This window comes from Rhizobium sp. 01T437 (genome assembly GCF_056398505.1).
In genome coordinates this window covers 57672-112767 of the sequence record NZ_JBFTPM010000018.1, presented here as the reverse complement: position 1 = coordinate 112767, position 55096 = coordinate 57672, and the positions used below count along the sequence as shown (strand labels likewise).

The 55096-nt window shown below is 60.6% G+C and carries 54 protein-coding genes and 2 tRNA genes (2 of these 56 only partly in view); 21 read left to right on the top strand and 35 right to left on the bottom strand.

Going from position 1 to position 55096, the window contains the following annotated elements; translation table 11 throughout:
* Positions 1–468, top strand: partial view of a L,D-transpeptidase gene (locus AC1DM5_RS28400; RefSeq protein WP_477819205.1) — the 3' portion only. The gene continues 204 nt to the left of window position 1, outside the view; the window shows 468 of its 672 coding nt (coding positions 205–672); its start codon lies off the left edge, out of view; its stop codon occupies positions 466–468.
* A 121-nt stretch (positions 469–589) separates the two neighbouring features.
* Positions 590–1270: an outer membrane protein gene (locus AC1DM5_RS28395; protein WP_477819204.1), complete on the top strand. Its 681-nt coding sequence runs from the start codon at positions 590–592 to the stop codon at positions 1268–1270.
* Positions 1271–1291: 21 nt separating this feature from the next.
* Here the strand turns inward: AC1DM5_RS28395 and AC1DM5_RS28390 are convergent, their stop codons facing one another.
* From AC1DM5_RS28390 to AC1DM5_RS28375, 4 genes are read right to left on the bottom strand one after another with little or no spacing between them, the layout of a single operon-like run.
* Positions 1292–1732 (bottom strand): hypothetical protein, encoded by a 441-nt coding sequence (locus AC1DM5_RS28390; RefSeq protein ID WP_477819203.1) that lies wholly within the window; start codon positions 1730–1732, stop codon positions 1292–1294.
* Between the two features lie 50 nt (positions 1733–1782).
* On the bottom strand, positions 1783–3093 hold the full coding sequence (gene glcF / locus AC1DM5_RS28385; protein ID WP_477819202.1) for a glycolate oxidase subunit GlcF: 1311 nt from the start codon (positions 3091–3093) through the stop codon (positions 1783–1785).
* 1 nt (position 3094) lies between these two features.
* Positions 3095–4300: an FAD-binding protein gene (locus AC1DM5_RS28380; protein ID WP_477819201.1), complete on the bottom strand. Its 1206-nt coding sequence runs from the start codon at positions 4298–4300 to the stop codon at positions 3095–3097.
* On the bottom strand, positions 4297–5736 hold the full coding sequence (locus AC1DM5_RS28375) for an FAD-linked oxidase C-terminal domain-containing protein (protein ID WP_477819200.1): 1440 nt from the start codon (positions 5734–5736) through the stop codon (positions 4297–4299). Before AC1DM5_RS28375 ends, AC1DM5_RS28380 begins: the two co-directional genes overlap by 4 nt.
* Before the next feature lie 136 nt (positions 5737–5872).
* Between AC1DM5_RS28375 and AC1DM5_RS28370 the strand changes: the two genes are divergently transcribed.
* On the top strand, positions 5873–6769 hold the full coding sequence (locus AC1DM5_RS28370; RefSeq protein ID WP_477819199.1) for a LysR family transcriptional regulator: 897 nt from the start codon (positions 5873–5875) through the stop codon (positions 6767–6769).
* Positions 6770–6787: 18 nt separating this feature from the next.
* Here the strand turns inward: AC1DM5_RS28370 and AC1DM5_RS28365 are convergent, their stop codons facing one another.
* Complete coding sequence (locus tag AC1DM5_RS28365; protein ID WP_477819198.1) at positions 6788–7639, bottom strand: LysR family transcriptional regulator; 852 nt, start codon at positions 7637–7639, stop codon at positions 6788–6790.
* Positions 7640–7743: 104 nt separating this feature from the next.
* Between AC1DM5_RS28365 and AC1DM5_RS28360 the strand changes: the two genes are divergently transcribed.
* Entirely contained in the window at positions 7744–8730 is a 987-nt protein-coding gene (locus AC1DM5_RS28360; RefSeq protein WP_477819197.1) for a zinc-dependent alcohol dehydrogenase family protein, read from the top strand.
* Between the two features lie 123 nt (positions 8731–8853).
* On the opposite strand, the gene AC1DM5_RS28355 is transcribed toward AC1DM5_RS28360, so the two are convergent.
* Entirely contained in the window at positions 8854–10011 is a 1158-nt protein-coding gene (locus AC1DM5_RS28355; protein ID WP_477819196.1) for an adenosylhomocysteinase, read from the bottom strand.
* Positions 10012–10102: 91 nt separating this feature from the next.
* A complete protein-coding gene (locus tag AC1DM5_RS28350; protein WP_477976272.1) occupies positions 10103–10981 on the bottom strand; it encodes a LysR substrate-binding domain-containing protein in 879 nt (292 codons plus the stop codon).
* 269 nt (positions 10982–11250) lie between these two features.
* Between AC1DM5_RS28350 and AC1DM5_RS28345 the strand changes: the two genes are divergently transcribed.
* From AC1DM5_RS28345 to AC1DM5_RS28325, 5 genes are all read left to right on the top strand, one after another.
* Entirely contained in the window at positions 11251–11763 is a 513-nt protein-coding gene (locus AC1DM5_RS28345) for an NUDIX hydrolase (protein ID WP_477819194.1), read from the top strand.
* Between the two features lie 62 nt (positions 11764–11825).
* Positions 11826–13322 carry an inorganic phosphate transporter gene (locus AC1DM5_RS28340; RefSeq protein WP_477819193.1) on the top strand — a complete coding sequence of 499 codons (1497 nt, stop codon included), beginning with the start codon at positions 11826–11828 and terminating at the stop codon, positions 13320–13322.
* A 14-nt stretch (positions 13323–13336) separates the two neighbouring features.
* Entirely contained in the window at positions 13337–14074 is a 738-nt protein-coding gene (locus AC1DM5_RS28335) for a 16S rRNA (uracil(1498)-N(3))-methyltransferase (protein WP_477976270.1), read from the top strand.
* 144 nt (positions 14075–14218) lie between these two features.
* On the top strand, positions 14219–15592 hold the full coding sequence (locus tag AC1DM5_RS28330; RefSeq protein ID WP_477819191.1) for a glutamate--cysteine ligase: 1374 nt from the start codon (positions 14219–14221) through the stop codon (positions 15590–15592).
* 94 nt (positions 15593–15686) lie between these two features.
* Positions 15687–16577, top strand: coding sequence for a DUF937 domain-containing protein (locus AC1DM5_RS28325; protein WP_477819190.1), 891 nt, complete (start codon positions 15687–15689; stop codon positions 16575–16577).
* A gap of 86 nt (positions 16578–16663) precedes the next feature.
* Here the strand turns inward: AC1DM5_RS28325 and AC1DM5_RS28320 are convergent, their stop codons facing one another.
* Positions 16664–16963 (bottom strand): YjiS-like domain-containing protein, encoded by a 300-nt coding sequence (locus AC1DM5_RS28320; RefSeq protein WP_477819189.1) that lies wholly within the window; start codon positions 16961–16963, stop codon positions 16664–16666.
* Between the two features lie 207 nt (positions 16964–17170).
* Here AC1DM5_RS28320 and AC1DM5_RS28315 point away from each other — a divergent pair, with 207 nt between their 5' ends.
* The gene (locus AC1DM5_RS28315) at positions 17171–18130 is read left to right on the top strand and encodes a LysR substrate-binding domain-containing protein (protein ID WP_477819188.1); all 960 of its coding nucleotides are present in this window, start codon (positions 17171–17173) and stop codon (positions 18128–18130) included.
* A 6-nt stretch (positions 18131–18136) separates the two neighbouring features.
* Here AC1DM5_RS28315 and AC1DM5_RS28310 read toward each other — a convergent pair whose 3' ends face one another.
* The 4 genes from AC1DM5_RS28310 to AC1DM5_RS28295 all read right to left on the bottom strand — a co-directional run bounded on the left by AC1DM5_RS28310 (position 18137) and on the right by AC1DM5_RS28295 (position 21315).
* Positions 18137–18772 (bottom strand): TetR/AcrR family transcriptional regulator, encoded by a 636-nt coding sequence (locus AC1DM5_RS28310; RefSeq protein ID WP_477819187.1) that lies wholly within the window; start codon positions 18770–18772, stop codon positions 18137–18139.
* 259 nt (positions 18773–19031) lie between these two features.
* Positions 19032–19907 (bottom strand): dienelactone hydrolase family protein, encoded by an 876-nt coding sequence (locus AC1DM5_RS28305; RefSeq protein ID WP_477819186.1) that lies wholly within the window; start codon positions 19905–19907, stop codon positions 19032–19034.
* Positions 19908–20023: 116 nt separating this feature from the next.
* Positions 20024–20440 carry an MAPEG family protein gene (locus tag AC1DM5_RS28300; RefSeq protein ID WP_477819185.1) on the bottom strand — a complete coding sequence of 139 codons (417 nt, stop codon included), beginning with the start codon at positions 20438–20440 and terminating at the stop codon, positions 20024–20026.
* 101 nt (positions 20441–20541) lie between these two features.
* Positions 20542–21315: an SDR family NAD(P)-dependent oxidoreductase gene (locus AC1DM5_RS28295; protein ID WP_477819184.1), complete on the bottom strand. Its 774-nt coding sequence runs from the start codon at positions 21313–21315 to the stop codon at positions 20542–20544.
* 97 nt (positions 21316–21412) lie between these two features.
* Between AC1DM5_RS28295 and AC1DM5_RS28290 the strand changes: the two genes are divergently transcribed.
* Positions 21413–22330: a LysR family transcriptional regulator gene (locus AC1DM5_RS28290; RefSeq protein WP_477976268.1), complete on the top strand. Its 918-nt coding sequence runs from the start codon at positions 21413–21415 to the stop codon at positions 22328–22330.
* Positions 22331–22334: 4 nt separating this feature from the next.
* Here AC1DM5_RS28290 and AC1DM5_RS28285 read toward each other — a convergent pair whose 3' ends face one another.
* From AC1DM5_RS28285 to AC1DM5_RS28275, 3 genes are all read right to left on the bottom strand, one after another.
* On the bottom strand, positions 22335–22883 hold the full coding sequence (locus tag AC1DM5_RS28285; protein WP_477819182.1) for a hypothetical protein: 549 nt from the start codon (positions 22881–22883) through the stop codon (positions 22335–22337).
* Between the two features lie 2 nt (positions 22884–22885).
* A complete protein-coding gene (gene guaB, locus AC1DM5_RS28280; RefSeq protein ID WP_477976266.1) occupies positions 22886–24370 on the bottom strand; it encodes an IMP dehydrogenase in 1485 nt (494 codons plus the stop codon).
* Between the two features lie 175 nt (positions 24371–24545).
* The gene (locus tag AC1DM5_RS28275; protein ID WP_477819180.1) at positions 24546–25538 is read right to left on the bottom strand and encodes an MBL fold metallo-hydrolase; all 993 of its coding nucleotides are present in this window, start codon (positions 25536–25538) and stop codon (positions 24546–24548) included.
* Between the two features lie 255 nt (positions 25539–25793).
* On the opposite strand from AC1DM5_RS28275, the gene AC1DM5_RS28270 reads away from it, so the two are divergent.
* Positions 25794–27215, top strand: a complete 1422-nt coding sequence (locus AC1DM5_RS28270; protein ID WP_477819179.1) for a DHA2 family efflux MFS transporter permease subunit — start codon at positions 25794–25796, stop codon at positions 27213–27215.
* Here the strand turns inward: AC1DM5_RS28270 and AC1DM5_RS28265 are convergent.
* Genes AC1DM5_RS28265 through AC1DM5_RS28255 form a run of 3 tightly spaced genes read right to left on the bottom strand, consistent with a single transcriptional unit; the run spans position 27208 to position 29929 of the window.
* Positions 27208–27606 carry a VOC family protein gene (locus AC1DM5_RS28265; protein WP_477819178.1) on the bottom strand — a complete coding sequence of 133 codons (399 nt, stop codon included), beginning with the start codon at positions 27604–27606 and terminating at the stop codon, positions 27208–27210. The two genes, AC1DM5_RS28270 and AC1DM5_RS28265, sit on opposite strands and share 8 nt — an antisense overlap.
* Before the next feature lie 56 nt (positions 27607–27662).
* Positions 27663–28382: an RlmE family RNA methyltransferase gene (locus AC1DM5_RS28260; RefSeq protein WP_477819177.1), complete on the bottom strand. Its 720-nt coding sequence runs from the start codon at positions 28380–28382 to the stop codon at positions 27663–27665.
* 2 nt (positions 28383–28384) lie between these two features.
* Complete coding sequence (locus AC1DM5_RS28255; RefSeq protein WP_477976264.1) at positions 28385–29929, bottom strand: Ppx/GppA phosphatase family protein; 1545 nt, start codon at positions 29927–29929, stop codon at positions 28385–28387.
* A 246-nt stretch (positions 29930–30175) separates the two neighbouring features.
* Between AC1DM5_RS28255 and AC1DM5_RS28250 the strand changes: the two genes are divergently transcribed.
* The 3 genes from AC1DM5_RS28250 to AC1DM5_RS28240 all read left to right on the top strand — a co-directional run bounded on the left by AC1DM5_RS28250 (position 30176) and on the right by AC1DM5_RS28240 (position 31815).
* A tRNA-Gln gene (locus AC1DM5_RS28250) sits at positions 30176–30249 on the top strand.
* A 129-nt stretch (positions 30250–30378) separates the two neighbouring features.
* On the top strand, positions 30379–30921 hold the full coding sequence (locus AC1DM5_RS28245; RefSeq protein ID WP_477819175.1) for a hypothetical protein: 543 nt from the start codon (positions 30379–30381) through the stop codon (positions 30919–30921).
* Between the two features lie 243 nt (positions 30922–31164).
* Positions 31165–31815: a hypothetical protein gene (locus AC1DM5_RS28240; RefSeq protein WP_477819174.1), complete on the top strand. Its 651-nt coding sequence runs from the start codon at positions 31165–31167 to the stop codon at positions 31813–31815.
* A gap of 31 nt (positions 31816–31846) precedes the next feature.
* Here AC1DM5_RS28240 and AC1DM5_RS28235 read toward each other — a convergent pair whose 3' ends face one another.
* The 3 genes from AC1DM5_RS28235 to AC1DM5_RS28225 all read right to left on the bottom strand — a co-directional run bounded on the left by AC1DM5_RS28235 (position 31847) and on the right by AC1DM5_RS28225 (position 33891).
* Entirely contained in the window at positions 31847–32641 is a 795-nt protein-coding gene (locus tag AC1DM5_RS28235; protein ID WP_477819173.1) for an anti-sigma factor family protein, read from the bottom strand.
* Positions 32638–33243, bottom strand: coding sequence for an RNA polymerase sigma factor (locus AC1DM5_RS28230; RefSeq protein WP_477976262.1), 606 nt, complete (start codon positions 33241–33243; stop codon positions 32638–32640). The genes AC1DM5_RS28235 and AC1DM5_RS28230 overlap by 4 nt, the downstream gene beginning before the upstream one ends.
* A 111-nt stretch (positions 33244–33354) precedes the next feature.
* The gene (locus AC1DM5_RS28225) at positions 33355–33891 is read right to left on the bottom strand and encodes a tetratricopeptide repeat protein (RefSeq protein ID WP_113324856.1); all 537 of its coding nucleotides are present in this window, start codon (positions 33889–33891) and stop codon (positions 33355–33357) included.
* Between the two features lie 173 nt (positions 33892–34064).
* On the opposite strand from AC1DM5_RS28225, the gene AC1DM5_RS28220 reads away from it, so the two are divergent.
* The 3 genes from AC1DM5_RS28220 to AC1DM5_RS28210 all read left to right on the top strand — a co-directional run bounded on the left by AC1DM5_RS28220 (position 34065) and on the right by AC1DM5_RS28210 (position 36941).
* A complete protein-coding gene (locus tag AC1DM5_RS28220) occupies positions 34065–35117 on the top strand; it encodes a type III polyketide synthase (RefSeq protein ID WP_477819170.1) in 1053 nt (350 codons plus the stop codon).
* Complete coding sequence (locus tag AC1DM5_RS28215) at positions 35114–35617, top strand: isoprenylcysteine carboxyl methyltransferase family protein (RefSeq protein ID WP_477819169.1); 504 nt, start codon at positions 35114–35116, stop codon at positions 35615–35617. Before AC1DM5_RS28220 ends, AC1DM5_RS28215 begins: the two co-directional genes overlap by 4 nt.
* Positions 35618–35693: 76 nt before the next feature.
* Positions 35694–36941: an NAD(P)/FAD-dependent oxidoreductase gene (locus AC1DM5_RS28210; protein WP_477819168.1), complete on the top strand. Its 1248-nt coding sequence runs from the start codon at positions 35694–35696 to the stop codon at positions 36939–36941.
* 251 nt (positions 36942–37192) lie between these two features.
* Here the strand turns inward: AC1DM5_RS28210 and AC1DM5_RS28205 are convergent, their stop codons facing one another.
* The 8 genes from AC1DM5_RS28205 to AC1DM5_RS28170 form a co-directional block, all read right to left on the bottom strand.
* Positions 37193–37738 (bottom strand): gluconokinase, encoded by a 546-nt coding sequence (locus AC1DM5_RS28205; protein WP_477976260.1) that lies wholly within the window; start codon positions 37736–37738, stop codon positions 37193–37195.
* Positions 37739–37780: 42 nt separating this feature from the next.
* Positions 37781–38623, bottom strand: coding sequence for a dipeptide ABC transporter ATP-binding protein (locus AC1DM5_RS28200; protein ID WP_477823334.1), 843 nt, complete (start codon positions 38621–38623; stop codon positions 37781–37783).
* Entirely contained in the window at positions 38623–39474 is an 852-nt protein-coding gene (locus AC1DM5_RS28195) for an ABC transporter ATP-binding protein (RefSeq protein ID WP_477823335.1), read from the bottom strand. The genes AC1DM5_RS28200 and AC1DM5_RS28195 overlap by 1 nt, the downstream gene beginning before the upstream one ends.
* Before the next feature lies 1 nt (position 39475).
* The gene (locus tag AC1DM5_RS28190; protein ID WP_477976258.1) at positions 39476–40366 is read right to left on the bottom strand and encodes an ABC transporter permease subunit; all 891 of its coding nucleotides are present in this window, start codon (positions 40364–40366) and stop codon (positions 39476–39478) included.
* A 9-nt stretch (positions 40367–40375) separates the two neighbouring features.
* Positions 40376–41380, bottom strand: a complete 1005-nt coding sequence (locus AC1DM5_RS28185; RefSeq protein WP_007819278.1) for an ABC transporter permease subunit — start codon at positions 41378–41380, stop codon at positions 40376–40378.
* Between the two features lie 87 nt (positions 41381–41467).
* Entirely contained in the window at positions 41468–43063 is a 1596-nt protein-coding gene (locus tag AC1DM5_RS28180) for an ABC transporter substrate-binding protein (protein WP_477976256.1), read from the bottom strand.
* 347 nt (positions 43064–43410) lie between these two features.
* Positions 43411–43890, bottom strand: a complete 480-nt coding sequence (rirA, locus tag AC1DM5_RS28175) for an iron-responsive transcriptional regulator RirA (protein ID WP_477823338.1) — start codon at positions 43888–43890, stop codon at positions 43411–43413.
* 168 nt (positions 43891–44058) lie between these two features.
* The gene (locus AC1DM5_RS28170; RefSeq protein ID WP_477823339.1) at positions 44059–45555 is read right to left on the bottom strand and encodes a CoA-acylating methylmalonate-semialdehyde dehydrogenase; all 1497 of its coding nucleotides are present in this window, start codon (positions 45553–45555) and stop codon (positions 44059–44061) included.
* 170 nt (positions 45556–45725) lie between these two features.
* Between AC1DM5_RS28170 and AC1DM5_RS28165 the strand changes: the two genes are divergently transcribed.
* Positions 45726–46040: a putative quinol monooxygenase gene (locus AC1DM5_RS28165; protein ID WP_477823340.1), complete on the top strand. Its 315-nt coding sequence runs from the start codon at positions 45726–45728 to the stop codon at positions 46038–46040.
* Positions 46037–46918 carry a LysR family transcriptional regulator gene (locus AC1DM5_RS28160; RefSeq protein ID WP_477823341.1) on the top strand — a complete coding sequence of 294 codons (882 nt, stop codon included), beginning with the start codon at positions 46037–46039 and terminating at the stop codon, positions 46916–46918. Before AC1DM5_RS28165 ends, AC1DM5_RS28160 begins: the two co-directional genes overlap by 4 nt.
* Here AC1DM5_RS28160 and AC1DM5_RS28155 read toward each other — a convergent pair.
* The 5 genes from AC1DM5_RS28155 to AC1DM5_RS28135 form a co-directional block, all read right to left on the bottom strand.
* Entirely contained in the window at positions 46866–47084 is a 219-nt protein-coding gene (locus AC1DM5_RS28155) for a hypothetical protein (RefSeq protein WP_477823342.1), read from the bottom strand. The two genes, AC1DM5_RS28160 and AC1DM5_RS28155, sit on opposite strands and share 53 nt — an antisense overlap.
* Before the next feature lie 30 nt (positions 47085–47114).
* Positions 47115–47552 carry a DUF4174 domain-containing protein gene (locus AC1DM5_RS28150; RefSeq protein WP_477823343.1) on the bottom strand — a complete coding sequence of 146 codons (438 nt, stop codon included), beginning with the start codon at positions 47550–47552 and terminating at the stop codon, positions 47115–47117.
* Positions 47553–47663: 111 nt separating this feature from the next.
* Positions 47664–47903 carry a helix-turn-helix domain-containing protein gene (locus tag AC1DM5_RS28145; protein ID WP_007819308.1) on the bottom strand — a complete coding sequence of 80 codons (240 nt, stop codon included), beginning with the start codon at positions 47901–47903 and terminating at the stop codon, positions 47664–47666.
* A gap of 224 nt (positions 47904–48127) precedes the next feature.
* Positions 48128–48204, bottom strand: a tRNA-His gene (locus AC1DM5_RS28140).
* A gap of 131 nt (positions 48205–48335) precedes the next feature.
* Positions 48336–48785 carry a phasin gene (locus AC1DM5_RS28135; RefSeq protein WP_113324872.1) on the bottom strand — a complete coding sequence of 150 codons (450 nt, stop codon included), beginning with the start codon at positions 48783–48785 and terminating at the stop codon, positions 48336–48338.
* Positions 48786–49000: 215 nt separating this feature from the next.
* Between AC1DM5_RS28135 and AC1DM5_RS28130 the strand changes: the two genes are divergently transcribed.
* The gene (locus AC1DM5_RS28130) at positions 49001–52735 is read left to right on the top strand and encodes an ATP-binding protein (protein ID WP_477823344.1); all 3735 of its coding nucleotides are present in this window, start codon (positions 49001–49003) and stop codon (positions 52733–52735) included.
* Between the two features lie 629 nt (positions 52736–53364).
* Here the strand turns inward: AC1DM5_RS28130 and AC1DM5_RS28125 are convergent.
* Positions 53365–55096 carry the 3' portion of an acetoacetate--CoA ligase gene (locus AC1DM5_RS28125; RefSeq protein ID WP_477823345.1) on the bottom strand. 221 nt of this gene lie beyond the right edge of the window, so 1732 of the gene's 1953 nt are visible here — the last part of the coding sequence; the start codon falls outside the window, past its right edge; its stop codon occupies positions 53365–53367.

Here is a 55096-nt window from a genome sequence, read left to right as displayed (position 1 = left end):
AACAAGTTTCTCTACCTCGTCGAAGGCAATAACCGCGCCACGCGCTACGGCATCGGCGTCGGCCGCGACGGTTTCGGCTGGTCGGGTGTCGTGACGGTCGGTCGCATGGCCGAGTGGCCGAACTGGACACCGCCGGCTGAGATGCGCGCCCGCGAGGCCCGCGAAGGCCATAATCTTCCCGCCGTTCAGCCCGGCGGCCCGGACAATCCGCTCGGCGCACGCGCCATGTATCTCTACAAGGGCGGCCGCGACACGATCTTCCGCATTCACGGCACCAACCAGCCCTGGACGATCGGCCTCAACATGTCCTCGGGCTGCATCCGCATGATGAATGACGACGTCTCGCATCTTTACAGCCGCGTCTCCGTCGGCACCAAGGTCATCGTCGTCGGTCCCGGCAACAAGCAGGGCAATGTCGCCTTCCAGGACAAGGGCATCGATATCCTGCGCACTATGTTTGGCGGTTGAGCCACACTTTCAACAAAAAAATAAAGGCGCACTTGGTGCGCCTTTTTATTTGTTAAGATTGTGACACAGAACTCTGCCAAAGAATCGACCTGATCACCTTTCGGTACTTCGGGGATATTCAATGGCATATGCATTGCGTCTTTCCACCATGCTTCTGGCAGGCATTGCGTTTTCCGCACTTGCATCGATGGCTGGCACGTCTTCGGCTGAAGATCTGGAATTTTCCATCTATGGCGGCTACCAGACGGCGCCGCATAGCCATGTCGATGTTTCCGACGGCACCTCCTTCAGCGCCGGCTGGGAGGGCAAGTCGTTCGGCAGCCCGCCCTATTACGGCGGCCGCGTCACCTGGTGGCTGGGCGACTTCAACCTGCCGAACTGGGGCGTGTCGCTCGATTACACCCATGACAAGGTCTATGCCGACGACGAGACCATGGCGCGCTCGCCGGGCTGGACGCATTTCGAATTCACCGACGGCCTGAACCTCCTGACCGTCAACGGCCTCTATCGCTTCAAGGACCCGGCTCGCCGCTGGACCCCCTATCTCGGCGCCGGTGTCGGGGTAAACATTCCGCATGTCGAAGTCACCCGTCCCCAGGGCACGACCTTCGACTATGAATTCGGCGGCGTAACCTTCCAGGCGCAGGCTGGCGTCGACTTCCGCGTCACCGACAACTGGTCGACCTTCGTGGAATACAAGGGCACCTATTCGCGCGTCGACGTTCCGATCGACAGCGGCGACCGCCTGAAGACGAACATCGTCTCCAATGCCGTCAACGTCGGTATTTCCTACCATTGGTAATTTTGGATGTGGGCCGCGGGACTATTTGGTGCCGCAGCTCACCTTGCCTTCGACGACGAAGAAGCTTGTGCTGCCTTCGATGCGCAAAGCATAAGTGCCGCTGAAATTCGGCGAAGCCTTGCCGTGCTCGCCGGCGAGGACCGCGAGATCCAGAGACTCGCTTTCAGCATCGGCACCTTCCGTCGTGAAAACTTCCAGGCGCAGATCGCCATCGCGCGACCAGCGATTGGTGAGATCCTTCGATTCGAATATGCGCTTGGCGAAACTCTTGGATTTATTGGCATCCTTCAGCATCAGCGCGCCGCGGAAGTGGATCAGCTGATGACCGCCTCCATCCTCAAAAGCGCTTTCGAGCGTGAAGCGCGCATCCTTGTCGTCGGCAGAACAGAAATACCTGACATCGGCATGTGCCACACCAGCCGCGCCGAACAATAGGGCAAGCACCATCAATCCACGCCACATAGCCAAAGCTCCTGAGATCGGCCCCGAGATCGGCCAATGAATCGGTGCCCTCAGGCTAGCGGCAAACCCCTTAATTTTTCAGGCATAGCGCCGCCATAAGCCCAGTCCAGAAGCTCGACCGTATGCAGGATCGGGGTGGCCGTGCCTGACCCGATCTGGGTGATGCAGCCGATATTGCCGGTGGCGATGATATCGGCCTTGGTCGCCTCGATATTCTTGACCTTGCGGACCTTCAGTGTTGCGGAAATATCCGGCTGCAGGATGTTGTAGGTGCCGGCCGAGCCGCAGCAGAGGTGGCCCTCGGCCGGATCGCGAACGGTAAAACCCGCCGCCTTGAGCAGATGCTTTGGCGCCATGGTTATCTTCTGCCCATGCTGCATGGAACAGGCTGAGTGATAGGCAACGGTGATGCCTTTCGGCATGTGGGCGGGCAAATCGAGGCCGGCCAGATATTCTGTGACGTCCTTGGTAAGGGCAGAAACCTGCGCGGCCTTGCCGGCATAGGCCGGGTCAAGGCGCAGCATGTGGCCATAGTCCTTGATCGTCGTGCCGCAGCCGGAGGCGGTGATGATGATCGCGTCGAGGCCGCCGGCCTCGATCTCGCGGGTCCAGACATCGACATTGGCGCGGGCCGAGGCGAGAGCCTGCTCTTCGCGCCCCATATGATGGACGAGAGCGCCGCAGCAGGCCTCACCCTCGGGGACGACCACCTCCACGCCCAATCGTGTCAGCAGCCTGATGGTCGCCTCGTTGATGGCGGGATCGAGAACGGGCTGCGCGCAGCCGGTGAGGATCGCGACGCGGCCGCGGCGTTCGGCCTGCGGCTCATGCCGGCCAGGCCGGGCAAAAGGCGACGGCGCCGGAATGCTCCGCGGCGCAAGCGCCAGCATGGCTGCAAACGGCTTCAGTGCTGCCCCGCGCATCAGGCCGGCAAAGGGACGGCCGATGCGGGCAAGCGCAAGTGCTGCACGAAAACGGCCGGGATAGGGCAGCACTGCCGCCAGAATGGCGCGCGTCAGCCGGTTCATGAACGGCCGCTTATAGGTCTTTTCGATGTGAACCCGGGCATGGTCGACGAGATGCATGTAGTCGACGCCGGAAGGACAGGTCGTGGTGCAGGCAAGGCAGGAGAGACAGCGGTCGATATGGGTGACGACTTGCGTATCCGCCGCACGGCCGTTTTCCAGCATGTCCTTGATGAGATAGATGCGCCCGCGCGGGCTGTCGAGCTCGTTGCCGAGCGTAACATAGGTCGGACAGGTGGCGGTGCAGAAACCGCAATGCACGCATTTGCGCAGGATCTGCTCGGATTCGGCCACATGCGGATCGGCAAGCTGAGCGAGGGTGAAGTTGGTCTGCATTTCAGTGTCCCGCCATCTTCCCCGGGTTGAAGATCCCCGCCGGATCGAACTTTTCCTTCACGCGGCGCGAAAGCAGTGCCACTGCCTCTACCTCGGGATGAAAGGCTGACGTCGCCGCTCTTGCCTGAGCCGAGGCGCGGATGAGCGTCGCATGGCCACCACCGAACGCCTTGATGAAGCGGCGGACCAGATCAGCTTCCGGATCAGCTTCCATGCGCATCCAGACTAGACCACCCTGCCAATCGTAGAAAGCATCGACACCGGCTTCCAGCCGCAGGGCCGCAACAAGCTGATGGCCAATGCCCGGTGCGACGGAAGCGCGCCAGACAGGTCGGGCGGTGCCATCGGCATAGGGTGCCACGTCACGGACTTCCTGCCAGAGCCGGCGGCTGGCGGCGTGATCCAGGCTCGCGACCTGGCCGAAGGGCGCCATCGCCGACAGAAGCTTTGCCACGCGCGATTCCACCGAACCCGGCAGGCCTTCGATGCGCAGCACCGTCGCCTCGCCCTCGGGCAGTTTGCCGCCTAGAAATTTCCAGGTCACCGTCAAAGGCAGGTGGGCAGCACCCGAGACCTCGACCGGCAAAGCCATGGCCGCTGCCATCGCATTTGCGGCCTCGGCATCGTTGAGGCCGGAGATGACGACAGTCTCCTCCGTCTTCGCACGCGGCGGCACACGGAAGGTCACCTCGGTCAGGAAGCCGAGTGTGCCGTGCGAGCCGGCGAGCAGCTTCACCAGATCGAGGCCCGTGACATTCTTCATCACGCGGCCACCTGCCTTGATGATCTCGCCCTTGCCGTTGACGAAACGAATGCCGAGCAGGCTGTCACGAGCAGCCCCCGCCACGAAGCGACGCGAGCCGGAGACATTGGCGGCAAAGACGCCGCCGATCGTCGGCTCGCCAGACGTGCCCATCACGGCGCGATGATCCATGGGTTCGAAAGCCAGCATCTGGTTGTTTTCGGCAAGGGCCGCCTCGACTTCGGCGATTGGCGTGCCCGCCTTTGCGGTCATCACCATCTCACCGGGATTGTAGGAGACGATGCCGGACAGGCCAGTCGAGCGCAGGCGATCCTCCGCCTCGACCGCATTACCGAAACCCGAGCGCGTATCGCCACCGCTGATGGCGAGCCCACGCCCCTCTTGCGCATGCGCGCGGATGATTGCTGCGGCTTCTTCTTCGCTTGCAGGCACCAGATCGATCATGCGGCAGGACGCCCCTCGAGCGGGAAGACCTTGGAAGGGTTCAGCAGCCATTGCGGATCGAAGGCAGCGCGCGCCGCCATCTGCTGGGCAAGATCGGCCTCGGAATATTGATGACGCATCAGATCGCGTTTCTCGATACCGACGCCATGCTCGCCAGTCAGGCAGCCGCCGGCATCGACGCAGAGCCTCAGGATATCGTTGCCGGCCGCCTCGGCCTTGGCGGCATCCTCGGGGTCATTGGCATTGAAGAGGATCAGTGGGTGCATGTTGCCGTCGCCGGCATGGAAGACATTGGCGACGCGCAGGCCGTAACCGGCGACGATCTCGGACGTCCGCTGCAGCACATACGAAAGCTGGCTCAGTGGCACAGTACCATCCATGCAGATGTAATCAGCGATGCGACCGGTGGCGCCGAAGGCGGACTTGCGCCCTTTCCAGATCAGTGCCGCCTCGGTTGCCGACTGGCATTCACGCACCGTCTTGACGCCGTGTTTGCGGGCGATGTCGACAATGCTTTTCAGCATGTCATCCATTTCCGCTTCCGATCCCTCGACCTCGACGATCAGCAGCGCGCCAACATCGAGCGGGTAGCCGGCATGGGCGAAGGCCTCGCAAATCTCGATCGCCGGTTTGTCCATGAATTCGATGGCGACGGGAATGATGCCGGCGGCGATAACGTCGGCGACACAGCGGCCTGCCTCTTCCGAGCTCTCGAAACCGAAAAGCACCGGCCGGGCGCCCTCCGGCTTGGCGATCAGGCGTACCGTCGCTTCGGTGACGATACCGAGCTGGCCCTCATGACCGCAGACAAGGCCAAGCAGATCGTAGCCCGCCGCATCCAGCCCCTTGCCGCCGAGATCGATCACCGTGCCGTCGGTCAGCACCATCTTGACGCCGAGCAGATTGTTGGTCGTGACACCATATTTCAGACAGTGCGCACCACCGGAATTCATGCCGATATTGCCGCCAATCGTGCAGGCCAGCTGCGAGCTCGGGTCGGGCGCATAGAAGAAACCGTCCGCCGAGACGGCTTCGGAAATGTTGAGATTGGTTACCCCGGCCTGAACCACGGCGCAGCGATTGGCGAAGTCGATGTCCAGGATGCGATTCATCTTCGACAGGCCGAGCACGACGGCATCTTCCTGCGGGATGGCGCCGCCCGAAAGCGAGGTGCCGGCACCACGAGGGACGACCGGAATGCCGTAGCGATGACAGTATTTCATGATGGCTGCCACTTCCGCGGTCGAACGCGGCAGGGCAACGGCGAGCGGCAGGCGGCGGTAGGAGACGAATGCATCGGTCTCGAAGGGCACGAGTTCGCGCGCTTCGTGGATCAGACATTCCGGAGGCAGGAGATCGACGAGATCAGCAACGATTTCCTTGCGGCGCGCAAGAACGTCGGGACGTGGAGCGAGGAACGAAATGGCGTCGGACATGGCGTTCTCCCTCGGCCAACATGACGGAAACCGGTGACAAATCCTCCCTGTAACCGGTTCTTTCGGCTTAGCACTTTCCCGAAACCGGCGCAAATGTTAAGCACTTATGCCAAAAGGGAAAAAGTTATAAAAGCTTATGACCAATCTGGGTGATCTCGAAATCTTTGCCAAGGTCGTTTCGACCGGCAGCATGTCGCTCGCCGGCCGCGCGCTCGGCTTTTCCCCTGCCGTCGTCTCCAAGCGCATCAAGCGGCTGGAGGACCGGCTCGGCACGCGGCTCCTGCAGCGCACGACACGGCAGATTTCGCTCACCGAATCCGGCCAGGGTTTTTACGATCGCGTCCTCGGCATCCTGGCAGGGCTCGAGGAGGCGGAATTCTATATTTCCGGCCGTTCGGCGCAGATGCATGGCACGCTGAAGATCTCGGCGCCCACCTCTTTCGGCCGCATGCATATCGCCCCGCATCTCAAGGCTTTCATGGAGGCGCATCCGGAGCTGGCGATCAATCTGGTGCTGACCGATGAGTTCAGCGATATCGTCGGCGGCGGCTTCGATCTCGCCATCCGGATCGCGGAGCTGACCGATTCCAGCCTTGTCGCACGCCGGCTGGCGCCTGTGCGCCGGGTGCTCTGCGCCTCGCCCGATTATGTCGCTGCCCATGGCATGCCAAAACATATCGAAGAGTTGAAGCAGCACCGCTGTCTGCCGGCCCATAACAACGATGTCTGGCGACTGGACGGGCCGGATGGGGCCTTCAGCCTGCGGCCCGAAGGCATGCTGATTACCAATTCCAGTGAGGTGATCCGCGAAACAGTCATTGCCGGCCTCGGCATTGCGTTGCGCTCCACCTGGGACATCGGCGAAGAGCTGAAGAACGGCAAGCTCGTGCAGGTGCTGCCGGCCTACGAGGGTTCGCACAATGTCACGCTCTCGGCGGTTTACCCAAGCCGGCAATTCCTGCCGGCCAAGGTTCGGTTGTTCATCGATTTTCTGGCCGAGCTCTACGGCCCGGTCCCCTATTGGGAACGCTGAGGTTGGGTGAGCAGGCGACTAATCCGCCAGCCGCTCGATGACGAGATCGAGCAGCGCCCTCAGCCGCGCCAGCCGTTTCATATCGCGGTGATAGCCGACCCAGGTATCGCGGCCGGGCGGCGCTTCGCCGAGATCGACGGGCTCGATGGCTGGGATGGCATCGCCGAGCGGGCGCGGCAGGACGGCAAGGCCGGCGCCGTTGGCGCAAAGGGTCGCCTGCACATCTCTATTATTGCTGCGCATGGCGATATCAGCCTTCGGCAGCAGACGCTTCAGCCAGCCGACATCGGGCATGCCGCCGAAGGCCTCATCCATGGTGACGAGCCGGGCGCCGGTCCCATCACCGGCCTCGGGATGTGGCAGGCCGCGGCGGACATAGAGGCGGTAATCGATATGCAGCAGCTTGCGGGATATGACCTCCGTCTCGGTGAATGGGGCGATGCGGAAGACGATATCGGCCTCGCGGCGTGCGAGGCTCATGAGGCGGCTGTCGGTCAGGAGTTCGATGACGACTTTCGGATAGGCGGCCGAGAACTCCGCCAAGACAGGTGAAAGCACATGCGCGCCGAACCAGTCGGACGAGGACAGGCGCAGCAGGCCGTCGAGCTGCCTGTTCTGACCGACAAGCTCGCGCTCCAGGCCGAGCGCCTCCTCTTCCATACGTTCGGCATGGACAAAGACGGTCGTACCCTCATCCGTCAGGATGAAACCATCGGCCGTACGCTGGAAGAGTGTCTGGCCGAGCGAGATTTCGAGTGCACGCAGCCGCCGGCCCATGGTCGGCTGCGTCAGGCCGAGGCTGCGGGCGGCAGCACCCAGCGTTCCGAGCCGCGCGATGGCGAGAAAGAGTTTGAGATCGCTCCATTCCAAGGGTTTAGCCTCAAACAAAAATGCATGATCTACATGCGTTATCTTTGATTTTCATTCAGAATTCAATGCGGCATTCTGCGTCCAACAGATCAAGGAGAAGTTCCATGAGCAGCATGAAAGCAGCGCTCGTCGAAGCGCAGAATGCCGAATTCACCATTGCCGATATTGCAAAGCCCGTCGCGGAAGCCGGTCAGATTCTCGTGCGCATCAAGGCCGCCGCGCTCAATCCGCTGGATATGAAGATCAGGGCCGGCGAGGCCGCCCATGCACGCCATCCCCTGCCCGCCATTCTCGGCATTGACATGGCAGGGATCGTCGAGGCGGTTGGCCCTGGTGTGACCAGTTTTCGCGTCGGTGACGAAATCTATGGCATGACGGGTGGCGTCGGCGGCCTCCAGGGATCGCTTGCCGAGTTCGCGGCTGTCGATGCCGATCTCGTCGCGCATAAACCGCGCAATATATCAATGCGCCAAGCCGCAGCCCTGCCGTTGATCGCCATTACCGCCTGGGAAGGTCTGGAAGAACGCACGCAGGTGAAGGCCGGGCAGAAGGTGCTGGTCATCGGTGGTGGTGGCGGCGTCGGCCATGTCGCCGTACAGATGGCGGTTGCTGCCGGTGCCGAGGTCTACGCCGTCGATAGCGGTTCGAAGGCCGAATACATCCTCAATATTGGTGCGACGCCAATCGACTATGCGAAGGAGACGACTGAAGATTTTGTCGCCCGATATACCGACGGGAAAGGATTCGACATCGTCTATGATACGATCGGCGGAAAGGGTCTCGACGCTGCCTTCCAGGCCGTCGCCAAGTTCGGCCATGTCGTCAGCAGTCTCGGTTGGGGCACGCATTCGCTGGCGCCGCTCTCCTTCAAGGGCGCCAGCTATTCCGGCGTCTTCACGCTGGCGCCGCTGCTGACCGGCGAAGACCGCAACCACCACGGCGAAATCCTCAAGCAGGTCGCACAGCGCGTCGAAGCCGGAATCCTGATGCCGAATCTCGATCCGCGGCAGTTTTCGCTCGCAGACGTGGGAGAAGCCTATCGGCTGCTCGAAAGCCGTCAGGCCGAAGGCAAGGTCGTCGTGGAAATCTGACGCTCCATCTGTTCGTTTCCCGCAATTGCGGACGCAGAACCGCCACGCACTTTTAGTGGAATTGCTTTCTTGTTTTACGCAATTCCACGCGCAAAACCGCTACACACTTTTGCTGGAATTGCTTTAGCGCGCCAGATCGAGATAGGCGCTCGCGACCATTGCGTCGATATCCGCGGGCACCGGCACGATGCAGGATTCGGCGCCGACACCGCGCTTTGCGACTCGCTCCAGACAGCGGGCCTGCAGGGTGAAGCCGAGGTCCATGGATTCGACCGAGTTGCCGAGCGGGCGCGGGCCGGCAAGATTGGCCATATGACCGCTACCGAGCAAGTGGAAGGACCGGCCGTCCTTCAGATGGAAGGTCTCGATAAAATCAGTCTCGTACCGATCGATATCAACGACATCGGGATGGCTGCGGAAGGCTGGGACATCGATCTCATACGGGAAATGACCCCCGTTCATGAGGATCGCCCCGTCCTTGATCAGCGGCAGATCGGCGGCAGTCACGATGCCGGGGAAGCCTGTGACAGTGGCGATCACGTCTGCCGAGCGGATCGCCTGTTCGCGGAGCGGCGTGATGAAGCCGTCCAGATGCGCCTCGAGGCTGGTAACGGTATCGATATCGAAGACGCTCACCGTCGAGAAGGCATTGCGGAAGGCGGCGGCCGTGCCCTTGCCGCAGGCGCCGTAGCCGAAGACGGTCACACGCTTACCATTGGTGGAGCGGTTGGTGAAGCGCATGTAGCTTTCGAACAGGCTCTGGCCGACGGCATGCCTGTTTTCGGCAAACTGCTTGATCGGGCTGTCATTGATGACGAGGATCGGCAAGGCGAGCCGGTTGCGCATCGGAAGCAGGCGGGTCCGGCCGGAGGTCGTTTCTTCCGTGCCGCCGAGCAGATTGGCGTAGGGCCTCTCGGCTGCGATCGCGAAGAGATCGCCACCATTGTCCAGCAAGAGATCGGGCTTTTCGGCAACGACGGCTTCAAGGCTCCGGTGATGGGCGACGGGATCGGTTGTCTGGGTCGCAAAGACAGTGATGCCCTGCGCGCGCAGAAATTCCACGGTTGCCGGCTGTGTACTGTTCAGATTGCCGGTGCAGATCAGGCGCGCCCCACCGGCCCGCAGGGTCATCAGCAGAGCGACCGTCTTCGGTTCCAGATGGATGCCGGTGCCGATCGAAAGACCAGCAAAGGGGCGTGTCTTTTCGAATTCCGCAGCCGTTGCCTTCAGCAGGCGGCAGCTATTGCCGATCCAGTCTATGCGTGTCGCAGGTTTTTCCATCTCATGCCCTTTCGTTCCCCTCTGTTCTAGCGAGGCAAAGATAGAGCGGGCATGGAGATATTTCTGATGAAAGGGCAGAAAAACTGCCCTTTCAGGACGCGCCGCCCGAGCGCAGCAGCCAGTTGCGGAGCGCCGCGAAGGCTGGCCGTTTCGCATCCGCAGTACGGCAGCAGAGGCTGTAGCCGGCCGGGCGGCGGATGAAGCCGTAGGGGGCGGCGAGAATATTGCGGGCGAGATCGTCCTCAATCGAGGCTTTCGGCGCCAGCGCGATCCCGAGGCCGGCGCGGGCCGCGCCCACCGCCAGAAGCAGATCCTCGAACTCGCGGCGCCTGGAAAAGGCGACCGGGGGCAGGCCGCTTTCGGCAAACCATTCGGCCCAGAGCGTCGGCGCGCTGCGGCTGACGAGGATGCTGGACTCCGCCAGCGCCGCGACATCGCCCGCTAGTCTGGCGGCGATCGCCGGTGTCGCGACCGGGCCGAACTCATCCTCCATGAAGCGCGTCTCGGTAGTGCCGGCCGACGACCTGATCTCACCGCCCATGATGACCGCATCGAAATCCGGATGCTGCGAGAGCGGCTCGACCACCGTCATCGGCACGATATCGACCTCAATATCGCCAAGGTTTGCCTGCATGTCGGCTGCGCGCGGCATCAGCCACCAGATGGCGAAAGCCGAGGGCACGCCAAGGCGGATACGCTGCCTGCCCGCCTCTTCGAATTCATCGGCGGCGCGTTTCAATATGGTCAGGGCAGCACCGGCGGCCTCGGCAAAGGCACTTGCCTTCTCGGTCGGAACCAGCTTGCGGCCGTCACGCACGAAGAGCTTGCTGCCCAGGTGATCTTCGAGTGTCGATATCTGCTGGCGGACGGCGCCACGCACCACGCCCAGCTCTTCGGCCGCCTTCAAAATGCTGCCGTGACGACAGACAGTTTCAAAGGCGCGGATCGCGTTGAGGGGTGGGAGTCGCATAGTTACCACATTGTAGAAAATCGCAGTGGATCAGAAGATCTCGCCATTGAATGAAATGCAAGGTCGAGCCATATTGTACAGCTGTGCAAAACGACGCATTCGGGACAGGAAATGGCGAGATTTCCGAACCTGCCTGGCCTCGATTTTTCCTATGTACAGTGGATAAAATAGTTTTTCGGTTCGTTTTGCACGTATGGATCGCGCAAGCTTTTCATACCATACTAATATAATAACGACTCAGCTTAACAATCGTAAAGGTGACCCGACAATTGACCCTTCTTGCCCGCCTGGCTTCTGATGTGCAACTCATGTTTCGGCGTCCGCCGCGACAGCAGTATGCTGCGCTCTGTTATCGGGTCAAAAAGAAGACGGGTGAGCTCGAAGTTCTGCTGATGACCAGCCGCGATACCGGGCGGTGGGTGATCCCCAAGGGATGGCCGATGAACCGCAAATGCGCCTATGAAGTTGCGGCACAGGAAGCCCTGGAAGAGGCTGGCGTACGCGGCACGGTGGAGACCGAAACGCTCGGCGACTATACCTACGCCAAGGTTTTGCGCGACGGCATGAAGGTGACCTGCAAGGTTCAGGTCTATGCCCTCGAAGTGACTGGTGTGGCGAAGAATTTCAAAGAAAAAGGCGAGCGGACCGTCGAGTGGGTTTCCTGCGACGAAGCGGTCAAGCGCGTCCAGGAAGCCGAACTGCGTAACCTGTTCCTCGCCTTTAAACGGCGCATGGCTGAAAAGCTTTCTGGCGGCATTCCGAAACAAATTCCGGCGGAATAAGTCTTGCCATCTTGTGCCGCTAGAAAAGGCGGCGCAAAAGCAGGGTTTAGCCGGGAAACAGAATGCCGCAACGCAACGCCGTCCTTACGAAACGCACGCTTGATAAGGATCTCGACAAGGTCACCCATGTCGAGGATGCGGCCAAATATGTCTCGCGACGGCTGGTGGCGCCTGGGCTTGGCTTGATCTTTCTCGGCCTGGCGATGCTTTTTGCCGGTGTCTATGTGTTCGACAGGCCCGGCGCGGTGCTGGTGATTGCGGCTGCAGCACTTGCCGCCTACATGGCGATGAATATCGGCGCCAACGACGTGACCAACAATGTGGGCGCGGCCGTCGGGGCGCGCGCCATCACCATGAAGCAGGCGCTCATCATCGCCGCGATCTTCGAGGTGCTGGGCGCGACGATTGCCGGTGGCGAGGTCGTCAAGACGATTTCCTCCAGTATCATCGATACGGTGCAGGTGCCGCCGGCAACACTCGGCTGGATCATGATGGCGGCCCTCACGGCCGCCGCACTCTGGATCAACCTCGCCACCTGGATGAATGCGCCGGTCTCGACGACGCATGCGATCGTCGGCGCCGTGATCGGTGCCGGCGTGGGAGCGGTCGGATTCGAGCCGGTCAATTGGCGAGTCATGCTGGAAATCACCGCGAGCTGGATAACCTCGCCGTTGATCGGCGGGCTGGTCGCCGCGGGGCTCCTCTATCTGGTGAAGACCCTCATCGTCTATCGCGAGGACAAGATCGCCGCCGCCAGACAATGGGTACCCATCATGATCGCCGTGATGGCCGGCGGTTTCATGGCCTATATGGTGCTGCAGCTCGCGCCGCGGGGCCGATACTCGTCGCTGACGATCCTCCTGATCGGCATCGGGATCGGTCTCGTCAGTTGGCTCGTGGTGCGGCCAGTCATCCTGCAGCAGGCAGAGAATCTCGAAAACCGCAACAGCTCGCTTCGCACACTGTTCCACTTTCCGCTGATCGGCTCGGCCGCCCTGCTCTCTTTCGCGCATGGCGCAAACGATGTCTCCAATGCGGTCGGTCCGCTTTCGGCGATCGTTCACTCGGCCGGTATCGCCGACAACAGCAATATCGGCCACCCGCCGCTCTGGGTGATGCTGATCGGCGCTTTTGGAATTTCGGTCGGCCTTCTGCTTTTCGGGCCGCGCCTTATCCGGCTCGTCGGTGAGGAGATCACCAAGCTCAATCCGACGCGCGCCTATTGCGTAGCGCTGTCGACCGCCTTCACGGTCATCGTCGCCTCCTGGCTCGGTCTGCCGGTCAGTACCACCCATATCGCCGTCGGCTCGGTGTTCGGCGTCGGCTTTTTCCGCGAGTGGTACACGCGCAATTCGAAGCGCCGTATCGAATTCATACGCCGCAAGGCGGAAAGCTTCGAGATCGACGAGCCGGAGCCGAATGTTCATGAAGCCCGCCGGCGTTATCTGGTCCGCCGGTCGCATTTCATGACGATCGTCGGGGCGTGGGTCATCACCGTGCCGGTCTCGGCCGCGCTTGCGGCGGTGATTTATTGGGCTATGTTCGCGCTCTTCATGTGATTCAGGGTCTCAGAATGCGCGCCAATTTCCGCATGCAGCGGCTTTTCATCAATGTTCCCTTGTCAAAAGGTGCCGCCGTCGAGGCCAATTCGGAGCAGTTCAACTATCTCGCCAATGTCCTGCGCATGGAAGAGGGTGCGGAAATTCTGCTCTTCAACGGCCGCGACGGCGAATGGAAGGCGAGCCTCTCCTTCCCGACCCGCAAGCGCATCCTGCTCACGGCGACCGAAGAGACCCGGCCGCAGCCTGCCCCATCCGACCTGCACTATCTCTTTGCGCCGCTGAAGGTCGGCCGCATGGATTATCTGGTGCAGAAGGCGGTGGAAATGGGCGCCGGCTTTTTGCAGCCGGTCATGACCCAGCATGTGCAAGGCAAGATCACCAATCTCGACAAGATCCGCGCCAATGTCATCGAAGCGGCGGAACAGTGCGGCATCCTCGGCATTCCCGATGTGGCCGAGCCCGTGCGGCTTGCCGATCTGCTCGACCGCTGGCCTGCGGACCGGCGCATCATCTATTGCGATGAGGGCGACGCAGGACAGAACCCGCTGCCGCTGCTTTCTAAGGTGACCGAACGGAAGATTGCGCTGCTGGTCGGCCCTGAAGGCGGCTTTTCGGAGGAGGAACGAACGCGCCTGCGCAGCCTCGATTTCGTAACCGCTATCCCCCTTGGGCCGCGCATCCTGCGCGCCGACACGGCAGCGGTCGCGGCTATGGCAGTGATACAGGCTGCCATCGGCGACTGGAATTAACTGCCGAAGGCCGATCGAAAGGAAAGTGCCGCTATTTTTTTGATGACATATTGAAAGAATTTCACTTGCAACTTAGCTGGCTTGGGCACTAATCACCCTTCCAATTGCCCCGGCCCCGGCGCCTTCCCGAATACAGGTACTTTCATGGCTCGCGACACCACCGACCAGACGCCGATCTCTTCGGTTCAGGAGCTGACCGACTATCTTGCCGCCGGCAATAAGCCGAAGGACCGGTTCCGCATCGGCACGGAACATGAGAAGTTCGTCTTCTTCCGCAAAGACAACAGCCCGGTTCCCTATTTCGGCGAAGCCAGCATTTCGGCGCTGCTGAAGGGCCTGCAGGCCAAGAGCGGCTGGGAACCAATCACGGACGGCGACAATATCATCGGCCTTGGCGAGCAGAATGGCATGGGCGCCATCTCGATCGAGCCCGGCGGCCAATTCGAGCTCTCGGGAGCGCCACTCGAAAACATTCACCAGACCTGCAAGGAATCCAACCAGCATCTGGCGCAGGTGCGCGAGATCGCAGAGCCCATGGGCATCGGTTTCCTCGGCATCGGCGGCAGCCCGACATGGGCCTATGCGGAAACCCCGCATATGCCGAAGTCGCGCTACGAGATCATGACCAGCTACATGCCCGACGTCGGCAGCCGCGGTCTCGACATGATGTATCGCACCTGCACGATCCAGGTGAACCTCGATTTCTCCTCAGAAGACGATATGCGCCGCAAGATGCGCGTTTCGATGAAGCTGCAGTCGCTGGCGACCGCGCTCTTCGCCTCCTCTCCCTTCACCGAAAGCAAACCCAACGGCATGCTCTCCTGGCGCGGCGATGTCTGGCGCGACGTGGACAACAGGCGCAGCGGCCTTCTGGACTTCACCTTCCGCGACGATTTCGGCTTCAAGGATTATGCCGAATGGGCGCTCGACGTCCCCATGTATTTCGTTATGCGCGACGGGCACTATCACAGAGCGACCCATGTCACCTTCCGCCAGTTCATGAACGGCGCGCTGAAAGGCGAGATCACTGCCTATGAGCCGACGATGGGCGACTGGACGAACCATCTTTCTACGCTTTTCCCGGATGTGCGCCTGAAGCGGTTCCTGGAAATGCGCGGCGCGGATGGCGGCCCGTGGCGCCGCATCTGTGCCCTGCCGGCCTTCTGGGTCGGCCTGCTCTATGATGACGCCGCTCTCCAGGCCGCCGACGAACTGACCAAGGACTGGGGCTTTGCCGAAGTGAATGCACTGCGCAACGCGGTGCCGGAGGAAGGTCTCAAGGCCGAGTTCCGCGGACATGCGCTGATCGACACGGCGCGTGAGGTCGTCAATATTTCCCGCGCCGGCCTCAAGGCGCGCAACAGGCTGAATGGCGACGGCGTCGACGAGAGCATCTTCCTGGCACCACTCGACGAGGTTCTGGCCAAGAAGGCGACGCTCGCCGAGGATCTGTTGGCGCTCTATCACGGCCGCTGGAACGGCTCGGTCGAGCCGGTCTTCCAGGAATATCAATACTAAGAGGCAAGCCGCCCCTTCCAAAAAGCCGTTTGCGCAATCCCATTTCGAGCTATAGTGGCGCGAATATGCGCCGCTATTCGGGAAAGGGACTTTCATGCTGCCACTCTTCGACATGATGATGCAGGCGCAGAACGGGGCGGCGATGGATGCCGTTGCCAAGCAATTCAACCTCGCGCAGGAACAGGCAACGAAGGCGATGGCCGCGCTGACGCCGGCCTTTTCCGCCGGCCTCAAGCGCAGCACCAGCAACCCTTATGATTTCGTCGGCCTTATGCAGGCCGTGGCGTCGGGCAATTATGCCAAATATTTCGAGGACATGAGCAAGGCCTTTACCCCTGAAGGCATTTCCGACGGCAACAATATCCTCGCCCAGCTTTTCGGCTCCAAGGAGGTCTCACGCGCCATTGCCGCACAGGCGGCGCAGATGACTGGCATCGGCCAGGAAATCTACAAGCAGATGCTGCCGGTCATGGCCGGCACGCTGATGGGCGGGTTGTTCAAGCAATCGATGGGGCAGATGGCGACACCGGTCAATCCCTTCGTCAATACCGCCATGGGCGAGACGATCCAGAAATGGCTTGAGAGCACCGGCTTTGCGCCGAAGCCGAAGGCGGCACCCGAACCCAGCATTTTCGATAATCCGTTCACCCAGGCCATGCAGCTGATGTTCAGCGTGCCGAAGCCGACGCCTCAGCCGCAACCCGTCAACCCTTTCCTCGACAATCCCTTTGCCAAGGCATTCCAGGAGATGATGGCAGGGCTTCAGCAGCCGGCGGCAAAGGCTCCGGAGCCGCCGAAGGAGGAGCCGAAAGCCGAAAATGACAGCTATACCGAGATGCTGAACGCCATGTTCGACAGTGGTCTCGAAGTACAGAAGAACTATCAGAAGAGCCTTGAAGCCATCTTCGAGGCCTATCGGCCCAAATCTGCGCCCTCCCCCGAAGATACCGCTCCCATTGGCCCCTCTACAACGGGCAAGAAATAAAAAAACCCGGAGATGGCTTGGGAAAGCCGATCACCGGGTTAAGCAGCAGGGCTATTGGCTATCACCCTGCGGGGAAAAACGTGCGATCAGTCCCTGTAGGGGCGCATGATCGCGAGCAGGTGGCGGCGCTTGGCCGCCTGCGTCAGGTGCTCCGACGGATCTTCAAAGAAGGTCGAAGCGAGGAACGCGGAGGTCACATCGGCCCGCGACAGGCCGATATCCCGCAACTGATTGTCATCGAGCTCATGCAGCCCATTCACCTGCGAGCGATTGCGCACAATGCGAAGGGCGGTCGCCAGCGGCGCAAGGCCAGCCATAAGACGCTGCATGAACGTCGGGGCGAGCTTGCCGCAGTCGAGTTCTAGTGTCTGTTCATGAGTGCGCATCGAACTCTCCTTTCTTCGGGGCGCAGAACAGCCCACCCCGCCTGCGAGGTCGTGCAGGAAGGGCAAAGCTGGTCACAGGTTGGACAGGCAGGGTGTCTGTCCTTCACTTTGCTTGATTTGCATCCCGAAGATGCCAAAGACCTATTGATCAGTCCAACGAATGTTTCTAATGATTAACATCAGAGATCTTTATGGATGGACAAGATCATGGCGGCGCCTCTTGATATCGACCAGCTGCAGACCTTCATCGCAATCGTGGATTCCGGCAGCTTCACCAAGGCGGCCGACAAGGTCTACAAGACACAGTCCGCCGTCTCCATGCAGATGCGGCGCCTGGAAGAACGCATCGGCAAGCAGCTCTTCATCAAGGACGGCCGCGGCAACCGGCTGACAGTCGAGGGCGAAAAGCTGCTCAATTATGCCCGCCGTATCATCCGCCTGAACAATGAGGCGATCGCCGCCTTCGACGACAACAGGCTGGAAGGCACTTTGCGCATCGGCACGCCCGACGATTATGCCGACCGCTATATGCCCGAGATCATCGGTCGCTTTGCCAAGACGCATCCGAATGTCGAACTCTATATCGTCTGCGAGCCTTCGGTGGATCTCGCCGAACGTATGCACAAGGGCGAGCTCGATATCGCACTTGTCACCCACAATCCGCGCGAGCGCATTTCGGATGTGGTGCGAACAGAACCGCTCTGCTGGGTGAGTTCCGCCAACCATCCGATCCGCGACGATGCGCCGGTGCCGCTTGCCGTCGGCCGGCGCGATTGCCAGTGGCGCCAGCTCGCCTGTTCGGCACTCGATGCCGTCGGCCGTGAATATCAGATCCTGTTCACGAGCTGGTCCTGCACCGTGGTCGCTTCGGCCGTGCTCGCCGGCATGGCGGTTTCGATCATGCCGGAATCGGCACTCCGCACAGGGATGAAGGTGTTGAGCCAGGCAGACGGTTTCCCGGCACTGCCGCCGGTGCAGATCGGCATCATGAAGCGACCCGGCGTTTCGCTGTCGCTGATGAACGCGATTACGGCGCATATCACCGCCTGCCTCGACAACATCACGCCGACCGTCATCGAAGATGGGCTGGAGCAGGATGGGAAGACAGGCTACGCCCGCCACTATCCGCGGCTCAAGGCTGCGGCGAGCATGATGCCGAGCTGGTAGATGGTCTCAAGCTGCCGAAGCGGACGTCGGAGCAAATAGGGAGGCGCGGATCACGCGCTTCCATTCGTCGAGGATGCGCTCGCCATCTTCGCTCAGCACAGCAAGGCGGATCGCCGCGCCGATCAGGTGGCTGAAAAGGTAAGTGCGCGCTTTCATCTGCTCATTGCAGAGTTCCGGCGACAGACGACGCACAGCCTCCTGGAAGATCTCGGCGACCTGGCCGCTATGCTCGATGTTCAGGCGCAGGAGATCCTGGTCTGTCTCCGTGCCCATCCAGACGCCGAGATAGGCGGCATCGTTGCGGTATTCGGCATAGTACCAGTCGATCATCGCCGAGATCAGGTCGAGCGCTTCATCGAAGGACCGAACATCCGCGAACATCTCCGCCGTCTTCTGCTGGATCGCCTGCGCATGGCGGTCGAACAGCGCTTTGACAATCGCCGCCTTTTCCGGGAAATACTGATAGACCGAACCGATCGGAACTTTTGCGGCGACGGCAAGCTCGGTCATCCGCATGGCGCTGACGCCCTTTTCGGCGATGATGGTGGCTGCGGCGTTGAGGATGAGATCCAGCCGCTGGATGCTTCGCTCCTGTTTCGGCTTCCTGCGAAGAGCAATACGATCCGAAATGTCCGCGCCCATGTGGTTCCCATCTGTCTCGTTATTGAGCGGCGGAAATGATGTGTCATACCGGCGCGTCGGGCCGATATGACATGCAGGTATTCATCCGTCGTAAAGGGAAATGGTCGGATTTTAAGCAATGGCAAGAGCGCAGGGGCAAAGGGGCGTTACGCCCCGTTTTGGCCTGTGCAAAAGGCAGTCTTAACACTTCATTCAGCAAGGCCGGCTGAGCACTTGTTAGCCTGCCTTTTTTGCCTTGCGGCACAGTCTCCAGGCCTGGTCAGGCGAGGTTCTGCTTCAGAAACTCGACCGTGCGGCCCCAGGCGAGATCGGCTGCCGCCTTGTCATAACGGGCAGCGGACGTGTCGTTGTTGAAGGCGTGGTTGACCCCCTCATAGACGTAGATCTCAAATTTTTTACCATTCTCCTCGAGCGCCTTCTTGTAAGCGTCGATGCCAGCATTGATGCGATCATCGAGGCCGGCATAGTGGAGCAGCAGCGCCGCCTTGATGTTGGGAACGTCAGAGGCCGGCGGCTGTGCGCCGTAATAGGCCACGCCTGCCTTCAGCTCGGGCGACTTGACCGCGAGGTTGTTGACCGCGCCGCCGCCCCAGCAAAAGCCGATCGCGCCGACATTGCCGTTCGCAGCCTCGAGCTTGGAGAGGTAGACGACGGTCGCCTCGCCGTTCGCGACGGTCGTGGCCGCATCGAGCTTGCTGAACATGTCACGCGCCTGATCCTCATTCTCAGGCGTGCCACCCTGCGGCGAAAGGAAATCCGGCGCGAGCGCCACGAAACCTTCGAGCGCCATGCGGCGGGCGACATCACGGATATGCGGATTGAGGCCGCGGTTCTCGTGGATGACGATGACGGCGCCGAGCTTGCCGGACGCATTCTTCGGCTGTACCAGATAACCCTTCATGTCACCGCCGCTGCCAGGATAGGTAATATCCTTACCGGTCAGGCGATCGTCATTTTCGGCGACGACCTCGGCGGCTGCCTTGTTGGCGGCCAGCAGCGGAGCGATTGCCGCGGCAGCGGTTGCCGAGCCGGCAAGCTTCGTCAGCTTGTCCATGAAGCCGCGGCGATCCAGCGTCAGGTGCGTATATTCATCATAGGCATTGATCATTGCCTGCGTAATGACGGGCTTTTCCATGACAATCCTCCTCTGTTCCCATCCCATGCCCAATCGGTAAGGGGGAACATAGGTCAGCAGCCGATAACCTAGGAACAAAACTATGTTACCAGCCTAGCTGGAGGGAATCGCCTGGATCAGGAGAACAGCATCCAGCCGGCAAGCCAGGCCCACATGGCCCCCAGCACGACAAAACCGGCAGCAAAAAGCGGGCTGCGATAGCGCAGATCGTTGCTGGTGACATGCACATAGGCATGAGCATATCGCAGGACGACGAAAAGCCAGGCAAGCACGACGGACACCAGATTATCCGCCTCGGTGATATAAAGAAGAATGCTGCAGGCATAGAAGAGCACCGGCAGCTCGAACTGGTTGGCGAGGCTGTTCTTGACGAAAAGGCATTCGGGCGGTTCGTCGCGGTTCTCGCGATAGCCAGATTTCTTCATCCGCCCCTCACGAACCGCCTTGCCACGGCGCAGACCAAGCACTCCGTAAAGGATGTAGACCAACAGGGCGTGGGCAAGCAGAGGCCAGAACATCTCAAAGCCGGTCATCAATCATTCCTCTCACTTCGGCGACGGCGGGAGCAGTAGCGGAGAGACCGGACAAATACCAGAGCCATGACGGCCCGCCGTGGAGCGGGCCGTCTTCAGGGTCAGACCTGGGCGATACCGCCGTCGACGAAGATTTCGGCACCGGTGATGAAGCTCGAATCTTCTGTCGCGAGGAATAGAGCCGTTGCGGCGATTTCTTCCGGGCGGCCGACGCGACCCATCGGGACCTGTGATGCCATATAGTCCAGCAGGCCCTGCTGCTGTGCCTTGTCCTGGCCCGCGAGTTCAACGAGGCCTGTCGTTTCGGTCGGACCAGGGCTCAGCGTGTTAATGCGGATGCCGCGGTCCTTCAGGTCGAGGATCCAGTTGCGGGAGAAATTGCGGATCGCTGCCTTGGAGGCAGCATAGACGCTGAAGGCCGGCGTGCCTGAAACCCCCGCCGTGGAGCCGGTCAGGATGACAGAGGAACCCTTGTCGAGCAGCGGCAGCGCCTTCTGCACCGTAAAGAGCACGCCCTTCACATTGCGCCCAAAGGTATCGTCATACTGTTCTTCGGTGATTGCGCCGAGCGGCGCAAATGAGCCGCCACCGGCATTGACGAAGAGTACGTCGATGCGGCCGGCCTCTGCCTTCACCTGCTCAAAGAGGCGGTCGAGATCGGCAAGCTTTGCCGAGTCGGCCTGGATGCCGGTGACATCGCCGCCGATTTCGGCAACGGCTGCATCAAGCACATCCTTGCGGCGGCCGGTGATGAAGAGGCGTGCGCCTTCGGCTGCGAAGCGCTTTGCGGTGGCAAGGCCGATGCCTGAAGTAGCGCCCGTGATAACCGCGATCTTTCCGTTCAGTCTCCGTGTCCCATTCAGTGTCTGGTTCATTGTCGTCGTCTCCTGTTCTGTGCGACCGAACTGAAGATGTGGACGGACCTTTCGTTTCTGAATAGAAAGAAATGAAAGGTATCATTGCAGGAATGAAATGATGGGTTTTCCGGATTTCGAGGGCCTCGCCGTGTTCGCCAAGGTGGCGGAGGAGCGCTCCTTCGCCCGCGCGGCCAAGACGCTCGGGGTTTCCGTGCCAACAGTGTCGCGGGCGATCAGCCGGCTGGAGGACCGGCTCGGGGCGCGGCTCTTCAACCGCACCTCCCGGCAGCTGGCACTCACCGATTTCGGGCTGCGGCTCGTTGACCGCGCCCAGCGCATCTATGCGGAGGCGGAAGCGGCCGAGAATGCGGCGCGCGAACTTTCCACCCAGCCCCGCGGGCTGATCCGTCTCGCCGTGCCGATGGTCTTCGGGCGGCAATGGCTGGCGCCGATCCTGCCCGATTTCTTCGAGCTCTATCCCGATATCTCCATCGACATGCATATGAGCGATGCCGTGGTCGATCTCGTGGGCGAAGGCTTCGATGCGGCACTGCGCATCGCGGTGCTGCCTGATTCCTCCCTCGTGGCGAAACGGCTGGTGCCAGTCGCGCCCTTCATTCTCGCAGCCCCCTCCTATCTCGAAAGATATGGCTGTCCACGGCATCCGCGAGACCTCGCGGCCCATCATTGCCTCGGCTACGCTTACCGGCCGCGGCAGGATATCTGGCGCTTCAGCAACAAGGCAGGGGAAGAGGAGATCGTGGTGCCGACCGGACCACTGAGGGCCACCAATTCGGAGGCCTTGATCCCGATGGCCCTACGCGGCCTCGGCATCGTCGAACTGCCGGAATTCATGGCTTACGAATATCTCGCCGATGGGCGTCTGAAAGCGATCCTGACCGACTGGACCCTGCCGAAAGGCGCGCTTTATTTCGTCACGCCATCGGCTCGCGCCCGGCCGGCGAAGGTGGAAGCACTCGGAGATTTCCTTGCGGCGAAACTTTCACACCCGGCATGGCGCTGGCCACAGTGAGCACTCAGTTTTCGCGCGTTTGGTGGAGAATTGCGCCTCTCACGATCAGAATGGCGCAGATGGCAAGGCTTGCAAATTTCAGCTTCGTCATCCACGGCAGGATCTGCGCGGCAAAGCCTGCCGCACCACTGTCGCTGAAGGCAACGAGGCTTGAGATGTTTTCTGCGTAATCGGCGAAGCCGTAAATGAATGGCAGGACGTAAACAATCCGGCCGAGCAGGCGGGGCGCCTGCCGGCCGCGCCATGTCTCGATCGGGCCAAGCCGCAGAAAAATCACGAACAGAAGGGCTGTCAGCAGAGCCGGAAAGATGAGCTCCGGGCCGAAATACATGGCCCGGAGAATGTGGCTTGCCGTCACGTTCTGATCGAGCAACGTCTCCATATGGAAGACAGCGGACTCGTCATAGCCTACAAAATAGGTGTCTAGCACCGCCTGCCCCGTCTCATGCTCGAAGGGCACGGTGTAGCCGAAGGTGGTCCAGCCGAGGACGATGAGGCAGAGGACTGCGAGCAGCGCGATGATCCAGAGCGGAACCCGGCTGCCCGCTTCCATGATTAGACGCCGACGCCCGGATAGTTCGGGCTTTCACGGGTGATCGTCACATCATGCGGATGGCTTTCGCGCAGGCCGGCGCTGGAGATGCGCACGAAGGTGGCGCGCTCCTGGAACTCCTTGATGTCCTTGCCGCCGACATAGCCCATGGCAGCCTTGAGGCCGCCTGCGAGCTGATGCAAGACGCCGGAGACCGGGCCCTTGTAGGGAACCTGACCTTCGATGCCCTCAGGCACGAGCTTCAGCGTGTCGCGCACTTCCGCCTGGAAGTAGCGGTCTGCTGAACCGCGCGCCATGGCGCCGACGGAACCCATGCCGCGATAGGCTTTGAAGGAACGCCCCTGATAGAGATAGACCTCGCCCGGGCTTTCATCGGTACCGGCAAGCAGCGAGCCGATCATGACGGCAGAAGCACCGGACGCGATGGCCTTGGCCACATCGCCCGAGAACTTGATGCCGCCATCGGCGATGACCGGAATGCCCTGCGCATTCGCCGCCTCGACCGCCGACATGATCGCAGCAAGCTGCGGAACGCCGACGCCGGCGACGACACGCGTCGTGCAGATCGAGCCCGGGCCGATACCGACCTTGACGGCGTCAGCGCCGGAATCGATCAGCGCCTTGGTGCCGTCATAGGTCGCGACATTGCCGGCCATGATGCGCACCGAATTGGAGAGCTTCTTGACACGGGCGACAGCTTCCAGAACGCGAGCCGAATGACCATGGGCCGTATCGACGACGAGCAGGTCGACGCCGGCATCGATCAGCCGTTCGGCACGCTCGAAACCATCGTCACCGACGCCGACGGCAGCGGCAGCACGCAGGCGGCCCTGCGCATCCTTGGAGGCGTTCGGGTTCAGCTGCGCCTTTTCGATATCCTTGACGGTGATCAGACCGACGCAACGACCCTCACCATCGACGACCAGCAGTTTCTCGATGCGGTGAGAGTGCAGCAGCCGCTTGGCCTCCTGCTGATCGACGTTTTCCTTGACCGTCACCAGATTCTGATGGGTCATGAGTTCGTAGATCTTCTGGGTCGGGTCGGATGCAAAGCGGACGTCACGGTTGGTGACGATGCCGACGAGGCGGCCCGTTTTCTCGACGACCGGGATGCCGGAGATGCCGTGCATCTTCATCAGCGCCAGGGCATCGGCGAGCGTAGCGTCCGGGCCGATGGTCACGGGATTGACGACCATGCCGCTTTCGAACTTCTTGACCTGACGAACCTGCTCGGCCTGCTCGACGGGGGTAAGGTTCTTGTGAATGACGCCAAGGCCGCCGGCCTGCGCCATCGCGATCGCCAGACGGCCCTCGGTCACCGTGTCCATCGCTGCTGATATGATCGGGATATTCAGCTCGAAGTCGGGTGCGAGGCGCGTTGCGACACTCGTCTGACCCGGCAGGACTTCGGAATGACCGGGTTGCAGCAGCACGTCATCGAAGGTGAGTGCGTCGAGTCCGGTTGGCGTTTCAATGATGCGAGCCATGGCCAAATTCCTTCAAGAAAGAAAAATGCGTTCCACCCGGTACGAATCGTCCGCACCGGCGGTGTGCATGAGTTTATGGAAGTTGGCGAGGGCTGGTAACACGTCTATGACAGGAAGGAAATAGCAAAAGAGCCCGGCTGATAGCCGGGCTCGGTATGGCAGCCATGCGTCTCGTTCAAATGTCGAACTGATAGGTCTTCGGCACGAAGCGGTAACCCGTCTCCTGCTTCTCGACAAAACCGACCGACGGGAACGGCATGTGATAGCCCAGGAAGGCGATCTTGTCGGTGGCGATCATGTCGAACACCTTTTTGCGGGTTGCGGCCGCCTGCGCCTTGTCCATGTCGAAGCGTACTTCCCAGTCCGGCCGCTGCAGCGACAGGATGTAATGGTTTGCCGTATCACCCGTCATGAGCAGCCGTTTGCCTTCGGATTCGACATGAAAGACCATGTGGCCGGGCGTGTGGCCGGTTGCGAGCATCGCGGTCAGACCGGGCGCGATCGCATCACCTTCCTTGACGAAGGTCGCCTTTTCGGCGAGCGGCACGACATTGGCAAGCACCGCCTTGTGGCCGCCTTCGGCCGGCGTACCTTCACGCGCCTTGTCCGACCAGAAATCATATTCGGCCTGGCCGATGACATAGCGGGCATTCTTGAAGGCCGGAGCACCACCTTCCATCAGACCGCCAATATGGTCCCCGTGCAGGTGCGTCAGGGCCACGACGGTGACGTCGTCAGGTGAATAACCTGCCGCCTTCAGCCCGGCGGTGAACTGGCCCAAGCCGCGTTCGCGGCCGGCCGCACCGAAGCCGGTATCGACGACGATGACGTCGGAACCCGTATCCACTACCGCAGGCGCATAGCTGTTTGCGAACTTGTCGGTCGGCAGGAAATTGGCGGCGAGAAGCGCCTGGACGGTCTGCGGATCCTGATTGGAACCGAAGGTCTCATAGGGCTTTTCGAGCACGTTGAAACCGTCGCGGACGGCAGTGAATTTGAAGGAGCCGAGCTTGAACTGATTGATCTGCGGCTGCGGGGTAACTTCCATATTGCCTGTTTCTCCAGTTGCGGCCGCATAGGCCGTTCCTCTCAGGATGACCGGCGCGGCGAGCAGACCGAGGCCTGCGGCAAAAAGCGCGCGTCGCTTTATTCCATGAAGAATCGTCATATATCCATCCTCGACACTGTGCGGTGCGTCGCCGCACGACCCCCGATATTCCAGCCGGATTTGATACAGGATTTCTGGCCCCGGCCGGGTAAGCATATGTCAATCTTGAGAGGCGAAAGTGTCGGGCAAGTCGTCTCACGCAGTCGTGATCCAAACGTGTAATGGAACCCGATTGAGGGATTGGCACAGCCCGTAACTGGGACTACACAGCACGGGCTTCCCAAGCCCCATCCGCATCCATCAAGGCATTCGCCTATGAACCGCATCGTCCCGCTGATCCTTGCCGTTGCTCTCTTCATGGAACAGATGGACTCGACTGTAATCGCGACGGCCTTGCCAGCGATTGCGGCCGATCTGCATGTCGGACCGATCACGCTGAAACTGGCGCTGACCTCTTATATGGTGGCGCTTGCGGTGTTCATTCCGATCAGCGGCTGGATGGCGGACCGGTTCGGCGCAAAGAATATCTTCCGGCTGGCGATCTGTGTTTTCGTCGTCGGCTCCATCTTCTGCGCCTTCTCCTCCAATCTCATCGAATTCGTCTTTGCGCGCTTCCTGCAGGGCATGGGCGGCGCGATGATGACGCCTGTCGGGCGTCTGGTGCTGGTGCGGACGACGCAAAAGAGCGAACTGGTCTCAGCCATGGCGCTCTTGACGATCCCGGCCCTTGTCGGCCCGCTTGCCGGCCCGCCGCTTGGCGGCTTCATCACCACCTATTTCAGCTGGCACTGGATCTTCCTGATCAACGTGCCTGTCGGCATCATCGGCGTGTGGCTTGCGACAATCTACCTGCCGGAAATAGAGGCGACGGCTCCGCCGAAGCTCGATTTCAACGGTTTTATCCTGACCAGCCTAGCGGCGGCTGGCGTCGTCTTCGGCCTCTCGGTCGTCAGCCTTCCGGCCCTGCCCCCGATCATCGGTATTGCGGCCACCGCCATCGGCATCCTCTGCGGCGTGCTCTATGTGCGCCACGCCAGGCGCTACCCGACGCCGATCCTCGACCTCAACCTGTTCAAGAATTCGACCTTCCGCGCCTCGACGAGCGGCGGCACGCTGTTTCGCATCTGTGTCGGCGCCATGCCGTTTTTGACGCCGCTGATGCTGCAGCTCGGATTTGGCCTTACGCCCTTTCAATCAGGCCTCATTACGTTTGCCGGCGCGATCGGCGCCATCACCACGAAGTTCATCGCTCGGCGCGTCTATAAGGCGATCGGCTTCCGCACCACGCTTCTCTGCGCCGGTGCGGTGACGACGGTCGTGACCGCTGTTACCGGCCTCTTCACGCCGGAGACGCCACATCTTGTCATCATCGGCGTGCTGCTGGTTGGCGGCTTCTCCCGCTCCTTCATGTTCACCGGCGTCAATGCGCTGGCCTTTGCGGATATCGACGATGCGCAGGCAAGCCAGGCGACATCCATGGCCTCGGTGATGCAGCAGATCAGCCTGGCGCTCGGTGTTGCCCTTGCCGCCTCGATTCTGGAAACCTCGATCTATTTCCGCGGGGCAGAGCTGCAGGTCATCGATTTCCACATCGCCTTCTTCGTCATCGCCGGCCTGACTATCATTGCCACCATCCCCTTTGCCCGCATGGCCAAGGACGCTGGGGCTTCCGTGTCCGGCCACCGCGTCAAGCGCGTGCCGCCGACGATCAACGCCGAGCAGCAGCCGGTCAAATAAAGGGCGGCTCTTCGGCCTTCTCGCAGACGGCGCATAACTTGTTGCCGTCGAGATCCCTGACATAGGCTGCGTAGAAATGCGCGTGATAGGAGCGCAGTCCCGGCTCGCCTTCATCGATAGCGCCGGCAGCAATTGCTGCCGCATGGAAGGCATCGACCGCCGCCCGCGTTTCCGCCTCGAAGGCGACCATGGAGCCGTTGCCATTCGTCGCCCGGCGCCTGTTGAAGGGGGTTACGACCCAGAAGCGGCAGCGTGTGTCGCCATCGGCGGCATAGCCGATCTCCTCCTCCGAATAGCGCTGGCGCCGGTAGCCGAGCACCGGCAGAACGGCATCATAGAAATGCCGGGCGCGATAGAGATCGTTGGTTCCGAGTGTAACGTAAAGAAGCATGGGATCGGTGGGTATCCAGTCCTGGGAAATCATCATCCGCAGGACTGGCGCAAAGATCAAGCGTCCTCGGGCTCTGCCTCGGCCTTCCGGCCTTTAAAACCCTTTGCCAGCAGGAACATCTCCACCGATTCGGCGCGAGACGAAGCAGGTTTGACGTGCACGACCTGACGGAAGTGCTGCTTCAACATGGCAAGCAGATCCCGCTCGGTGCCGCCCTGGAAGGTCTTGGCGAGGAAGTGCCCACCCTCGCCCAGCACTTCGATCGCGAAGTGGGCTGCGACCTCACAAAGGTGCATGGTGCGCAGGTGATCGGTGCGGTGATGGCCGGTCGTGGGTGCCGCCATGTCCGAGAGCACCAGATCCGGCGTGCCGCCAACGGCTTCCAAAAGCTTTTCCGGGGCTGTGGGATCAAGGAAATCGAGCTGCAGTACCGTGACGCCGGGTAGCTGCGTCATTTCCAGAAAGTCGATTGCTGCAACGCGGACATCCTGGTCCGTCGACCCCGTCACCTTCGCGGCGATCTGTGACCAGCTTCCGGGAGCGGCCCCCAGGTCAATGATGCGCCTAGCGCCCTTCAGGATGTGGTGCTTCTCATCGATCTCCAGCAGCTTGAAGGCCGCGCGGGCGCGATAGCCCTCGAGCTGGGCGCGCTGCACATAGGGATCGTTGATATGGCGCTCCAGCCACTGGCGCGAAGAGGCCTTCATCTTCTTTTTCTTGACGCGCTGGCCGAGCTTGCGGCCGGTGCGGTTTCCCGCGATCGTTGGCTTGGTCATGCCTACCCCTTGTTTCCCCGCTGGCCGCGGCGGTTGCGATGACGCCGCCAGACGCCGTCATCGGCCATCATGTCGGTGAGCAGGCCTTCCCTCAAGCCACGATCGGCAACCCGCATGCGCGGGCTCGGCCAACGGCGGCGGATCGCCTCCAGAATGGCGCAGCCGGCCAGCACCAGATCGGCGCGGTCCGGCCCGATGCAGGGATTGGCAGCACGGCTTTCGAAATTCCAGGAAAGAAGCTTTGCCTGCATGGCGGAGACTTCATTATCCGACAGCCATATGCCATCGACCTTGCGGCGGTCATAACGCGGCAAGTCGAGATGCACGCCGGCAAGCGTCGTCACCGTGCCCGAGGTGCCGATCAGATGGAAATCGCCATCCTCGGCAATCTCGATCTCCGGGCAATCGAAACTCGACAGCATGCCCGCAACCTCGCTCACCATGCCCTCGAAAACATCAGGCGTCACATCGCGACCGCCATGGCGCTCCGACAGGGTGACGACGCCGACGGGCAGCGAGGTCCAGTGGGTGATGTGATTGGCAAGGCGGGCGAAGCGGTTATCGCCGATGCGGATGACGGCAATTTCCGAGGACCCGCCGCCGATATCGAAGAGCACGACGGAGCGCGCCTCGCGGCCGACCAGCGAGGAGCAGCCGGAAACGGCAAGCCGCGCCTCGGTTTCCCGATCGATGATTTCGAGTTCCAGCCCGGTCTCGACCACGACGCGCTGCAGGAATTCCTCGCCATTGGCCGCCTGACGGCAGGCCTCGGTCGCAATCAGCCGCATGCGGCGGATCTCGCGGTTCCGGAGCTTGGAGGCACAGATTCTGAGCGCATCGACCGCCCTCTCCATCGCCTCGTCGGACAGCCTGCCGCTGGCGGCAAGCCCTTCGCCGAGGCGCACGATACGGGAAAAGGCATCGACGACGCGGAACTGGCCGGGGCGCGTCGGCTGGGCGATCAGCAGGCGGCAATTGTTGGTGCCGAGATCGAGAGCGGCATAGAGCTCGTCCGGCCAGGGATGTTCACCCCCTGCCCGTTCGTCTTCATGACCCGGCTGACGGCTCCTGCGATTTGCCGATTCGGCATCCTGCAGCAAAGGGCGCGACGGCGCTTCAGCGCGATGTTCGGTCCTTGCAGACGGCGGCGCTTGCACAGGAGCCAGTGGCCTGCCCTGCAGGCCCCGCTTGCTGCGATGCTTGCGTCGATTACGTCGGCTAGAAGGCGAATCGCCATCGGGGCGCGGACCATGGCCGTGAGCGACAGCCTGAACCACAGGCTGCAACTGGACAACAGTATCGGGCTGAGATGCGCCACGCCCACCACGACGGCGGCGTTTCCGCTTGCGGGCCGGGCTTTCCGCGTCTTCCTTCGGGCGTGCTGCCTCCCCGGCATGGCCGGAGAGATCATGCGAAGCGGGATGGACGGCGCCGCGGGATTGCCCGCCACGCTTGCCCTTGCGGCGCCTGGACTTCTTGCCGTCCTTGCGCCCTGCCGCCGACGCCCCGTCAAATTGCGGCCTTGCGCCGCCTTCGGGGTCTTCCACGTTCGTTTTCCATCGCGCCGCGCAAGTCCAGAAAGGTATGCAGCAGGCGCTCATTCGATTTTTGCGTTGGCGCGAAGATATCAGCGACCGACGAAATCACCAAATTCTTTTTGAATCCGGATTTTAGCCACCCGATTTTCACCCGGCGTGGAGGGATCGAATTTTTTCAAAACGGGTATTTGCAATCCGCCCGGTTTTGGTTATAAGCGCCGCACAGCAGCCAAGCCATGCTTCGGCAGCGTCTGCTGGGGAATAGTTCAATGGTAGAACGACGGACTCTGACTCCGTTAATCTTGGTTCGAGTCCAGGTTCCCCAGCCAAATTTCTCCTCCTAAATTCGACTGTCTTGAATTGAGAGTCTTCTGCGCCCGTTTTCGCGCAACCGCGGTAGCAAAACCTCAACCTTCCATCGCTAGAATCACCCCGACTCCCTGGAGACGGTTCGAGCCATGAAGACCTTTTCTGCCCTATTGCTGACAGCACTCCTCATTCCGGCCACCGCCCGGAGCGAGACGGAATGGATGGGCGATGCGCGGCAGTGGTCAGTCGGGTTCGTTGGGGAGAAGCCGTCCTATTGCCGGCTGGTGTGGAACAATGAGCTCGGAAAGACGGTCGAATTCCGCCAGAGCCTCGACAGCGTCATGTTGCTCGTTTCGAAGGATGGCTGGGATATTCCGGCCGGTACCACAACCAAGGTAACGCTTGTCGGTTATTCCGGCGCCAAGGCTGTTCCGGCTGAGGCCTTCGACAGCAAGACGCTTCGCATCCTGCCGGCCTCTGAGAAGACGGGCATCGCGCAGATCAAGAAGATGCTCAAGAATTCCTTTATCGGCACGCCGGATATGGAGCTGGATTTTGCCGGAAATGAAGAGCCTTGGGTGGTGCCGCTGTCGCGGCTGCAACAGATGTATACGACCTACGTCAATTGCTTGAACCGCCTCGTCCCCGCCAATCAGGCCAACCAGGTTTCGGACAAGACCCAGCCGTTCTAGCGCGTGTTGCGATCTTTCTGATTCGCTCGCAGCGCTTAGCCTCCTCATTTCACGCATGTCGTGATCGCAAAACCGCTGAACACTTTTGCGCGACATGCTTCCGGCTCCCGCTTTGTGCGTCGCCACGCCGCAGCGCTGCGCCACAAATTCGGCCTGCGCCACAATGATCATCCTAGCCGTGCCCGCCGCACTTCAGTCGCGCGGGCAATTGGATTGGTGTTCTTCCCATTTCAGGAGGCCATTGTGCAAAGGCTTCGTATCGCATTTCTCATGAGCGCCGTGGCAATCGCCGCCGTCGAGCTCGTCGGCCCGGTGGAGGCTCAAACCGTCGCCCACAAATCAACAGATACCCATGTGCTCGTCGTGCGACTGCCGGATGGTTCGCTCGAGCGCATTCGTTACGCTGGCGACCGACCGCCGCAAATCCGGTTCGACAGTCAGCCGGATTCCGGCTTTTTCGACCCGTTCTGGCCTTCCGCTCCCTTTGCCGATCTGGACCTGATATCCGCGGCGATGGACCGCGAGGCTGCTGCGATGATGCAACAGGCCGACAGCATGATGCAGGCATCGCCGGGAAATCTGACTGATGTCGGCCTCAACAGGCTGCCGGCCTGCACCCAGGGCTATTCGATGGTTTCGACCATGTCCGGCAACGGCGTCTGCACCCGCAGCGTCCGTTATTTCAGCAGCGCTGACGGCAGGCCGCAAATCGAGAGCAGCACGTCAGGGAATTGCTCACCCGGCAAGACGGCAGGCGCGCCGTTGCCCGCCAAGGCGCCACGGCCGGCCCTGAAGTCGAAAACCTCTGGTGTCATCGAGGTCAACGCCCTGCCGCCGGCAACGGAGGGCAGCGTATCACAGGCAAATCTTCGGCTTGCGAGCGCGGTGAACTGATGGGATTACGGCCCGGTGTCATCAGTTACAGTCAGACGGAAATTTTGCTTCGTACTGCATCGGCGATCTCAGTCATGCGGTCAACCGGGGCGTGGCCGATGAGCATGAAGGCGTGGGTGGCGTTCGCCCAGTAGACGACATTCATGCCCTTGCGGCCTTCGATATCGGGGGCTTTGGGGCCGCCATCGGAGGCGACGATGCAGAGCGCCATAGGACCGGTCTCGGGATCCAGATAGGCGATCTGGGCGAGCGGCTTGCCATCATATTGCAGGATCTGGGCGCGCTTGAAATCGATATCCGGCAGGGCGACCTGCTCTGGCGAGAGTTGCAGGCGGAGGTCGCCATCCAGACTGGCGAGTTGCGCTGCCTGCACATCTCTGGGCGGGACCGGACCGGCGAGCGTCTCCGGCGTATAGAGCGAGATATATTGGGCAACGACGGCTCGCCATTCACTGTTTTCGTCCTTGCCCGAGAACCCCGTGCCGAGACCGATCACGGCGCGGTCGACGGCGATGCCGGCAACGACCGAAGCAGCAAGCGCGCCGAGGAAGCCTCGACGGCTCATGAAGGCAGCCGGCCTTACAGGCCGGGCGGCGGGAATGACCGATAGCATGGCTTCGAGCTTTGCCTGCGGAGCGGCATCGAGCAACGGCGCAAAGGCTTGCTTGTAGGACAGGCTTGCACGCGCCAGGAATTCCAGCCGTTCTGCGACAGCCTCGTCGGCCTCGACCATAGCCTCGATGCGGGCGGCCTCTTCGGCGCCGAGTTCACCATCGATGAAGGCGGTCAGTTCCTCGTCGGAGGGCATTATGTGCTTCGTGCTCATTCAAATCCCCCTGCCGATACGGTTTCGGAGAGCTTGGCGCGGGCGGCTGCCAGCCGGCTCATCACGGTGCCGATCGGAACATCCAGTATGGCGGCGACCTCGCGATAGGAAAGCCCTTCCACATAGGCGAGGAAAACCGCCGATCGCTGCGCGTCGGGCAGCGCGTTCACCTGTTTCAAGACCTGGTTCGCCATGACATGCGTTTCGGTGTCGCGGGCACCATCGAAACTCAGCGTCTCGTCGGCATCGACGAAGCCCTGCCCCTGGCGGACGCGGCGGGCACGGATCTCATTCAGCCAGATCGAATGCAGGATCGAAAACAGCCAGCGGTCGAGCCGCGTGCCTGCGACAAACTGATCGGTCCGTTCCAGCGCGCGAACGCAGGTCGCCTGCACGAGATCATCGGCCACATCACGCTGATGCGAAAGAACGAGGCCATAGCGCCACAGACGGGCGAGATGTTCCGTCAGGCCGCTCCTGATATCCGCTTCGCTCGCGATGGCCGCCTCCGCGCGTATTGGCTGTTTCGGAATCGCCGGCCGGGCCGGCGATTCCGTTCTGGCGCGACTATAGGCAGGAAATGTGGTGTGCGCGACCGACATCCGGAAATACCCTTCAATCAACCTTATCTCTCTTCTGCCTCACGCAAGTGTACAGCTTTGTTTCACGCAATTCCGGACGCAAAACCGCTGCACACTTTTGCTGGAATTGCTTTAGATCTTCGACGGATCGAGGATGGCGGCGTTGAGGTCCTGATATTCCTCGCAGCCGGTGCCGCAGATCGCCTTGATGGTGGTCAGCTGCTCCTTGGCGAGATTGAGCTCACCCTTGATGACATAGGCTTCGCCGAGATATTCGCGGACCTTGGCATACTGCGGATCGAGCTTCACCGACTGCAGATAGTAGGAGATACCCTCATCCGTGCGGCCGAGCTTGCGCGTGGCGTAACCGCGATAGTTCAGCCATTCGGCATTGTTCTGATCTTTGACGGTGTCGAGCATGGCGAGCGCTTCTTCATAGCGGCCGGCCTTGGCGAGCGAGTAGGCGTAATCGGTACGGTTTTCGTCCGTCACGTTGGCGCTCTGCTGTTTGACGCACTTCTTTGCCTTCTTGTCATAGATCTCGCCCTTCTTGCAGACCGGCATGGTGCTGCTATCGTCGCCGATGGCGAAGACGGGACCGGAAAGGACAGATGCGGCAATGCAGCTGCCGAGCACGAGAGAAGCGATGCGAACAGTCTTGGTCGTCATGGGATAACTCCTCGAAAAATGACGTTGCGAGGAGTGAACACCGCTGTTGGCAGGTTTATTCGGCCGGCTTTCGCGTTTTTTCTATCACTGCTTCGTGAAGAGTAGCGTACTGAATAAACCTTCGCGCCAGCGTGTTTTCCGCTCGTTCCGCCGGGAACGACAAGGAGCATACCGTGACTCAATCCGTCAGACTTTTAAGTCTCGCCACTGCAGTGCCTGACTATATCATCACCCAGAGCCAAGCCGCCGAGGCCTCCGCGCGCCTCTTTGCCGATCGCTTCAAGGAATTCCGCCACCTCGCGCGGGTGTTCGACAATGCCGGTATCAGAAAGCGGCATGCCGCCCGTCCCCTCTCCTGGTTTGAAGAGACGCATGGCTGGCAAGACAGGATGGAGGCCTATGAGGAGGTTGCCGGTTCGCTGTTCGTCGCGACGGCAACGCGCGCGCTTGGTCAGGCAGGACTGACAGCCGATCAGGTCGATTGCGTGGTAACGGTTTCCTCAACCGGCATCACCACGCCGAGCCTCGATGCGCGGCTCGCCGGCCGGCTTGGCTTTCGCGCGGATATCGAGCGTGTACCCGTCTTCGGGCTTGGCTGCGCTGCCGGCGTTTCCGGCTTTGGCATCGCTTCACGGTTGGCGCGCAGCCGCCCGGGTGCCGTGGTGCTCTTCGTCGCCATAGAGCTTTGCACGCTGGCCTTCCGTCTGGATGAGCTGACGAAACCGAACATCATCGCCACCGCCCTCTTCGGTGATGGGGCTGCAGCCTGCGTGCTACGATCAGGCCAAGGCGGTATGGCGGAAGTGGAATCGGCGGGCGATCACCTGTTTCCCGATACGCTCGACATCATGGGCTGGAAGATCGACGATACCGGGCTCGGCATCCTGCTGGCGCAATCGCTGCCGCCCTTTGCGGAAAAGGAACTCGGCCCGGCGATCGACGGCATCCTCGCGCGGAGCCGGCTCAAGCGCGGTGATATCGACCGTTTCATCTGTCATCCCGGCGGCACGAAGGTGCTGGCGGCAATGGAGAGCACGCTTTCCATGGTGCCTGATACGCTCGACATCGAGCGGTCGGTGCTTGCAGATTACGGCAATATGTCCTCGCCGACAGTGCTCTTCGTTCTGGAGCGCGCGATCAGCAGAGGTCTGCCGGACCGGGCGGCGATGATAGCCATGGGGCCGGGCTTTACGGCAAGCTGCGTGACCTTGCGGAGGGTTGCATGATGTGGCCTTCCATCGCATTGCTGACCTTCGTGACCGCCCAGCGGCTTTCGGAACTGGTTATCGCGCGCCGCAACACGATGGCGCTCTTCGCAAGGGGGGCGCGCGAGATCGCGCCCGATCATTACCCCTACATGGTGGCACTCCATACGGGCTGGCTCGCCGGGCTATGGATGCTGGCGACGGGACAGCCAGTTCAACTCTTCTGGTTTGGTCTTTTCATGCTGTTGCAGGTGCTGCGGCTGTGGGTGCTGACCACACTTAGGGAGCGCTGGACGACGCGTATCATCATCCTGCCCGGTGCGCCGCTCGTCGAAGGCGGCCCCTACCGCTTCTTCAAACATCCGAACTACATGATCGTCATCGGTGAGATCGCCGCCCTGCCGCTTGCCTTCGGCATGCCGCTTTATGCGCTCGTCTTTTCTCTCCTCAATGCCGCCGTCCTGACGATCCGCATCAGGGCCGAAAATGCCGCACTGAAAAGCGCAATGATTTTGAAATGAAATGCGATTTTTCGTTTGCGCCGCAGCATTGAGATGGGCATTTTAGGGCCTAAAACATAGCGGAATGCAGGGGAAAATGACGAAAAACGCAATCGTGCTCGGCGCCGGTATCGTCGGGGTTTCGACGGCCATTCATCTTCAACGCCGCGGCTGGCAGGTTACACTCATCGACCGCAAGGAGCCGGGTAACGAAACCTCCTTCGGCAATGCCGGCCTGATCCAGCGCGAAGGCGTCATGCCCTACGGTTTTCCCCAGCAGCTCGGCCTGCTGCTGCGCTATGCGCTGAACAATCGCATCGATGCGCATTATCACCTGAAGGCGCTGCCGAGCCAGCTCGCCTTCCTCGCCCGCTACTGGTGGAACTCCAATCCGAAGCGGCACGAGATGATCACCAAGGCCTATGCGCCGCTGATCGAGAATTCGATCACCGAGCACAAGGACCTGATCGAGGCATCACATGCCGAAGCGCTGATCCGCAGGGATGGCTGGATGAAGATCTTCCGCACCGAGGCCAAGCGTGACGAAGCCTTTGTGGAAGCTGCCCTCTGGAAGGATCAGTTCGGTGTCAGCTATGAGAGCCTGAATTCGGCGGATATCGCTCGATTGGAGCCTAATATTACCGGGGATTTCGTCGGTGGCCTGCGCTGGGTCGACCCCTGGTCAGTTCTCGATCCGCATGCATTGACGCGTGCCTATCGCAGCTATTTCGAAAGCCTCGGCGGCCGGTTCGTGACCGGCGATGCGGCATCGCTCAGGCCGGCCGGATCCGGCTGGAAGATCATGACGTCGGAGGGGTCGCTGGAGGCCGACGATGTCGTGCTGGCACTCGGCCCCTGGGCGGCGGTCGCGACGCGCCGCCTCGGCTATTCCTTCCCGCTCGGCGTCAAGCGCGGCTACCACATGCATTATGGCGTGCAGGGCAATGCTGTGCTCAACAACTGGACGCTCGATTCCGAGCGCGGCTATTTCCTGGCGCCGATGAACAAGGGCGTGCGTCTGACAACGGGGGCGGAATTCGCAACGCTCGATGCGCCGAAGACGCCCGTGCAGCTTGACCGGGCCGAAGCCGTGGCGCGCACGATATTCCCGCTGGGTGAGAGACTGGATCCGGAACCGTGGATGGGCGCGCGACCCTGCACGCCCGACATGATGCCGATCATAGGCAAGGCGCCGCGCCATCAGGGCCTGTGGTTTGCCTTCGGCCATGCCCATCACGGGCTGACGCTCGGGCCGGTGACGGGACGTGTGCTGGCGGAACTGATGAGCGGCGAGACGCCGTTCATTAATATCTCGGCCTATTCGCCCAGCCGGTTCAACCCTTAGAGCCTTTCCTGGCTAGATTGCAGCATTCTGCCGGAGCAGGTTTTCGTAAGGGCAAAGGCGATTGGCGAAGGGCATACCTCCAGGTACGTCCGAGCCGATCGCCTTTGATCCTGGCGGAAAGATGCCCGGCCCTTCGGGTTGGCTGAAACGGGCCGGCTGATCGACCGGCCGGCTTGGCCGTAGATCTGGGCTACGACGCGCGCCGGCCGGTCGACCATCCGACGCCGTTTGAGCCAACAAAATGCTGCAATCTAGCCAGGAAAGGCTCTAACACCGAGAGCGGCGAGAGCCTTCAGGGCTTTCGCTGCGATATCGTCGATTGTGTCCTCGATATCGACGGTGACGACACCAGGCTCGCCGGTCGGCACTTCCAGCGTCTGAAGCTGGCTTTCCAGGAGCGAGGTCGGCATGAAATGGCCCTTGCGGTGGCCCATGCGCTCGGTCAGCAGTTCTTTCGAACCTTCGAGATAGACGAAGTATAGGTTGCTACCGGCAGCGGCTCGCAAGCGGTCGCGGTAGCTGCGCTTCAGCGCCGAGCAGGAGACGATGATGCCCTTGCCCTTGGTAAGCGACGCCTTCATCTCCTTGCCGATCCGGTCGAGCCAGGGCACGCGGTCCTCATCGGAGAGCGGAATGCCCCTCGACATTTTCTCGACATTGGCGGCGGGATGCAGCGCATCGCCTTCGACAAACGGCAGGCCGAGGCCTGCCGCTATCTTTTCGCCGATCGAAGATTTGCCGGAACCGCTGACGCCCATGACGATGATTGCATGGAGAGTTCGGTTATTCTCGGTCATCGCTCATCTCGGTCATCGTTGCAGCGTGAGATATCTGCGGCCTTATTGGGCCGCAGAGACGGCAGCGGCCTTGCGTGCAAGACGTGCCTTGATCGTATCGACATCCGCCCGCGGGGTCGCCGCAAACAAGGTCTTTGTATAATTGTGCTGCGGATCGCTGAAGACCTGCTCCCGCGTGCCGTATTCGACTGCCTCGCCGAAATACATCACCATAACCTCGTCTGCCATATAGCGAACAACCGAGAGGTCGTGGCTGATGAAGACATAGGTCAGGTTCAACTCGTCCTGCAGGTCGGCGAGAAGGTTGAGCACCTGCGCCTGCACCGACAGATCGAGTGCGGAGACCGGTTCATCGAGAACCAGGAGCCGCGGGTTCAGCATCAGCGCGCGGGCAATGGCGATACGCTGGCGTTGGCCGCCCGAGAACATGTGCGGAAAGCGGTTGAAATGAACGTCCTGCAGGCCGACCTTTTTCAGCATCGCCATCGCCAGATCGCGTCGCTCCGAAGCCGGCGTATTGGTGTTGATGATCAGCGGCTCCATCAGGATGTCGCCGATCTTCTTGCGCGGGTTCAGCGACCCATAGGGATTCTGGAAGACGATCTGGACCTTCCGGCGGATTTCCGGCGTCAGGTCACCCTTGAAGATATCGACCTTCTTACCGTCGATGAAGAGTTCGCCCGCCGTGGCCGGGTCGATCATCGTGATGATACGGGCGAGCGTTGACTTGCCGCAGCCGCTTTCGCCGACGATCGCAAGCGTCTTGCCCTGCTCGACGCTAAAGCTCACGCCCTTGACGGCATGGACCGTTCGCGCCTTCTTGAACATGCCGCCCGGCAGGTAGTAGTCGCGAACGATGTTCTTTCCTTCGAGAACTGGCGTCATCAGGCCGCTCCCTCCACAGTCTTATTCGGATTGAAAAGTTCGCCAATGGTTGGCAGCCGGTCGCCGGTCGCGTTGTCCGGGAGAGCTGCGAGCAGTGCCCGCGTGTAATCGCTCTTCGGAGTTTCGAAGAGCGAGAGCACATCGGCCTCTTCCATCTGACGGCCCTTGTACTGGACGATCACCCGGTCGGCCGTTTCGGCAACCACGCCCATATTGTGCGTGATGATGATCAGACCCATGCGATGTTCCGTCTGCAGGCGCATCAGAAGATCGAGGATCTGCTTCTGGATGGTCACGTCGAGCGCCGTGGTCGGCTCGTCGGCGATCAGCAGCTTGGGGTTGCAGGCAATTGCGATGGCGATCATGACGCGCTGGCACTGACCACCCGACATCTGATGCGGGAAGTGCCCGAGCCGCTCGGCGGGATCGGGAATGCCGACCGCCTGGAAAAGCTCGATCGCGCGCTTGCGCCGCGCCGCCTTGTCGAGGCCGAGGTGAATTCTCAGCACCTCTTCAATCTGGAAACCAACGGTGAAGCAGGGATTGAGGCTGGCGATTGGTTCCTGGAAGATCATCGACATATCCTTGCCGATGATCTCGCGCCGTTTGGCTCCGGACATGCCGAGCAGGTTCTGGCCGTCGAAGAGCATCTTGTCGGCCGTTACCTTCGCCGTCCACGGCAGGAGGCCCATGGCAGCCAGCATCGAGACAGATTTGCCGGAGCCGGATTCGCCGACGATCGCCAGAACCTCGCCTGCATCGACCTTCAGCGAAACGCCGTCTACGGCGCGGAAAGGACCGGTCGACGTCTGAAACTCAACGACGAGATTTTCAATTTCGAGAAGCGCCATCTCAGGACCTCTTCATCTTGGGATCGAGCGCATCACGCAGGCCGTCGCCCATCAGGTTGATGGCGAGAACGGTGATCAGGATCGCAAGACCCGGAAATGTAACGACCCACCAGGCGCGCGATATGAACTCGCGGGATTCGGCAAGCATCGTACCCCATTCAGGTGTCGGCGGCTGGGCGCCCATGCCGAGGAAGCCGAGAGCGGCTGCATCGAGGATCGCGGCGGAGAAGGCGAGCGTTGCCTGGACGATAAGCGGTCCGAGGCAGTTCGGCAGGATCGTCTTGAACATCAGCCGGAAGGTGCCGGCACCCGCGACGCGGGACGCTACCACATATTCCTTCTCACGCTCGCCCATCACGGCGGCGCGCGTCAGGCGCACGAAATGCGGCTGGTTGACGATCGAGATCGCGATCATGGCGTTGAGCAGGCCGGGACCGAGAACCGCAACGAGCACGAGGGCCAGAAGCAGCGACGGGAAGGCCAGGATGATATCCATGAGGCGCATGATGACGATATCAACACGACCGCGGAAATAACCGGCGACGAGGCCGATCAAGACGCCCGAGATCACCGACAACGTCACGACGACGACGCCGATGAACAGCGAGAAACGCGCGCCGAAGATCAGACGCGAGAAAATATCGCGCCCGACGGCATCCGTTCCGAGCGGATAGGAGGCGCTGCCGCCATCCATCCAGAAGGGAACGGAGAGCAGAAGCTGGCGGTTTTGCTCATTCGGCGCATGCGGTGAAACGAGCGGCGCGAAAATCGCCATGAGAAGGATGATGACGAAGACAAAGAGGCCGATGACGGCGCCCTTGTTTCGCGAGAAGTAGTACCAGAATTCCGTCAATGCGGAGGGCTGGTCGGATTTTGCAGTAGCCATGCTCATGGACCGCTCCTAGTGCCTGATACGCGGGTTGACGAAGCCGTAGGTCAGGTCGACGAGCAGGTTCACCAGCATGATAATGCCGGCGATCATCAGAAGACCGCCCTGGACGACAGCATAGTCGCGTTTGAAGACAGCATCGACCATCCACTTGCCGATGCCCGGCCAGGAGAAGATCGTTTCGGTAAGAATGGCGCCCGCAAGCAGCACGCCGACCTGCAGGCCGATCGTGGTGATGACCGGGATCATGGCGTTTCGCAGCGCATGAACGCCAACAACACGTAAGGGTGCGAGACCCTTGGAGCGGGCCGTGCGCACATAATCCTCGCCTAGCACTTCGAGCATCGCCGAGCGCGTCTGGCGGGCGATAACCGCAAGCGGAATGGTGGCAAGCACCACGGTCGGCAGAATGAGATAGCTGACGGCCGAGGCGAAGGCGCCCTTCTGGCCGGAGAGCAAACTGTCGATCAGCATGAAGCCGGTGACAGGTTTGAAGAAATACATCAGCGAGATGCGGCCGGAGACAGGCGTCCAGCCGAGATAGCCGGAGAAGAAGATGATGAGTAGCAGGCCCCACCAAAAGATCGGCATCGAATAGCCGATAAGGGCAACGCCCATCACGCTCTGATCGAACCATGTTCCGCGCTTGACAGCCGCGAAGACGCCGGCCGGCACGCCGAGAAGGATTGCCACCAGGATGGCGCAGAGCGAAAGCTCAAGCGTTGCCGGGAAGAGCGTAAAGAATTCGCCGAGAACCGCACGTTTGGTAACGATCGAGGTGCCCAGATCGCCGTGCAGCACTTTTCCGAGATAATCGAAATATTGCACGTACATGGGCCGGTCGAAACCGAGATCGTGCATGATCTGGGCGTGACGTTCGGGTGCCATGGTTCGTTCGCCCGACAACAGCATGACGGGATCGCCAGGAAGCAGGCGGATGAACGAGAAGGCAATGAGCGAAACGCCGAGGAAGGTCGGTATCAGGACTGCGAGGCGCCCGATGAGAAATCGCAACATAGCAGGTTGTCCAATAGTTTCCGGCGGTCAGGTGGAGACCTGACCGCCGGTCGAGCCCGGTTTCAGCCGGGCAGTTTATCATTTTTCTTATTCGGCGATATCAACGCCGTCGAAGCGGTGGATACCGAGCGGATCCATATGGAAGCCCGACACCTTCTTGCTGACCGGAACGAAGACCAGCGAATGGTCGAGCGGAGCCCAGGGAGCTTCCTTCTTGAAGATTTCCTGTGCTTCTTCGTAGAACTTCGTACGGGCAGCAACGTCAGCCGTTTCCTTGGCCTTCGTCATCAGAGCGTCGTAGTCCTTGTTGCACCACTGAGCGCGGTTGTTACCGCCGACAGCGTCGCAGCCGAGCAGCGTATCCATGAAGTTATCCGGGTCGCCGTTGTCGCCTGTCCAGCCGAGGATGACGGCGCCATCGCGCTTCGTGTCGGAGGAGAGCTTCAGGTATTCGGCCCATTCATGGGTGACGATTTCGACATTGACGCCGACCTTGGCAAAGTCTGCCTGGATCAGTTCGGCGGCGCGACGGGCGTTCAGCATGTACRGACGCGAAACCGGCATTGCCCAGACCTTCATGGAGAGGCCCTTGACGCCAGCGGCTGCGAGAGCCTTCTTGGCGCCTTCCGGATCGTACTTATCGTCCTGGATCTTGTCGTTATAGGACCACATGGTCGGCGGGATCGGGTTCTTGGCAACCTGCGCAGCGCCCTGGAAGACGGCGTCGATGATCGCCTGCTTGTTGATCGCCATGTTCAGCGCGCGGCGGACTTCCGGCTTGTCGAACGGAGCCTGCTGGGTGTTGTAGGCGAGGAAGCCGACGTTCAGGCCAGCCTGTTCCATGACCGTGAGGTTCGGATCCTTCTTGAGCTCGGCAACGTCAGCAGCGTTCGGATACGGGACGAGGTGGCACTCGCCGGCCTTCAGCTTCTGGGCGCGGACAGCGGCGTCCGGGGTGATCGCGAAGACGAGATCGTCGATCTTTTCCTTGCCCTTGAAGTAGGTTTCGTTGGCCTTGTAGCGGATGACAGCATCCGTCTGGTAGGCAACGAAGGTGTACGGACCGGTGCCGAGCGGCTGCTGGTTCAGCTGGGCCATCTTGCCGTCAGCGGCGAGCTTGTCGGCATATTCCTTGGAAACGACGGAAGCGAAGTCCATCGCGAGATCGGCCAGGAACGGAGCTTCCGGATGGTTCAGCGTGAACTTGACGGTCAGATCGTCAACCTTCTCGACCGACTTGATAAGGTCAGGGAAGCCCATGCCGGCGGCATATTCGTAGGAACCGCCTTCAACATACTTGTTCCACGGATTGTCCGACTTGATCTGGCGCTCGAAGGAAAAAACCACGTCGTCGGCGGTGAGATCACGCGAGGGGGTGAAGAAATCGGTGGTCTGGAACTTCACGCCGGGATGCAGCTTGAAGGTATATTCCTTGCCGTCGGGCGAAACCGTCCAGCTGTCGGCAACACCCGGCTCGATCTCCGTACCGCCGTGCTTGAATTCAACGAGGCGGCTGTAGACCGTACGTGAAGACGCGTCAAAGGTCGTGCCTGCCGTGTAGAGGCTCGGATCGAAGCCTTCCGGCGATCCTTCGGCGCAATAGACAAGCGTCTTGGAATACGCGGCGGTGGCCATGACCGAAGCCAGGGCTGTCGCTGCGAGCAGGACAGAGAACTTTTTCATGATATCGTTTCCCAGGTTTGTTCTTTTTTGATCTTTAGAGATCGGGCGCTCATTACCCCGATCAGCGGGCCGATGGAACGATATTTATTTGCTGAACGCAACGGCATCCGCAGAAAATTTTTCCAGAAAAGCAATTTTAGAAATTTTCGGTCAAAAATAGGCCAAAATTTGCAAGATTAAGGCACGTTCAACCGCATTTTTGTCGCTTTTGGTACAATTTGGCGTCGCGGAAGGCGTTGAGAACGGTTTCAACGAGCGCTGATATATCAACAATCCGCGAGTGCAAATGAAAAACCACGGCTATCGAAAACAGCCGTGGTTCATGACGATATCAGAATATTCAAGTATCAGGCGGCCGGTGCCGGAATGACGGGCTTGCGATAGTGCTGTTCGCCGGTGAGGCCAAGCAGGAAGTTGATCTGCGGCCGCGCCTTGACCAAGTCATCGATCGAATATTCGGTCAGCACGTCGAAGAAGGCATTCAGCGCCTTGCGCAACGCCGAATTCAGGCCGCAACTATCGACCAGCGGGCACTCGACCACACCATCTTCAAAGCATTCCGCCATGGCGAAGCTGTCTTCGGTGACCCTTACGACGTCGAAAAGGCTGATATCGGCCGCCGGCTTGCCAAGGCGCACACCGCCGTTGCGGCCGCGCACCGTCTCGACGAGGCCTGCCTTGTTGAGAGGCTGCAGAATCTTGAAAAGGAAGAGCTCGGAAACACCGTATGCTCTGGCAATCTCCGGAATCCGGCTCAAATTTCCTTCATTGGCTGCACAATACATCAACATGCGAACCGCATAGTTGGTCTGCTTCGTCAACCGCATGCCGATCTCCTAAATCATTTGTGAACCGTATATAGTGGCTTTCACAGTTTTGAACAATTCCAAAATATGAAATTCACATTCACGTTTCCCGCGACTGCTCGCCGCAGCGTTTAAAACGAAAACGGGCCCTTCTCGGACCCGTTTCCAAAATGGCGAAGGTTATTCGCATCACTTCATCGTCGGCATAACGAATTCGGCGCCGCCCTTGATGCCGGATGGCCAACGGGCGGTAACGGTCTTGGTCCGGGTCCAGAACTTGATGGAATCCGTGCCATGCTGGTTGAGGTCGCCGAAGCTCGAAGCCTTCCAGCCGCCGAAGGAGTGGTAGGCGAGCGGCACTGGGATCGGAACATTGATGCCGATCATGCCGATGTTGATGCGGGAGGCGAAGTCGCGGGCAGCGTCGCCGTCGCGGGTGTAGATCGCGACGCCGTTGCCGTATCCGTGCTTCATCGGCAGGGAGAGCGCTTCTTCATAGTTATGAGCGCGAACGACGGATAGAACCGGCCCGAAGATCTCGGTCTTGTAGATTTCCATCTCCGGCGTGACGTTGTCGAACAGGCAGCCGCCGACGAAATAGCCGTCCTCATAACCCTGAAGCTTGAAATCGCGGCCATCGACGACAAGCTTTGCGCCCTCTTCGATACCCTTGTTGATCAGGCCCTGGATACGGTTATAGGCATCCTTGGTAACGACCGGGCCCATGTCTGCCTTGTCATCGGTGTAAGGACCGATGCGCAGGGATTCGATCTTCGGGATCAGCTTCTCGACGAGGCGGTTTGCCGTTTCCTCGCCGACCGGCACGGCAACCGAGACGGCCATGCAGCGCTCGCCAGCCGAACCGTAGCCCGCACCCATCAACGCGTTGACGGCCTGGTCCATATCGGCATCCGGCATGATGATCATGTGGTTCTTGGCGCCGCCGAAGCACTGGGCGCGCTTGCCGTTCATCGCAGCCGTCCCGTAGACGTAGCGGGCAATCGGCGTGGAGCCGACGAAGGAGACGGCGCCGATATCGGGATCGGTGAGGATCGCATCGACGGCCGTCTTGTCGCCGTTGACGACGTTGAGGATGCCTGCCGGCAGGCCGGCCTCGATCATCAGTTCGGCAAGGCGGATCGGAAGGGATGGATCGCGCTCGGAGGGCTTCAGGATGAAGGCGTTGCCGCAGGCGATTGCCGGAGCAAACATCCACATCGGGATCATGCCCGGGAAATTGAAAGGCGTGATGCCCGCGCCGATACCGACCGGCTGGCGGATCGAATACATGTCGATCGCCGGGCCGGCGCCTTCCGTGAATTCACCCTTGGCAAGATGCGGGATGCCGCAGACGAATTCGCAGACTTCGAGGCCGCGGATGACATCGCCCTTGGAATCCTCGACCGTCTTGCCGTGCTCGCTGGAAAGCAACGTCGCAAGCTCATCCATGTGCTGGTTCAGGAGATCGACGAACTTGAAAAAGACGCGGGCGCGGCGCTGCGGGTTGGTGGCCGCCCATTTCGGCTGCGCAGCCTTTGCGTTTTCGACGGCGGCGCGCAGTTCTTCGACGCTTGCAAGCGCGACCTTTGCCTGCACTTCTCCGGTCGCAGGGTTAAAGACGTCGCTGGTGCGGCCGCTGGTGCCGGCGACCTTCTTGCCGCCGATGAAATGACCAATCTCACGCATGGGTGTTCCTCCTGATCTTTTGATGGCGCAACAATCGCACTTCAATTTGCACAAATCAATGCGCTGTAATAAGCAACCGTTGTGCGTATATTATAGCTCGATCGCTGTGACCGGTGCTCCTGCTTCAAAACTGGCACGGCACGCGGACAAGTCAAAGGGAGGTCGAACCGATGAGCGGGAAACCTGTCGTCAGAATGGCAGAACTGGAGATCGATCCAGGCATGCTCGAAGCCTATCGCGCGCTGCTGACCGAGGAAATCGAAGCATCCGTCGCGCTGGAAGACGGCGTCCTTTCCCTGAATGCCGTTTCCATCAGGGATCATCCGAACAAGGTCCGTATCCTCGAGGTATACGCCAACAGGGACGCATACGAAGCTCATCTGCAGACGCCGCATTTCCTTAAATACAAGACCGAGACATCAGGCATGGTGACAGCGCTGACGCTCATCGACGTCGATCCGATTGCAATGTGTTCAAAGCCATGAACTGGGATGACGTTCGCATTTTCCTGGCCGTCGCCCGCACAGGGCAGATCCTCGCTGCGTCGAAGAGGCTGGGGCTCAATCACGCCACGCTCTCGCGCAGGTTGACCTCACTCGAAGAGGCGCTGAAGACGAGGCTTTTCATCCGCCGGACGAATGGCTGCGAGTTGACCGCCGAAGGCGCTGTCTTTCTTGCCTCGGCTGAGCGGATGGAAACGGAGATGCTTGCAGCGCAGGCCAATCTCGGCCACACCGACACGGCAATTGCCGGAACGGTGCGCGTCGGCGCGCCCGATGGGTTCGGTGTTTCCTTTCTTGCGCCGCGCATGGGCCGGTTGATCGAGCGCCATCCGGAACTGAAGATCCAGCTCGTGCCGGTGCCGCGTTCCTTCTCGCTGTCGCAGCGCGAGGCGGATATCGCCATTACGCTGGAGCGTCCGGAACAGGGACGGCTCGTCTCGTCCAAGCTGACCGACTATACGCTCGGCCTCTACGCGTCGCAGGATTATCTGGCGCAGCGTGGAAAGCCCGAAGATGTCGATGCCTTGAAGGCCCATCCGCGCATCGGCTACGTCGAAGACCTGATCTTCACTGCCTCCCTGAATTTCTCTGGCGAGGTGATGCGCAGCTGGGATGCGGGGTTCGAGATCTCGACGGCGATCGGCCAGACCGAGGCCGTACGTTCCGGCGCCGGCGTCGGCATCCTGCACGACTATATCGCCCGGCAATACCAGGAACTGGTGCGCATCCTGCCGGAGGTTTCCATCCGCCGCGCCTACTGGACGACCTACCACGAAAGCGCGCGCGATCTGGTGCGCGTGCGCAGCGTCATCGATTTCCTGCAGGAACTCGTCGACGAGGAAAGGCAGATCTTCCTGTAATACCCATTCGGAGATGCTTTACCGGTTCCTCGTTCTCGTCGGGATTTGGAAGCGGCGTTTCATCCGGCAGACGATCCGGTTCCGGCTCTTTGATCGGCGGCACTGGTCTCCAGCCTGGCGAGGGTATGGGCGGCTGATCGGGAATAGGTTCGTTCGGGACGGACATGGCCGGCTCCTTTACGATTTCAACATTGGATTATTTGTCGTGCCTGACGGTTTCAGCAGCGCGCACCGGCATGCTGTCGATGATGGCGAAAAGTTCGGCTGATGTGATCGGCTCACTGGCCTTCAGCTTCACGGTGCCATCCTTGCCAAGCAGGAAGGCGGCAAATTCGCCTGTGTCAGGCATGTCCAGCTCCTGCCGGAGCGCCTCGCCATCCAGCCCGTCGCCGCTTCCGAAGAGCGGCTTTATGCTGGATCCGGCAAGCTTGAGAATGACCATATCCCGCTCCTCAAGAGCGGCGCGATCGGCAAGCAACTGGTTTTCCTGGCGGGCTGCGCGGAAATTGTCCTGGTCGGCAATCACAATGAAGACACGGTTCTTCCACTGGAACTGTTCGAGACTGGCGACAGCCGCGTAAGCCGCATTCGTCTCATCGATCTTCGTTGCGACGTAAAGAAGGATCCTGGACATACACATACTCCCGTCGACCGTTGAACGGCGCGGGAGCGCAAGAGTTCCAATCATGTCCCTTGAAAGGGGACGACGGCCGATCAGAAAATGCTGATCGGCCTTGTCGCCTCATCAGATATGCAAAAAGGCAGAAACTGGAACCTGCAGTGCTGCAGCAATACGCCTCAGCTTTGCCGGATCGGCGCTTTCACCATTTTCGATTTCGAGGATTTCCCCATTGGCCAGACCGCAGGTGACTGCGAGGTCTTCAATGCTGTAGCCAACCGCACTGCGTGCGTCCCTAACCGCAGCTGCCACGTCAATCGGGGAAACAGCGGTCGATTCCTCTATATTCTGAACAGAAATGGACATCAAATTCTCCTTAATGCCTCGGTGGACTGTCCCTACCCCCAGGCGGCAAGCCGCCAGCATTTCGCAACGCAACGAAGACATTGGGCAATTGCTGCATCGCACCGCACATAAATAGGTAAACTAATGTTAACGGCAATAGCAAAATGCGAGCAGGCATCATTTTGACATCAAAAAGCGCTGATGCCGTGCATTGCCGAATAGGAAAACCAACTTATGGGAGAGAATGGTACGGTTGGGGGGTCTCGAACCTCCGACCTCAGGTGCCACAAACCTGCGCTCTAACCAACTGAGCTACAACCGCACAATGTCACGCACGGCGCGACGGGGGTCACATACGAGGACTTGAACTTTAATTCAAGCCCCGATTTGCGCTCAATATACAAAAAGGCTGAACATGCGGTCCAGCCTTTATTATCTATCGAGCCTGGTAGATCAGGCAACCTTGAAGGATGCCATGGCCTTTTCAGCAGCTTCCTTGGAAGGCTTTGCAACCTTTTCGGCAACCTGCTTGGTGGTTTCCTGCAGCGACTTCGCCTGCTCGACGGTCAGTTCAGCCTGCTTGCGGAAGAAAGAGGTCTGCAGCTCGAAGAATTCGGCGACGGACTTGACGCCGAGAAGCGCTTCCATGTGAGAGAGCGAGCTTTCGGCGTTGACGCGGAGCGCGTCGATCGCCTTGAGGCCGATTTCAACGCTGCCAGCCTGTGCGGTCTGGACCGTTGCTTCCAGCGTCTTGCCGGCTTCTTCGCCTGCAGACTTCAGCTTGGCATAGGCTTCCTTGGACTGCTGAGCACCCTTTTCGGCGAAGTCACGGAAGGACTCGGCCAGCTTGCTCGGGTCGAAAGAGGCAATTGAAAAAACGTCGTCGGTCTTTATGGTAGCCATCGGATCGTGTTCCTCTAAGATGGGCAGATCTTGTGCCCGCGATAAATCGGATAATTCTTATATAGGGCATTTTATTGTGCATTGCAACATCGTTGTGCGCCGCACAATGCGTTAACCTTGCCGCCCGAAAGCTCCCGGCTCTTCTGGACCGGCCGCAGACCTGCAGTTATTAATAAGCAGTTAATTTGAAGAGGCCGAAAGCGACAGGTTCGATCATGCCCGCAGTCCAGTATCCGTTCATCGACATTGCCGTGCATGCGCGGGTTCGTGAACGATTTTCGCGTGGCGAGGCCATGGTTTTGTTCTCGGCCGACCTTTCCCATTTGCTGTGGGCAAACGGTGCCGGCGCGGAGCTGTTTGGCCATACTGCGGTCTATGATCTGCTTGATCAGGGCGTCAGCCACGCCGACATCACCTTCCGCCAGCTCGAGGCGACTGCCCGCCAGCTTGGCGAAGTTGGCGACCAGAAGACTTTTGTCATCCGCATCGCCAAGGGCTTCCAGCGCGTTCAGGCTCCGGCTTCGTCGGAGCTCATCCGTCTCGCTTCGGGCGAGAAGGCCATCCTGTTTTCCGTTCCGGTCTCCACACGTCCGCTGACGGCTGGCGCAAGTGCTGCGCAGATGCTGCAGGGCCTCGATGACCCGGATACGCATATGGCAGTGATCGGGGCCGAGGGCGAAGTCGTCGCCGCATCGCCAGGTTTCGCCTTACTCGGAATCACGCAGCAGGCGGCAAGGACGCTCATCACGCTTGCCGGCGCCCATCCAGACCGGCTGGTGAAGCGCCCGGTTGCGACCGGCCGCGGCCACTTGCCGGCTGCCGTCGGCAAACTCAACGACGAGCCCGCACTCCACCTTCTGTTCGCCGTCGAAACGTCGATCGGTCATCTCGATCCCATCGAGCCCTCCGCCAAGGCCGAAGAGCCTGCGCCGCAGGAAATTGCACCAGCAGAAGCCGCAGCGGATGAAATCGCTGGTGTTGCCGCGCCTGTGGCCGGCTTTACGGAAGCCGAAGCGATCGACGCCGTTTCCGACATCGAAGAAGTCGAGGAGACGCTGGAGGAAATCACCGGCGAGGCAGAGGAGCCGGTTGAAGTCAGCGAACCGGCCGAGGTCGAAGCCCGTTTCGAGCCGTCGACAGATGAAAGCATTTCCGAGCCCGAAACAGCCGTCGTCGAAGACTCTGGCGAGCAGCAGGTGGATCAGCCGAGCGAAGCTTTAGTCTCAGCGGAAGAAACCGTAGAAACAAGCGCGGAGGCTCCGGTTGTGGAGCAGGTTGAGCCGGCCGCTTCCGTCGCCGAAAACTTCGCGGCAACACCAGTGGTCCCGGAAGAGCCTGAAAGCGCACCGAAGAGCAGCTTCGTCTTCAAGCCGAACAGCCGCGCCACCCGATTCGTTTGGAAGATCGATGCGGAAGGCCGCTTCAGCGAAGTTTCGCATGAATTCGCCGAGGCTGTCGGCCCGCATGCGAGCAACATCATCGGCAGCGCTTTCTCCGACGTTGCCGCCTTGTTCAACCTCGACCCTGAATCAAGGCTCTCCGAAGCGCTGGCGCGGCGCGATACCTGGTCCGGCAAGACGATCTACTGGCCGATCGAGGGCACAAGCCTGGTCGTGCCTGTCGATCTCGCAGCGCTCCCGACCTATACGCGCAACCGCGACTTTGATGGTTTCCGCGGCTTCGGCGTGGTGCGCCTGTCGGACGCGCAGGAAGATCCTCTGGCACTCGGACTGACGCTCGGGCCTGACGGCATCGGCCATGATGCCTCCTATCTTGGCCCGGTCAATGAAACCGCGCCGGAAGAGACGGCACCGGCAGAAGCTGAACTGCCGCAAGAGCAATCTGAAGAAATTGCCGAAGCTGCGCCGCAGGCCGAAGATGCAGTGAATCCAGAGCCCGATGTCGAAGAAGACACCGGACCGGAAGTGGAAACAGCGAGAGAAGTAACCACTTCGGAAGAGACGGCAGCAGCGGAACCTGTCGCCGAGGAGCAATCCGCCTCCGCGCCCGATGTTGTCGAGCAGCGCGAAGAGCCGCCGGCGCTACGCCTTTCCGAAACGCCGAGCCGCCGCTTCACCGACAAGATCGTGCAGTTGCACAGTGCCAGCAGCGGGCTGACGGCTGCCGAGCAGGCGAATTTCCGCGAGATCGCCAAGCGCCTCGAAGCCTTCGGCGCGCGCAGCGAAGAGCCGGTCGAAGCCCCACAGCCGGAACCTGATGTTGAACAGGCACCGGTAGTCGAAGACGTTGTTACCGAAACTTCTGTCGTCGAGCAGGCTGCACCGCACGAAGCGATCTACGAGGCCGCAGCAGAACCGCTGCCGGAAGAGGCTGCTGCGCAAGCCGAAGAAACATCCGCGGCCGAAGCGGAAGACGACGTGACCGAAGGCCTGCAGGAGACGGTCAGCCAGATCGAGGTTCTGACCAGCTTCATTCCGCCGCGCGTGAAGATGACGGACGGGCTCTCGGCTGCGACCGTCGATCTGCTACCTGTTGCCGTGCTGATCCATGCTGGCGACCAGCTGATCCACGGCAATCCGGAATTCCTGCGGCTGACGGGCTACGGTTCCGTCGAGGCCCTCTCCGAAGTGGGCGGCATCGATGCATTGCTGCAGCGCCACGACCTCGAAAACGGTTCGGGCACGATGATGCTCGTCAAAGCCGACGACAGGCTGGCGCCAGTCACGGCCCGTCTGCAATCGGTTCGCTGGGAAGATTCCAACGCCCTGATGCTGGCGCTGATGCCGGTCGAAAACCGGGAAGAAGGCAGGGGCGAGGTTATCAGGCTCGACCAGCGCTCCGACCGGATGGTCGAGAAGGTCGCCAAGCTGCAGGTCGAAGTGGAGGAGTTGCGTTCGATCCTGGAGACGGCAACGGACGGCGTCGTCGTCATCGGCACGGAAGGCGATATCCGCTCGATGAACCGCTCGGCAAGTGCCCTCTTCAACTACGACGAACAGGAAACACGCGGCAAACCCTTCGTCATGCTGTTTGCGCATGAGAGCCAGAGGGCGGTGCTCGACTATCTGCATGGGCTTTCCGGCCATGGTGTGGCAAGCGTACTGAACGACGGACGCGAGGTGATCGGCCGCGAGGCCGCCGGCGGTTTCGTGCCGCTGTTCATGACCATGGGCCGCCTGACCTCATCCAACGGCTATTGCGCCGTCATCCGCGACATCACCCAGTGGAAGCGCACCGAAGACGAGTTGCGCAATGCCAAGGGCGCGGCCGAAACCGCCAACGCCCACAAGACGGATTTCCTGGCGCGCGTCAGCCATGAGATCCGCACTCCGCTCAACGCCATCATCGGATTTTCCGACATGATGGCGAGCGAGCGCTTCGGGCCGATCGGCCATCCGCGCTACATCGAATATGCCAACGATATCGGCCGTTCCGGCCGGCATGTCCTCGACATCGTCAACGACCTGCTCGATATTTCCAAGATCGAAGCTGGTGAGATGGATCTCGATTTCGCCTCCGTCGGCCTCAACGAAGCGATCTCGGAAGCAGTGGCGCTGGTGCAGCCGCAGGCGAATAGCCAACGGGTCATCATCCGCACTGCCCTTTCGCAGTCGGTGCCCGATGTCGTCGCCGACCTGCGCTCGATCAAGCAGATCGCGCTGAACATCCTGTCGAACGCCATCCGCTTCACGCCATCAGGCGGGCAGATCGTCGTTTCCACTTCCTATGAAGCGAACGGCAGCGTCGCGATGCGGGTGCGCGATACCGGCATCGGCATGACCCGCAGCGAACTCGACCAGGCGATGAAGCCGTTCCGCCAAGTATCGTCCACGCAGTCACGCCATCGCGGCGACGGCACCGGTCTCGGCCTGCCGCTGACCAAGGCAATGGTCGATGCCAACAGGGCGATTTTCTCGATCAATTCTGCGCCGAACGAAGGCACGCTGGTGGAAATCACCTTCCCGTCGCAACGCGTGCTGGCGGGTTAGAGCCTTTCCTGGTCAGATTGAAGCATTCTGTTGGCTCAAACGGAGTCGGATGGTCGACCGGCCGGCGCGCGTCGTAGCCAGATCTACGGCCAAGCCGGCCGGTCGATCAGCCGGCCCGTTTCAGCCGACCCTCCCGCAGATTTGCCTCGCAAATCTGCAAGACTTGGAATCGCCGGACGCACTTATCGCTTCGCCATGGCGAAGCGGTGCGACCGGTGGGCCGGGCATCTTTCCGCCAGGATCAGAAGCGATCGGCTCGGACGTACCTTGGGGTATGCCCTTCGCCAATCGCTTCTGCCCTGAAAAAACCTGCTCCGGCAGAATGCTTCAATCTGACCAGGAAAGGCTCTAAAGCACTTACTTTCGCGCAATTCCGGAAGCAAAACCGCTTTACACTTTTGCTGGAATTGCTCGCCAAAGAAAAGGCAGCCAATGGCTGCCTTCGAGAGTTGGTGCTGGTAAAACAAGAGCTTAGTCGATCAACGTCATGTTTCGGGAACCGCAGTTCCAGACCATCTCTTCATGTATGGTCTCCAAGTTGGCTTCACCTTTGACAAACCTTTCTTAACGAAAGGTTTCCAAAACGCGGAATTGATCAACGGCAAAAGCTTGTAGTTTAGCAGCCGCTATCAGACCTTTAGCTCTTCCAGTCCGGCAAAAAGCTTGAGTGCCTCGGGGTTGGCAAGCGCCTCCTGATTTTTCACCGGCCGGCTGTGGACGACCTCGCGCACGGCAAGTTCGACGATCTTGCCGGACTTGGTGCGCGGGATATCGGCGACCGCGATGATCTTGGCCGGCACGTGGCGGGGAGAAGCGCCGACACGGATGCGGGTCTTGATCGCCTTGATCAGATCTTCGCTCAAGGTGACGCCGGCCGCCAGGCGGACGAAGAGTACGACTCGCACGTCGTCATCCCAGTCCTGGCCGATGCAGAGCGCTTCGGCGACTTCGTCCATCTGCTCGACCTGATTGTAGATTTCCGCCGTGCCGATGCGCACGCCGCCAGGATTGAGCGTCGCATCCGAACGGCCGTGAATGATCAGGCCGCCATGTTCGGTCCATTCGGCAAAATCGCCGTGGCACCAGACATTGTCGAAGCGCTCGAAATAGGCGGCGCGGTATTTGGCGCCATCAGGATCGTTCCAGAACATGACCGGCATTGATGGGAAGGCCTTGGTGCAGACCAGTTCGCCCTTTTCCTGACGGACTGGCTTGCCTTCGTCATTCCAGACGTCGACGGCAAGGCCGAGGCCAGCTCCCTGGATCTCACCGCGCCAGACGGGCTGCAGCGGATTGCCGAGCACGAAGCAAGACACGATATCCGTGCCACCGGAAATCGAGGCAAGCTGGACGTCTTCCTTGATACCTTCATAGACGAAGGCGAAACCTTCAGGCGACAGCGGCGAACCGGTGGAGGTGATCAGCCGCAAGCTCGAGAGATCATGGCTCGTGCGCGGCGTCAGTCCACTCTTGCGCACCGCGTCGATATATTTGGCCGAGGTCCCGAAGATCGCGAATTTCTCCTCGGCCGCATAGTCGAAGAGCACATTGCCATCAGGCGCGAAAGGCGATCCGTCGAAAAGGCAGAGCGTGGCACCGGAGGCAAGGCCGCTCGCCAGCCAGTTCCACATCATCCAGCCGCAGGTGGTGAAGTAGAAAAGCTTGTCCCCAGGCTGCACTCCGCAATGCAGGCGATGCTCTTTCAGGTGCTGAAGCAGCGTGCCTCCGGCAGAATGCACGATGCATTTCGGTACGCCTGTTGTGCCCGAGGAAAACAGAATATAGGCCGGATGGGCGAAAGGCAGCTGCACGAACTCGATCGGCTTCGGCGCATAGGGAGCAACGAATTCTGAAAGCGTCTCGCCGCCGGCGGTTTCGCGCGCGACCTCTTCGGCGTTACCGGCATAATGGACCACCAGCGTCGGCACACCGAGGCTCTTGGCGACGTTCGCCACCTTCGACTTCACGTCCTGCAGCTTGCCATTATACCAATAGGCATCGCAGGCGATGAAAAGTTTCGGCGCAATCTGCCCGAAACGATCGAGCACGCCTTGCTCGCCGAAGTCCGGAGAACAGGACGACCAGATGGCGCCGATCGACGTTGCCGCCAGCATGGCAGCTATCGTTTCCGGCATGTTGGGCATCATGGCCGCGACACGGTCGCCCTCGCCGATGCCGAGCGCGCGAAAGCCCTGCTGGAGCTGTGATACAAGCGCGCGCAGGCGATCCCACGACCAGCGGTCTTCGACCTTGTCCTCACCGCGGAAAATGATGGCATCTCCCTGCCCGCTTCCGCTCAGCAGGTTTTCAGCGAAGTTCAGGTGCGCCTCAGGAAAGAAGCGTGCCTCCAGCATGCGGTCG

What these genes read in the sequence shown, in the direction of transcription:
- AC1DM5_RS28395 (WP_477819204.1), top strand. Translation starts at nt 590, where the DNA reads ATGGCATATGCATTGCGTCTTTCCACCATGCTTCTGGCAGGCATTGCG.
- AC1DM5_RS28390 (WP_477819203.1), bottom strand. Translation starts at nt 1,732, where the DNA reads ATGTGGCGTGGATTGATGGTGCTTGCCCTATTGTTCGGCGCGGCTGGT.
- glcF (WP_477819202.1), bottom strand. Translation starts at nt 3,093, where the DNA reads ATGCAGACCAACTTCACCCTCGCTCAGCTTGCCGATCCGCATGTGGCC.
- AC1DM5_RS28380 (WP_477819201.1), bottom strand. Translation starts at nt 4,300, where the DNA reads ATGATCGATCTGGTGCCTGCAAGCGAAGAAGAAGCCGCAGCAATCATC.
- AC1DM5_RS28375 (WP_477819200.1), bottom strand. Translation starts at nt 5,736, where the DNA reads ATGTCCGACGCCATTTCGTTCCTCGCTCCACGTCCCGACGTTCTTGCG.
- AC1DM5_RS28370 (WP_477819199.1), top strand. Translation starts at nt 5,873, where the DNA reads ATGACCAATCTGGGTGATCTCGAAATCTTTGCCAAGGTCGTTTCGACC.
- AC1DM5_RS28360 (WP_477819197.1), top strand. Translation starts at nt 7,744, where the DNA reads ATGAGCAGCATGAAAGCAGCGCTCGTCGAAGCGCAGAATGCCGAATTC.
- AC1DM5_RS28355 (WP_477819196.1), bottom strand. Translation starts at nt 10,011, where the DNA reads ATGGAAAAACCTGCGACACGCATAGACTGGATCGGCAATAGCTGCCGC.
- AC1DM5_RS28350 (WP_477976272.1), bottom strand. Translation starts at nt 10,981, where the DNA reads ATGCGACTCCCACCCCTCAACGCGATCCGCGCCTTTGAAACTGTCTGT.
- AC1DM5_RS28340 (WP_477819193.1), top strand. Translation starts at nt 11,826, where the DNA reads ATGCCGCAACGCAACGCCGTCCTTACGAAACGCACGCTTGATAAGGAT.
- AC1DM5_RS28335 (WP_477976270.1), top strand. Translation starts at nt 13,337, where the DNA reads ATGCGCGCCAATTTCCGCATGCAGCGGCTTTTCATCAATGTTCCCTTG.
- AC1DM5_RS28330 (WP_477819191.1), top strand. Translation starts at nt 14,219, where the DNA reads ATGGCTCGCGACACCACCGACCAGACGCCGATCTCTTCGGTTCAGGAG.
- AC1DM5_RS28325 (WP_477819190.1), top strand. Translation starts at nt 15,687, where the DNA reads ATGCTGCCACTCTTCGACATGATGATGCAGGCGCAGAACGGGGCGGCG.
- AC1DM5_RS28320 (WP_477819189.1), bottom strand. Translation starts at nt 16,963, where the DNA reads ATGCGCACTCATGAACAGACACTAGAACTCGACTGCGGCAAGCTCGCC.
- AC1DM5_RS28315 (WP_477819188.1), top strand. Translation starts at nt 17,171, where the DNA reads ATGGCGGCGCCTCTTGATATCGACCAGCTGCAGACCTTCATCGCAATC.
- AC1DM5_RS28310 (WP_477819187.1), bottom strand. Translation starts at nt 18,772, where the DNA reads ATGGGCGCGGACATTTCGGATCGTATTGCTCTTCGCAGGAAGCCGAAA.
- AC1DM5_RS28305 (WP_477819186.1), bottom strand. Translation starts at nt 19,907, where the DNA reads ATGGAAAAGCCCGTCATTACGCAGGCAATGATCAATGCCTATGATGAA.
- AC1DM5_RS28300 (WP_477819185.1), bottom strand. Translation starts at nt 20,440, where the DNA reads ATGACCGGCTTTGAGATGTTCTGGCCTCTGCTTGCCCACGCCCTGTTG.
- AC1DM5_RS28295 (WP_477819184.1), bottom strand. Translation starts at nt 21,315, where the DNA reads ATGAACCAGACACTGAATGGGACACGGAGACTGAACGGAAAGATCGCG.
- AC1DM5_RS28290 (WP_477976268.1), top strand. Translation starts at nt 21,413, where the DNA reads ATGATGGGTTTTCCGGATTTCGAGGGCCTCGCCGTGTTCGCCAAGGTG.
- AC1DM5_RS28285 (WP_477819182.1), bottom strand. Translation starts at nt 22,883, where the DNA reads ATGGAAGCGGGCAGCCGGGTTCCGCTCTGGATCATCGCGCTGCTCGCA.
- guaB (WP_477976266.1), bottom strand. Translation starts at nt 24,370, where the DNA reads ATGGCTCGCATCATTGAAACGCCAACCGGACTCGACGCACTCACCTTC.
- AC1DM5_RS28275 (WP_477819180.1), bottom strand. Translation starts at nt 25,538, where the DNA reads ATGACGATTCTTCATGGAATAAAGCGACGCGCGCTTTTTGCCGCAGGC.
- AC1DM5_RS28270 (WP_477819179.1), top strand. Translation starts at nt 25,794, where the DNA reads ATGAACCGCATCGTCCCGCTGATCCTTGCCGTTGCTCTCTTCATGGAA.
- AC1DM5_RS28265 (WP_477819178.1), bottom strand. Translation starts at nt 27,606, where the DNA reads ATGCTTCTTTACGTTACACTCGGAACCAACGATCTCTATCGCGCCCGG.
- AC1DM5_RS28260 (WP_477819177.1), bottom strand. Translation starts at nt 28,382, where the DNA reads ATGACCAAGCCAACGATCGCGGGAAACCGCACCGGCCGCAAGCTCGGC.
- AC1DM5_RS28245 (WP_477819175.1), top strand. Translation starts at nt 30,379, where the DNA reads ATGAAGACCTTTTCTGCCCTATTGCTGACAGCACTCCTCATTCCGGCC.
- AC1DM5_RS28235 (WP_477819173.1), bottom strand. Translation starts at nt 32,641, where the DNA reads ATGAGCACGAAGCACATAATGCCCTCCGACGAGGAACTGACCGCCTTC.
- AC1DM5_RS28230 (WP_477976262.1), bottom strand. Translation starts at nt 33,243, where the DNA reads ATGTCGGTCGCGCACACCACATTTCCTGCCTATAGTCGCGCCAGAACG.
- AC1DM5_RS28225 (WP_113324856.1), bottom strand. Translation starts at nt 33,891, where the DNA reads ATGACGACCAAGACTGTTCGCATCGCTTCTCTCGTGCTCGGCAGCTGC.
- AC1DM5_RS28215 (WP_477819169.1), top strand. Translation starts at nt 35,114, where the DNA reads ATGATGTGGCCTTCCATCGCATTGCTGACCTTCGTGACCGCCCAGCGG.
- AC1DM5_RS28210 (WP_477819168.1), top strand. Translation starts at nt 35,694, where the DNA reads ATGACGAAAAACGCAATCGTGCTCGGCGCCGGTATCGTCGGGGTTTCG.
- AC1DM5_RS28205 (WP_477976260.1), bottom strand. Translation starts at nt 37,738, where the DNA reads ATGACCGAGAATAACCGAACTCTCCATGCAATCATCGTCATGGGCGTC.
- AC1DM5_RS28200 (WP_477823334.1), bottom strand. Translation starts at nt 38,623, where the DNA reads ATGACGCCAGTTCTCGAAGGAAAGAACATCGTTCGCGACTACTACCTG.
- AC1DM5_RS28195 (WP_477823335.1), bottom strand. Translation starts at nt 39,474, where the DNA reads ATGGCGCTTCTCGAAATTGAAAATCTCGTCGTTGAGTTTCAGACGTCG.
- AC1DM5_RS28190 (WP_477976258.1), bottom strand. Translation starts at nt 40,366, where the DNA reads ATGAGCATGGCTACTGCAAAATCCGACCAGCCCTCCGCATTGACGGAA.
- AC1DM5_RS28185 (WP_007819278.1), bottom strand. Translation starts at nt 41,380, where the DNA reads ATGTTGCGATTTCTCATCGGGCGCCTCGCAGTCCTGATACCGACCTTC.
- rirA (WP_477823338.1), bottom strand. Translation starts at nt 43,890, where the DNA reads ATGCGGTTGACGAAGCAGACCAACTATGCGGTTCGCATGTTGATGTAT.
- AC1DM5_RS28170 (WP_477823339.1), bottom strand. Translation starts at nt 45,555, where the DNA reads ATGCGTGAGATTGGTCATTTCATCGGCGGCAAGAAGGTCGCCGGCACC.
- AC1DM5_RS28165 (WP_477823340.1), top strand. Translation starts at nt 45,726, where the DNA reads ATGAGCGGGAAACCTGTCGTCAGAATGGCAGAACTGGAGATCGATCCA.
- AC1DM5_RS28160 (WP_477823341.1), top strand. Translation starts at nt 46,037, where the DNA reads ATGAACTGGGATGACGTTCGCATTTTCCTGGCCGTCGCCCGCACAGGG.
- AC1DM5_RS28155 (WP_477823342.1), bottom strand. Translation starts at nt 47,084, where the DNA reads ATGTCCGTCCCGAACGAACCTATTCCCGATCAGCCGCCCATACCCTCG.
- AC1DM5_RS28150 (WP_477823343.1), bottom strand. Translation starts at nt 47,552, where the DNA reads ATGTCCAGGATCCTTCTTTACGTCGCAACGAAGATCGATGAGACGAAT.
- AC1DM5_RS28145 (WP_007819308.1), bottom strand. Translation starts at nt 47,903, where the DNA reads ATGTCCATTTCTGTTCAGAATATAGAGGAATCGACCGCTGTTTCCCCG.
- AC1DM5_RS28135 (WP_113324872.1), bottom strand. Translation starts at nt 48,785, where the DNA reads ATGGCTACCATAAAGACCGACGACGTTTTTTCAATTGCCTCTTTCGAC.
- AC1DM5_RS28130 (WP_477823344.1), top strand. Translation starts at nt 49,001, where the DNA reads ATGCCCGCAGTCCAGTATCCGTTCATCGACATTGCCGTGCATGCGCGG.